The organism is Nocardioides marmoraquaticus (assembly GCF_054777915.1).
This window is the reverse complement of record NZ_BAAHAA010000004.1, coordinates 1-55,314: the sequence shown is the minus strand read 5'-3', so window position 1 is coordinate 55,314 and position 55,314 is coordinate 1. Positions and strand designations below refer to the sequence as shown.

The window sequence follows — 55,314 nt, the reverse complement described above, 5'->3', positions numbered from 1 at the left end:
CCCGCGCAGGCGCGCGACAAGGAGTGGCGCCGCGGCGTGCTGCCGCCGGGGCACCTCGGCTGGCAGCTGTCGCGCCAGCTGCTCGACCAGGCGGCGCCCGTCGCCGACCTCGTCGAGACCTTCCGCGCGGGCGAGCGGGCCTCCGCCCGCGACGTCGACGTCGACCTCGGCGACGGTCGGCGGCTCCGCGGAACCGTGACCGGCCTGTACGGCACCCGTCTGGTGCGCCACAGCTACAGTCGGCTGGGCCCGCGCCACTACCTCGACGCCTGGGTGCCGTTGCTGGCGCTGTGCGCCACCCTCCCCGGCCGGGGCTGGTCGGCGGGCTCGGTCGGACGCGGCCGCTACTCGCAGCAGGCCACGGCCCGCGCCGCCTTCGGGTCGGTCGACGACGCCACCGATCGGCTGCGCGACCTCGTGGGCCTCTACGACGCCGGCATGCGCGGCCCGCTGCCGCTGCCGCTGAAGACCGCCCACGCCTGGGCGAGCAACCGACCCCAGGCGCGAGCCGCCAAGGCGGGCGTCGAGTGGGCCGGCGGCCGCTTCCCCGGCGAGCGCGACGACGAGTCCCACCAGCAGGTGTGGGGTCCCAGGGCGCCCCTCGACGTGCTGCTCGGCCCACCCGAGCCGGGCGAGGCCACCGGCGAGGGCGCCGGCGAGCCGACCCGGCTGGGCGCCCTGGCGCTCCGGCTGTGGACGCCCATCGTGCAGCGGGCGCGCGGATGAGCGCCGACGTCGCGGCGGCGACGGCCTTCGACCCGCTGGCGGAGCTGCCCACCGGCACCACCGTGCTCGAGGCGAGCGCCGGCACCGGCAAGACCTGGGCGGTCGGCGCGCTGGTCACCCGCTACGTCGCCGAGGGACGGGTCGCCCTCGAGCAGATGCTGGTCATCACCTTCGGTCGCGCGGCCAGCCAGGAGCTGCGCGAGCGGGTCCGCGAGCAGCTCGTGCAGGCCGAGGCGGCGCTGCGCCCCGACGCGCCCGACACCGACGAGCCGCTGCTGGTGCTGCTGCGGCAGGGCACCGACGACGAGGTCGCGCTGCGCCGGCGTCGGCTGCGCCGGGCGCTGGCCGACTTCGACGGGGCCACCATCGCCACCACCCACCAGTTCTGCCAGCAGGTGCTGCGCTCCCTCGGTGTCGCGGGCGACACCGACACCGGCGCCGAGCTGGTCGACGACCTCGACGACCTGGTGGTCGAGGTCGTCGACGACCTCTACCTCGCGCGGTTCGGTGGCACCGCCCGGCCGCCCTTCTCCCGCGACACCGCGCTGCAGGTCGCGCGTGCGGCCGTGGGCGACCCCCAGGCCCGGCTGGTCGCCGCGGGCGGCGACGGCGTGCCGCAGCGGCGCCTCGAGCTCGCCCTCGCCGTGCGCGCCGAGGTCGACCGTCGCAAGCGCCGGCTCGGCGTGCTCTCCTACGACGACCTGCTGAGCCGGCTCCGTGACGCACTGCGCCAGCCCGACTCGCCGGCGGCCGCGCGGATGCGCCAGCGCTGGCAGGTGGTCCTGGTCGACGAGTTCCAGGACACCGACCCGGTGCAGTGGGAGGTGCTCGACCTGGCCTTCACCGGCGTGGCCGACATGGTGCTCATCGGCGACCCCAAGCAGGCCATCTACGCCTTCCGCGGCGGTGACGTGGCGGCGTACCTCCGGGCGAGCGGCACGGCCGGCACCCACCGCACCCTCGACACCAACTGGCGCAGCGACGCGCCGCTGGTCGACGCGCTGCAGACCGTGCTGCGGGGTGCCGAGCTCGGCGACGAGCGCATCACTGTTCTGCCCGTGCGGGCCCACCACCAGCGCGCGCGGCTCACCGGCGCGCCCGTCTCCGACCCGCTGCGGCTGCGGCTGGTCGACGACGTCGACACCATCTCGATCGACCAGGCCCGCGATCGTATCGCCGCCGACCTGGCCGGGCAGGTCGCGGCGCTGCTGGCCGGGGGCACGCGTTTCGACGACCGCCCGCTCGAGCCCACCGACGTCGCCGTGCTGCTGCCCGGGGCGGCCGACTTCCCCCGGTTCCAGGCCGCGCTCGGTGCTCGCGGCATCCCCTCGGTGGTGGCCGGCGGCAGCAGCAACGTCATGACCACCGAGTCGGGCACCCAGTGGCTGACGCTGCTCGAGGCGCTCGAGCAGCCCCACCGGGCGGCCCGGGTGCGGGCGGTGGCGCTGACCGCGTTCGTCGGGCTGTCGGCGAGCCGGCTCGACGCCGGGGGCGACGCGCTCACCGACGAGGTCGGCGAGCGGGTGCGGCGCTGGCTCGACCTGCTGCGGGCGCGCGGCGTGGCGGCGGTGCACGAGGCGGTCGTGGCCGACGGCCTGGGCGAGCGCGTGCTCGCGCGCCCGGGCGGCGAGCGGCTGCTGACCGACCTGCACCACGTGGGCCAGGTGCTCCACGAGCTCGCCCACCGCGACCGGCTCGGGGTGGCGGGCCTGCTGGAGTGGCTGCGCAGCGAGCGCGCCCGCACGCGCTCCGAGCGCACCCGCCGGCTCGACACCGACGCGCAGGCGGTGCAGCTGACGACGATGCACTCCAGCAAAGGGCTGCAGTTCCCCGTCGTGATGCTCCCGCTGGCCTTCAACCGCTGGCGGCCCAAGGACCCCGACCTGCTCTTCCACGACGAGCAGCAGCAGCGCTGCCGCGACGTCGGCGGCGGCCAGGGCAGCTCGCTGCGGGCCGCGCTCGACGAGGCGGCCGGCGAGGAGCTGCGCCTGACGTACGTCGCCCTGACGCGCGCGCAGTGCCAGGTCGTGTGCTGGTGGGCCCCGACCCGCGACAGCGTGCACGGCGGCCTGTCGCGGCTGCTCCTGGGTCGTGGGCCCGGCGGGCAGGCCACGCCGCCGTCGTTGGACGAGACCCCCTCGCCGGCCGCGGCCCGGACCCGGCTGCAGGCCTGGGTCGCGGAGGGGGGCCTCGCCGTCGAGCAGGTCGTCCCCGACGGTGGCGCCGTGGTGCCCGCGCCCGCGCCCGGCACGCGCCTGGCCGGCCGGGCCTTCGACCGCGCCCTCGACACCGAGTGGCGCCGCACGTCCTACTCCGGGCTGATCCGCGTCGAGGAGCAGTCGACGCGGCAGGCGCACGACAGCGAGCCGGAGGTCGCCGGCACCGTCGACGAGGGCGGTCCCGACGACGACCCGGTCACGCCCGGCCCGGTCCGCGACCGTGCGACCGAGCTGCCGTCGCCGATGGAGGCCCTGCCGTCGGGCGCGACGCTCGGCTCGTTGGTGCACGGCGTGCTCGAGCACGCCGACCCCGACGCGCCCGACCTGCTCGCCGAGCTCGCGGCCCGTGTCGACGACGAGCGCCGGTGGTGGGCCGTCGCGACCCCGACCGACGAGGTCGCCGCGGCGCTGCTGCCGTCGCTGCACACCCCGATGGGTCCGCTGGCCGACGGGCTGACGCTCGCCCAGGTGCCGCTGCGCGACCGGCTGCGCGAGCTCGACTTCGAGGTGCCCCTCGCCGGCGGTGATCAGCCCGCCCGCGAGGTCAGGCTCGCGGCCCTCGCGCCGCTCCTGCGCGCCCACCTGGCCGCGGGCGACCCGATGCGCGCCTACGCCGACCGGCTCGAGGCGCCCGCGCTCGGCGGTCAGCTGCTGCGCGGCTACCTCAGCGGCTCGATCGACGTCGTGCTGCGCGTCGGCGCGGGCAGCGAGCAGCGCTTCGTGGTCGTCGACTACAAGACCAACCGGCTCGGCGCCGTCGGCGAGCCCCTCACCTCCGCCGACTACGCCGCACCCGAGCTGGCCGCGGCCATGCTCCACTCCCACTACCCGCTGCAGGCGCTGCTCTACTCCGCCGTCGTGCACCGCTACCTGCGCTGGCGCGTGGCGTCGTACGACCCGGAGCGCCACCTCGGGGGCGTGCTCTACCTCTACCTCCGCGGCATGTGCGGGCCCGAGACCCCCACCGTCGACGGGGTGCCCCACGGCGTCTTCAGCTGGCGTCCTCCCGCCTCGCTCGTCGTCGCCCTGTCCGACCTGCTCGCCGGGGAGGCGACGTGACCACCCGGCCCGACCTGACGGAGCCACTCCGACCGACCGGCGCCGCGCCCGTCTGGGCCGACGACGGCGACCGCCAGCACGCCCGCGGGGCGCGCGGGCTGCTGGCCGCCTTCAACCACCCCGACGTGCTCGCAGCCGCCGACGTGCACGTCGCCCGTCGGCTCGCGGGCCTGGTCGAGGAGCCCGACGAGCGGGTGCAGCTCGCGGCGGCGCTGGCCGTGCGCGCCGTACGGCTCGGCTCGGTGTGCCTCGACCTGCGTGACGTCGCCGGGCTGACACCGCCCGACGCCGAGCTCCCGGCCTGGCCCGACGCGGGGCCCTGGCGCGACGCGATCGCCGCCAGCCCCCTGGTGTCGGAGCAGCTGCTGCGGCTGGAGGGCGACCGGCTCTACCTCGACCGCTACTGGCGCGAGGAGGTCCAGGTCTGCGACGACCTCGTCGAGCGGGTGCGCCGCGCCGGCGCGCAGCCCGACCTGCCGGTGCTCGAGCGGGGCCTGCAGCGGGTCTTCGCCGACGACGACGAGCACGACTTCACCGAGCAGCGTGCGGCGGCCCACGCGGCCGCCCACCGCTCGACCACGGTGCTGACCGGCGGTCCCGGCACCGGCAAGACCACCACCGTCGCCGGCGTCCTGGCGCTGCTCGCCGAGCAGCACGAGCTCGCGCACGACGGCCGGCTGCCCCGGATCGCGCTGGCCGCCCCGACCGGCAAGGCCTCGGCCCGGCTGCAGGAGGCGGTCGAGGAGGCCACGGCGCGGCTCGCGCAGGTCGACCGCGACCGGCTGGCCGGGCTCCGCGCGGCCACGCTGCACCGGTTGCTGGGGTGGCGGCCCGACAGCCGGGTGCGCTTCCGTCACCACCGCGGCAACCGGCTGCCCCACGACGTGGTGGTCGTCGACGAGACCTCGATGGTCTCCCTGACGATGATGGCCCGGCTGCTGGAGGCGTTGCGCCCCGACACCCGGCTGCTGCTGGTCGGCGACCCCGACCAGCTGGCCTCGGTCGAGGCCGGAGCGGTGCTGGCCGACCTGGTCGCGGGCTTCGCCGGCCACGACGACTCGCCCGTCGTCGCGCTGAGCCGCTCCCACCGCTACGGCGAGCGCATCGGGACGCTGGCCGACGCCCTGCGCGACGGCGAGGTCGACGCCGCCCTCACCGCCCTGCGTCGCGGCGACGGCGAGGTCGAGCTCGTCGACGCCGGCGACCCCGAGGCGGTGGAGGCGTTCCGCGCCGACGTCGCCCGCACCGCCGTCGAGCTCCGCGACCGGGGCGAGGCCGGCGACCGCGCCGGGGTGCTCGAGCTGCTCGGCCGCCACCGGCTGCTGTGCGCCCACCGCGAGGGCCCCCACGGCGTGAGCGGCTGGAACCGGCTCGTCGAGCGGCTCGTCGGCGAGCAGCGCACCCCCACCTACGACGAGTGGTACGCCGGTCGCCCGGTCCTGGTCACCGCCAACGACTACGACCAGCTGCTGCACAACGGCGACATGGGCGTCACGGTGCGCGACACCGCGGCCGACGGCACGACCCGGCTGCGTGTCGTGGTCGACCTGCCGGGCGGCGCCCGCGAGTTCGCGACCACGCGGCTGTCGGGGGTCGAGACGGTGCACGCGATGACGGTGCACAAGTCGCAGGGGTCGCAGGCCCACACCGTCAGCGTGGTGCTGCCCGAGCCCGAGTCCCGGCTGCTGACGCGCGAGCTCTTCTACACCGCCGTCACCCGGGCCCAGCGTCGCGTGCGCGTCGTCGGCACCGAGGCGGCCGTGCGGGCCGGCATCGAGCGGCGCGTGCAGCGCGCGAGCGGCCTGGCCGAGCGGCTGCGGTCGCGCCTCGCGCCGTGACGTCTGTCGTGACGCCTGCCGCGACGTCGGCGTGACGCCCGCCACGGCTCCTGCCCCTCGCCGGACAGGCCCGGGGGCGACGCGGCACCCTGGGCGGTGCCGATCCGGTGGCGCGGAACAACCGCGTGCCGCACACTGTTGAAGCAGCAACTACTTCCTCGAGCAGCACCGGAGGCGATCCACACCATGGAGTTCGGCATCTTCAGCGTCGGCGACGTCACGCGCGACCCGACGACCGGCCGCACGCCGACCGAGCACGAGCGCATCAAGGCCCAGGTCGAGATCGCCAGGAAGGCCGAGGAGGTCGGGCTCGACGTCGTCGCCGTCGGCCAGCACCACAACCCGCCCTTCGTGGCCAGCGCCCCCACCACGACGATGGCGTTCATCGGTGCCCAGACCGAGCGCATCAAGCTCTCCACCAGCACCACGCTGATCACCACCACCGACCCGGTGCGCATCGCGGAGGACTACGCGACCCTGCAGCACCTGCTCGACGGCCGCATGGACCTCATGCTCGGCCGGGGCAACACCGGCCCGGTCTACCCGTGGTTCGGCCAGGACATCCGCCAGGGCGTGCCGCTCGCCATCGAGAACTACGCCCTGCTGCACCGGCTGTGGCGCGAGACCGAGGTCGACTGGGAGGGTCGCTTCCGCACGCCGCTCCAGGGCTTCACCTCGACCCCGCGGCCGCTCGACGGCACCCCGCCCTTCGTGTGGCACGGCTCGATCCGCACGCCCGAGATCGCCGAGCAGGCCGCCTACTACGGCGACGGCTTCTTCCACAACCACATCTTCTGGCCGGCCTCGCACACCCAGCGCATGGTCGACTTCTACCGCCAGCGCTTCGAGCACTACGGGCACGGCCGGGCCGAGGACGCCATCGTCGGCCTCGGCGGGCAGGTCTACATCGCCGAGACCTCCCAGCAGGCGGTCAGGGAGTTCCGCCCCTACTTCGACGAGGCGCCGGTCTACGGCCACGGTCCGTCGCTGGAGGACTTCACCGCCCAGACGCCGCTCACCGTCGGCACCGTCGACCAGGTCGTGGAGCGCACGCTCGGCTTCCGCGAGTACGCCGGCGACTACCAGCGCCAGCTGTTCCTCATCGACCACGCGGGCCTGCCGCTCACGACCGTGCTGCGCCAGCTCGACCACCTGGGCGAGGTCGTGCGTCGCCTGCGCGCCGAGCTGGGTGAGGTGGCGGCGTGAGTCGCCTGCACGCGGTGCCCGGCAGCACGACGCCGTACCGGCTCGTCGTGGTCAGCGCCGGCATGTCGGAGCAGTCGACCAGTGCGCTGCTGGCCGGCATGCTCCGCGACGCGGCGCTCGCCGCCCACGACGGCGCCCTCGGCGACGCCGAGGTGACCGAGGTGCAGCTGCGCCCGCTCGCGCACGACCTGACCGACGCGCTGCTGACCGGCTTCGCCACGGGCGAGCTCGGCGAGGCGCTGGCAGCCGTCGGGCGCGCCGACGCGGTGGTCGCGGTGACGCCGGTGCACTCGGCGTCGTACTCCGCGCTGTTCAAGGCGTTCTTCGACGTGCTCGAGCCGCGTGCCCTCGAGGGCACGCCGGTGCTCGCGGCCGCCACCGCCGGGTCGGCCCGCCACAGCCTGGTGCTCGACCACGCGCTGCGCCCGCTGCTGGGCTACCTCAGGGCCGTCGTCGTGCCCACCGGCGTCTTCGCGGCCAGCGAGGACTGGGGTGGGGGCGAGCAGGTCGCCGCGGCCGCGCTGCGGCGCCGGGTCACCCGGGCCGCCGACGAGCTGGTCGCGCTGGTGACCTCTCGTCCGCGCGAGGCCCGCGTCGACGCCTTCGACCGCGACGTCGCCGCGATGGGGTCCTTCGAGGACCTGCTGCGAGGCGGCGGCCAGGCCTGAGCCACCCGGCTCCCGCCACCACGTCGGGCTCAGCCGCCGGTGAGGCTGAAGTGGTGGCGGTCCCGGGCGGTGCGCCAGGTGCCGCCCCACGTCCAGCCGATCGAGGCGAACGCCCGCACCACGACGCTGTCGGCGTCGAGCATGCCGGGTCTGCGCCGGTCGCGGTCGAGGTACGCCGACGCCAGCTCGGGCAGCACGACGTCGCCCTTGGTGTAGGGGTTCTGGAACGGGTTGACGTCGACGGCGAGGCCGTAGGCGTGCTGGCTGTACGTCGTGCCGCCGACGACGGGGCGGCACACGAACGCCCCGGTGTTGTTGCCGTCGCCGGTCGGCGGGGCGTCGAGCTCGTCGCGACGCGTCACCCGCATCTCCTCGATCGGGAAGCGGGCCGCGTGGAGCCGCTGAAAGACCCGCACCACGTCGTCGGCGACGCTCGTCGCGACCAGCAGCTCGCCGGTGTGTCGCTCGCCGTCGAACCCGCGGAAGACCACGCGCACCCACGACAGGTCCGCGGCCGCCACCGGGCAGGCGGGGTCCCACGTCGAGCGGGCGATCACCCGCTGCGGCGCGGGGCTGACCACCCGCGAGGCGAACCCGCGCCCGGGCAGCGGAGCCACCGCGTCCGGGAGGGTGAAGCGGCGTACCTGCAGCGCCCGCGGCGTACGGCGCACCTCGCCGAAGCCGTTGGCCGCCACCGGCAGCACCCGGTTGCCCAGCCACGCCGGCGGCACGGTGCCGACCTCGGGGGTCGGCGTGCCTTCCGCTCCCCGAGGAGCCGAGGAACGAGGCGTCCCTTCCGCTCCCTGAGGAGCCGAGGAACGAGGCGTCCCGAAGGGCGAGCTCGTGGTCTCGCCAGGCTCGACCGACGACGAGGGCTCGCCGCCACACCCCGCCAGCACCGCCGCGGCGACCGCGAGGGCGAGCGCGGTGCAGGCCCGGGAGCGCATGCCGTCAGTGTGACGCGGGTCGCCAACGCCGGGGGAAGGGCGGCGTACGACGCGGCGTTCCGGCTCGCGTGCCCCGATCTGACCAGGGACGGCATAGTCTGCCTGGTCGATCGACATAGTCCTTTCGCGTCAGGAGCAGCCGTGAGCACGCAGTCAGACGTCACCCCCGAGCAGCACGCCCGTCGGTGGTACCCCCGGATCCCGTTCTGGGCCCAGATCTTCCTCGGGCTCGGGCTCGGCGTCGTGTTGGGCTTCGTGGCCCGGCGCTACGAGCTCGGCGGCCTCGAGACCTTCCTCGGCATCCTCGGCGACAGCTTCGTCGCGCTCCTCTTCACCGTCGTGGTGCCGCTGGTGTTCCTCGCCATCGTCGTCAGCATCACGCGGCTGAGCCAGGTCGCCAACGCCGCGCGGCTCGCGGTGCAGACGCTGGTGTGGTTCGCGATCACCGCCGCCATCTCGGTGGTCATCGGCATCGGGCTCGGCCTCCTGACCGACCCGGGCACGCGCACCAGCGTCGACGCGGGCACCGCCGCCGACCCGAGCCGGCAGGGCTCGTGGCTCGACTTCCTCGCCGGCATCGTGCCGAGCAACATCCTGGGGCTCTCCGGGTCCGTCGGCGACGACGGCTCGACGGTCTCGATGAGCTTCAACATCCTGCAGATCATCGTGATCGCGCTGCTCGTGGGCGCCGCGATCCTCAAGACCGGCGAGAAGGCCGAGCCGTTCCGCCAGTTCGCCGAGTCGTTCCTCGCGGTCGTCCAGACCGTGCTGTGGTGGATCATCCGGCTCAGCCCCATCGGCACCCTCGGCCTGATCGGCACCGCCGTGGCGACGTACGGCTGGGACCTCGTCGCCCCGCTCGCCGTCTTCACGGCTGACGTCTACATCGGTTGCGCGATCGTGCTGCTCGTGGTCTACCCGGCGCTGCTGTGGGCCCACGGGCTGTCGCCGCTGAAGTTCTACGGCGGCGCCTGGCCGGCCCTGCAGCTGGCCTTCGTCTCGCGGTCCTCGGTCGGCACCATGCCCGTCACGCAGTACGTCACCACCCGCAACCTCGGCGTCTCGCGCGACTACGCGTCGTTCGCCGTGCCGCTGGGCGCCACCACCAAGATGGACGGCTGCGCGGCGATCTACCCGGCGCTGGCGGCGATCTTCGTGGCGCAGTTCTTCGGCGTCGACCTGTCGTTCACCGACTACCTGCTGATCGCCTTCGTCTCGATCGTCGGCTCCTCGGCCACCGCCGGCCTCACCGGCGCCACCGTGATGCTCACGCTCACCCTGACCACGCTGGGCCTGCCGCTGCAGGGCGTCGGTCTGCTGCTCGCCGTCGACCCGATCCTCGACATGATGCGCACGATGACCAACGTCGCCGGCCAGGCCCTGGTCCCGACGATCGTCGCCAAGCGCGAGGGCATCCTCGACCAGGCGGCGTACGACGGCTCCAACTCGCGCGACCCGATCGGCGACCGCACCCTGGCCGCCTGAGCGACCAGGCCCCGTCACCGCTGCGGTGGCGGGGTCGCGTGCGTCCCGGCCGCAGGAAGGCCCACCCGGCGGCGCTCTCAGTCGACGACCAGCGCCCCGGCGTGCGGCGGGAGGGTGAGTACGCCGCCCCCGAGCGAGGCCGCGGTGGGCGTGGTGAAGGCGAGCGAGCCGGTCGCGGGCACCGACGCCTCGGCGGACCCGACGTTGACCGCGAGCAGGGTCGAGCCGCGGCGCAGCGTGAAGACCCTCGACTCCTCGTCGGCCCAGGCCTGCACCGACCCGAACGAGGGGTCGGTGAGCGAGGGGACCGTGCGTCGCAGCCGTCCGAGCTGCCGGTAGGCGTCGAGCACGACGGCGTGCCGGCCGGTGGCGAGCTCGTCCCAGTCGAGCTTGGACCGCGAGAAGGTCGCGGGGTCCTGCGGGTCGGGCACCTCCTGCTCGCCCCAGCCGTGGGAGGCGAACTCGGAGCGTCGGCCGGTGCGGACGGCCTCGGCGAGGTCCTCGTCGGTGAAGCTGGTGAAGAACTGGAACGGCGACGAGGCCGCCCACTCCTCGCCCTGCCACAGCATCGGCGTGAAGGGTCCGGCCAGCGTCAGCAGCGCGGCGCACACGAGCTGGTCGTCGTCGAGCGAGGCGGCGAGCCGGTCGCCGGTGGCGCGGTTGCCGACCTGGTCGTGGTTCTGGTTGCACACCACGAGCCGCCACGTCGGCATGGCCGCGGTGTCGACCGGGCGGCCGTGCGGGCGGCCGCGGAAGGTGGAGAAGGTGCCGTCGTGCAGGAAGCCCCGCTCGCACACCTTGACCAGCGCCGCCAGTGGGGCGAAGTCGCCGTAGTAGCCGCTGGTCTCGCCCGTCAACGCCACGTGCACCGCGTGGTGGAAGTCGTCGCTCCACTGGGCGTGGATCCCGCGCCCGCCGGCCTCGCGCGGCGTGACCATCCGGGTGTCGTTGAGGTCGCTCTCGGCGATCAGCGTGAGCGGCCGGCGCAGGTGCGCCGACAGCGCGTCGACCTCGCTCGCGAGCTGCTCGAGCAGGTGGGTCATCGTGGTGTCGGCCAGCGCGTGCACCGCGTCGAGCCGCAGCGCGTCGACGTGCATGTCGTGCAGCCACATCAGGGCGTTGTCGACGATGTAGCGACGCACGTGCTCGGAGCGCGGACCGTCCAGGTCGAGCGAGGAGCCCCAGGAGTTCTGGCCCGTCGCGTGCAGGTAGGGGCCGAACTCCGGCAGGTAGTTGCCGCTCGGGCCGAGGTGGTTGTAGACGACGTCCTGCACCACGCCGAGGCCGTGCGCGTGGCAGGCGTCGACGAAGCGCTGGTACGCCGCTGGGCCGCCGTAGGCGTCGTGCACGGCGTACCACGCGACGCCGTCGTAGCCCCAGCCGTGGTCGCCGTCGTAGGCGTTGACGGGCAGCAGCTCGACGAGGTCGACGCCCAGGTCGACCAGGTGCGGCAGCCGCTCGACGGCGCTGTCGAGGGTGCCCTCGGGCGTGAAGGTGCCGACGTGCAGCTCGTAGACCACCGAGCCGGCCAGCTGCCTGCCGGTCCAGGCGGCGTCGGCCCAGTCGTGGGCGTCGAGGTCGACCGTGCGCGACAGCGCGTGCACGCCGTGCGGCTGCCAGCGCGACCGCGGGTCGGGCCGCGGGTCGCCTGCGTCGTCGAGGAGGTAGCCGTAGTCGACCTGGCCGTCGGGCACGTCGCCCGCCGGGGTCCACCAGCCGTCGTCGTCGCGGGTCATGTCCACGAGGTCGTGGTGGCCGGTCGAGCCGTTCGTGACGCTCGTCCCTCGCTCCTCGGGGAGCGGCTGCAGCACCAGGCGCACCCGCTCGCGCTCGGGGGCCCACACGTCGAAGCGGCCACGCACGCCCATCACGACTCCTTCACCAGCAGGGCGACGGGAAAGCCGCCCAGCACGTCGGACACGGTCACCCTGCCGGACACGACGGCACGCGTGCGCTGGTCGCGCCACGTGCCCTCGGGCAGCGAGACGGTCGTGTCGTGCCACCCGCCGCGGGCGGCGAGGCCGAGCGGGAGCCGGGTGACCAGCGTGACCGCCCCGCCGCGGTCGAAGCCGAGCAGGTGGTCGGCCGCGGTGCCGTCGGCGACCAGGGCGGCGTACGACGCGAACAGCTCGGGCCGGTCGCGCAGCAGCCGCAGCGCGGTCGTGACGAGCCAGAGCTTCGCGGTGCCGGGGTCGTCGACGCCCGACGGCGCCACGGCGGGCGGCTCGAGGGAGGCGAGCAGCCGGCCCCGGAGGGCGTGGTCGACGGGGCGGCGGTTGTCGGGGTCGACCAGGCTCTGCTCCCACAGCTCGCTGCCCTGGTAGACGTCGGGCATCCCCGGGAGCGTCAGCGACAGCAGCTTGGCGGCCAGGGCGTTGCTCCAGCCGGCGTCGACGACGTGGGCGACCACGCCCTCGACGACGTCGCGCACGTCGTCGCGGTCGATCGCGGCGTCGACGGCGCGGTGCACGGCCGCCTCGTAGGCCTCGTCGGGGTCGGTCCACGTGGTGCGGTCGCCCGCCTCGCGCATCGCCTTCTCGGCGTACGCGTGCAGCCGCTCGCGCAGGTCGTCGCGGGCGTCGCGCGCCGGCCAGCAGCCGACGACGGCCTGCCACAGCAGGTTGGCGAAGCCGGGGTCGGGCACCGGCGCCAGCTGCTGGAGCCGCGCCAGCGCGCCCTGCCACAGCGACGCCGCCTCCGCGAGCGCGGTGATGCGCGCGCGGGTGTCCTCGCCGCGCTTGGTGTCGTGCGTGGTCAGCGTGGTCATCGCCGTCGGACGGTGCTGCTGGCGCCACGCGAGCTCGTCGTGCAGCTCGGCCGGGGTCAGCGAGACGTGCGCGGGATCGCCGCCGACCTCGTCGAGCGAGGTGAGCACCGACCAGCGGTAGAACGAGGAGTCCTCGACGCCCTTGGCCATGACCATGCCGCTGGTCTGCTGGAAGCGCAGCGCCGCCGGCTGCTCGGGGTCGCGCAGGATGCCGGCCAGGTCGCCGATCGCGTCGGCCAGGTCGGGCCGGCGGTGGTGCGCGGTGCCGAGCGCCACGTCGAGGTCGGCGGCGCCCTTCGGCAGGTAGGAGCGGTACGTCGGGAAGCACGCCAGCACCTCGGCGACGGCCTCCTCCATGTGCGGCTGGGCGGCGACGAGGTCGGGCAGCTCGCGCACGATGCGGCGTACCTCGGCGAGCAGCGAGCCCGTGGCGACCGCGAGCTTGCGCTCGTGCACGAGGTCCTCCCACGGCTGCTCGAGGTGGTCGCGCCCGCGCAGCGCCAGGTCGAGCGCGCCCAGCTGCTGCACGCCGGCCGGGTCGACGAGCACGCGCTCGACCAGCGCCAGGGCGTCGTACCCTGTGGTGCCGGCCGTGGCCCACGACTCGGGCAGCCGCTCGCCGCCCTCGAGGATCTTCTCGACGAGCACGTACGCCGACCCCGTGAGGTCGTCGAGCCGGTCGAGGTACGCCGCGGGGTCGCGCAGGCCGTCGGGGTGGTCGACCCGCAGCCCGTCGACGAGGCCCTCGCGGAACCAGCGGCCGACCTCGACGTGCGCCGCGTCGAAGACGTGGGGCACCTCGACCCGCACGCCGGCGAGGGTGGTGACGGTGAAGAAACGGCGGTAGTTGAGCTCGTTGTCGCCGCGGCGCCAGTGCACGAGCCGGTAGTGCTGCTCGTCGGGGGTCGAGGTGCCGGGCGCCAGCGGGTAGCGGTTGTCGTGGTAGCGGACCTCGCCACCGGCCGGGGTGTCGACCACCCGGATCGCGCCCTCGTCGTCGTCGCCGACGACGGGGACGAGCAACCGGCCGCCGCCGGCCTCCCAGTCGACGTCGAAGAAGTCGGCGTAGGCCGACTCCGGGCCGTAGGTGAGCAGGTCCCACCACCACGGGTTGGCCGACGGGGTGGCCACGCCGACGTGGTTGGGCACCACGTCGACCAGCACGCCCATGCCGAGGTCGCGAGCCGCGGCGCTGAGCGCGGCGAGGCCCTCCGCCCCGCCCCGCGACTCGTCGACGCGGGTGGGGTCGACGACGTCGTAGCCGTGGTCGCTGCCGGGCTCGGCCTGCAGGACCGGGCTGAGGTAGACCCAGTCGACGCCGAGGTCGTGCAGCTGGGGCAGCAGCGCGGCCGTGGCGTGCAGGTCGAAGGCCGCGGTGACCTGCACCCGGTACGTCGAGCGCGGCGTCCGGGTCTCAGCCACGGTTCTCCTTGCTGCGGGCCGTGGCGGCCGACTCGGAGAGCACTGCCACGCTGGCGGCGACGGAGTGGTCGGGCTCGACCTCCGGCTCGGTGTGCTCGCGCAGCACCAGCATCGCGTGGGTCTCGAGGTCGAAGGTCGCGCCGGCGTCGAGGGTCTCGCTGGCGTCGGCGTCGCCACCGGTGTTGACGACGACGTCCCAGCGCGCGGCGAACTCCTCCGGCGGCAGCGTCAGGGTCTTCGGCCCGTCGGCGTTGAAGTAGAGCAGGAAGTGGTCGTCGGTGATGGTGCCGCCGCGGGCGTCCTTGCCGGCGATGCCGTGGCCGTTGAGGTACATGCCGAGCACGTGGCCGCCCTGGTCCCAGTCCTCGTTCTCCATGGCGTTGCCGTCGCCGTCGAGCCACACGATGTCGTTGAGCCGGTCGCCGCCCTCGCCGTCGACGGTGCGCACCGTGCTGCCGGTGAAGAAGCGCTTGCGCCGGAAGGTGGGGTGGTTGGCCCGTAGCCGCGACACCGCACGCGTGAACTCCACCAGCGGCACGTCGACCTTGCTCCAGTCGATCCAGGAGAGCTCGGAGTCCTGCGCGTAGGTGTTGTTGTTGCCGCCCTGGGTGCGGCCGAGCTCGTCGCCGTGCAGCAGCATCGGCACGCCCTGGCTGAGCAGCAGCGTGGCGAGGAGGTTGCGCTGGCCGCGGGCGCGCAGCGCGAGCACCTCGGGGTCGTCGGTGGGGCCCTCGACGCCACGGTTCCAGGAGCGGTTGTGGCTCTCGCCGTCGTTGTTGTCCTCGCCGTTCGCCTCGTTGTGCTTCTCGTTGTAGGAGACGAGGTCGCGCAGCGTGAAGCCGTCGTGCGCGGTGACGAAGTTGATGCTCGCCACGGGGCGGCGACCGGAGTGCTCGTAGTAGTCGGAGGACCCCGCCAGCCGGCTGGCGAACTCGCCGAGGCTGGGCTCGCCGCGCCAGAAGTCGCGCACGGTGTCGCGGTAGGCGCCGTTCCACTCGGTCCACTGGGGCGGGAAGTTGCCGACCTGGTAGCCGCCCGGGCCGATGTCCCACGGCTCGGCGATGAGCTTGACCTGACTGACCACCGGGTCCTGCTGCACGAGCTCGAAGAAGGTCGAGAGCTTGTCGACGTCGTAGAACTCGCGCGCCAGGGTCGAGGCGAGGTCGAAGCGGAAGCCGTCGACGTGCATCTCGGTCACCCAGTAGCGCAGCGAGTCCATGATCAGCTGCAGCGAGTGCGGGTGGCGGACGTTGAGGCTGTTGCCGGTGCCCGTGTAGTCCATGTAGTAGCCCTGGTCGTCCTCGACCAGGCGGTAGTACGCCGGGTTGTCGAGGCCCCGGAAGCTCAGCGTCGGGCCGAGGTGGTTGCCCTCGGCGGTGTGGTTGTAGACGACGTCGAGGATGACCTCGATGCCAGCGGCGTGCATCGCCTTGACCATCGCCTTGAACTCCTGCACCTGGTGGCCCGAGCCCTGGCCGGTCTCGTTGGCGGTGCGGGCGGTCGCGGAGTAGTCGGCGTGCGGGGCCAGGAAGGCCAGCGTGTTGTAGCCCCAGTAGTTGCGCAGGCCCTGGTCGAGCAGGGTGGAGTCCTGCACGAACTGGTGCACCGGCATCAGCTCGATGGCGGTCACGCCCAGCTTGGTGAGGTGCTCGGTGATCGCCGGGTGCGCCAGGGCGGCGTACGTGCCGCGCTGCGCCTCGGGGATGTCGGGGTGCGTCATCGTCAGGCCCTTGACGTGGGCCTCGTAGATGACGGTCTCGTTGTACGGCGTGTCGGGCCGGCGGTCGCCCTCCCAGTCGAAGAACGGGTTGATGACCACGCCGTGCGTCATGTGCGGCGCGCTGTCCTCGTCGTTGCGTCCCTCGATGGTCAGCGCGTTCTGCTCGTCGCCGAAGTCGTAGCCGAACAGCGACTGGTGCCAGTCGATCTCGCCCGCGGTCGCCTTGGCGTAGGGGTCGAGCAGCAGCTTGTTGGGGTTGCAGCGCAGGCCCTGGGCCGGGTCGTACGGGCCGTGCACCCGGTAGCCGTAGCGCTGCCCGGGCTGCACCTGCGGCAGGTAGCCGTGCCAGACGTAGGCGTCGACCTCGGTCAGCTCGACGCGGGTCTCCGTGACCTTGCCGCGGGCGCCGACCTCGAAGAGGCACAGCTCGACGCGCTCGGCCACCTCGCTGAAGACGGCGAAGTTGGTGCCGCTGCCGTCGAAGGTGGCACCCAGGGGGTAGGGCTTGCCGGGCCAGGTCTCCACGGAGACTCCTCGCACTCGTGATTGGAACGTTCAAACTACCGGGTGACGGGCTGCTTCGTCCCCGGCACCGGGCGTACCCGGATGGCGGCGCTCGTCACGGGCACCGCGTGTGGCGCAGGACGCCCCGTCAGCCGAGCAGCTCCTGGCGCTCCTCCACGGTGTCCGCCAGGTCGGCCCTGACCTGTTCGCGCGCCTGGGCCAGCTCGTGGCCGACCTGCTGGACGCGCTGGACCAGCTGGCCGACCCCGGCACGGGCGTCCTCGATGCGGCGGCGCACCGCCCAGTCGGTGAAGAAGTTGTCGAACCACATGTCGAAGGTCTGCTCCCAGCCGTCGAGGCGCAGGTGCGCGTCGATCGTGGGCAGGTCGGTGTCCGCGAGCTCGTGGTCGAGCCGGCGCAGCGCGTGGGAGGCCCGCTCGAGCTGGCGCCCGACGGTGCGCAGCCGGTCGTACTTCATCGCGTCGGTGAAGACACCGCCGCCGCCGAAGGTGTCCCAGGTGGCCAGGCTGCCGGCGGAGCCGAGGGTGTGGAGCGCCTCCTGCAGCAGGACGTAGGCGTCGCGGCCGGCGTCGTGGGCCTCGGTCAGCTCCTTCTCGGCGGCGGCGAGCCGGCCCTCCTCCTCGGCGAGGTCGGCCAGCGCCGGGCCCCGCACGGCGTCGTGCAGGCGGAGCCAGTCCTCGCGGGCCTGCTGCGCCTCGGCGTACGCCGCCTCGACGTCGCCGAGGGCGCGCAGCCGCTCCTCCAGCGACGCCGACTCCTGCACGTCGTCCTCGTGGCGGCGCAGCACCTGCTCCAGCCGGAGCCGGGCGTCGGCCGCCTCGGCCTGCTCGCGGCGCAGGTCGTCGTCGTGCGAGCCCTTCAGCGTGGCGAGGGCGCGCGCCCAGCCTCGCCCCTCGAGCCGGTCGACGTCGGCGACCTCGTCGCGCAGGGTCGCCGCGGCCCGGTCGGCCTCGGCGCGGCTCGCGGCCTCGCGCTCGCGCGCGGCGGTCAGCTGACGCTGCAGCCCGGCGGCGAGCTCCGCAGCCTCGGCGGCCTGCACGAGCGCCCCGGACCCGTCAACGTGGTCGTCACGGTCGTCGTGGTCGTCGCGGTCGTCCTCCCCAGGCTGCACCGGCCGACCGTAGCCCGAGCGGCGGCCCGCCCTCCAGGACCGGTCGGGTGCGTCCGGTCAGGTGCGTCCGGCTGATCGCTGGTCGAGGTGCGAGGAGCGCGAGCGACGAGCCTCGAGACCCGGCGAGGCCAGCGCCTGCCTCAGGTGCGGCAGGCTCGGGGCACCTCGGCCAGCCGAGCCCGGGACGACGACCACGGCCGGGTGGGCGCGCCGTGGGAGGCTGCTGGTGATGACCCGGATGTTCGTGGCGCTGCTGCCCCCCGACGACGTGCTGGAGGACCTCGAGGAGCTGGTCGCGCCGCGCCGCGAGGCGCGGGTGGAGGGTCGGCCGCTGCGCTGGACGCCGGCGGAGCAGTGGCACGTCACCCTCGCCTTCATGGCCTCGGTGCCCGACCGGGCGCTCGACGAGCTGCTCGACCGGCTGGGCGCGGCGGCCGAGCGCACGCAGCCCTTCGACGTGTGGCTGACCGGGGGCGGTGCCTTCCCCGACGTCGCGTCGGGCCGGGTGCTCTGGACCGGCGTCGAGCCCGCCGCAGAGCTCGAGGCGCTGTCGGTGCGTGCCCGCAACGCCGCGGTGGCGAGCGGGGTCGAGGTCGACGGGCAGCGCTTCCGGCCCCACCTGACCCTGGCACGCACCAACCGGCCGACCGAGCTCACCCGCTGGGTGCGGGTGCTCGAGCCCTACCGCTCGCCGGTGTGGCCGGCCGGCCGCCTCGCGCTGGTGGCGTCGTACCTGGGGGAGGGCCGGCGCGGCGGCCCGCGCTACGAGGTCGTCGCGGAGGCGAAGTTGGGGCCGACGGATTGACCTGCCTCAGGCGATCTCGTACGTCGTGTCACGCACACCCTGTTTGCCGTGCATCACGACCAAGCCTGTTTGCCGCATGACTTCGAGCGCGTACGTGACCTGACGTCTGCTGAGGCCAGTCTTCTCGACCACGCGGTTGACCGTCGAGGGCCCCTCGGCGAGGGCCTGGAGTAGGGCCTGCTGATGCTTGGTGGCCCGGCCCGGCTCGGCTTCTGCCCGGAGGAGGCCATCATCGTCGCGCGGAAACACGAGCCGTCCGTCGGTGGCCATCAGAGACCCTCGGAGCGCGTCTCCAGCAAGTTGATACGTACGACCGCCGCGTTCGCCGACTGCTTCTGCGAAGCCAGAGTCGACCAAGCCCTGCAGCTCGCGGTGAGCGTCTCGGGAGTCCATCGGATAGACCTCGCGCAGCGATCGGTTGGTCCATGGCTGACCGTGGCGCATGGCGACCAACACGTGTCGCTGCCTGTCAGTGAGGTTCCCTGTATCGAGCGACGAGAGCCAGTCGAGGTCCTCTCTTCCGAGTAGCGCGTGATTGGGGGCTAAGTTCGTGAATCGAACGCTCTGGTCGAGAAAGCGCGGGGGAACCATCCCGGCGGCGCTGAGTGCTGCAAGAACGTTGGGGATACCGGTTGCCAGAGCCTCGACCACCCGTTCGCCACTTGCAGTCCTCACGTTCTGGCAGATCCGCAACAGGTGGCCGTTGCGCGCTGAGGTGACCCCCTCCTTTCCGAGCCGGTCCACGGCAATTCCCCACAGACCGCCCGGGTTCACCAGAACCAACTGGCTGTCACTCAAGTTCAACGTGATCGCCTCGCCTAGGGCGTGGGGACCGAGATCTCGATGGATCAGGGCGTTCGAAAGTAGCTCGCGTACAGCTACTGCGGGGAACTCCGGCTCATCGCGGAGGCCCCCGCTTGCGCCGATGCGTAGCCGGGTGCGCGAGTTGCGACGGACCCATGCGAGAGCCTCGTCGAGCATGAGCGGGACCGGTCCATCAAATCGCTTGATGTCGAGCGCGCGGGTCGTCCCACCATCTGCCTTGCTCGCCGAAACAGACGCCTGGATGACGTAGTTCGGGAACCATTGCTGTGGATAGACGCCTAGTGCCAACAGGCCCGCAACGGTCAACGACCCGTCGAGCTCGTGGGTTACCCCAGTCCGGAACAACACTTCTGCGTCCTCGAAGCGATTGAGGGTGGAGGAGGTTCCTCGGCTCGACTCCAGGTAGCGGCGGAGCAGCCCCGTATCGAGGTCGTTGATCGAGGTTCCGGCAACGGGTGCGCGGTCGTACGAGGGCTCTGAACGGTTCGCGATCGCCCGCTCTTCGAGCTCCGATAGCGCGTAGTCGCCGTCGTAGGCGCGCAGATAGGCCTTCTGGCTGGCGACCACCCGGCACGGCTTCGCTGAACTTGGAGCTTCATGGACGTGTGCCACTACTACTTGCTCGCCCTCGAACTCGACTCGCCGCGTCTCGATAGTCACGGGTGGCTGGACGGCTTGTCGGGCCTTCGAAGCTAGTTTCGCCTGACAGTCCGCCGCGTCGTAAACACCGACCGCAGCGAAGTTTGACTTCTCATCGAGGCCGAAGACGAGAGTGCCACCGCCGGGCGTGTTGGCGAACGCCGACAGCGTTTCAGCAATCTCCGGAAATCCATCTCGCGCCCGTTTCACCTCAAGCTCGGCGGTGTCGCTTCCCTCCGCCCTTAGATCAGCTATGAGCCCTTCGAGGTCCTCGAGTTCCACAGTCCTGATCTACAAGTCACTTGTACAAGTGCAAGGTGTGACTTGTAGAAGTGCGAAGGCGGAGGCTGGGCTCGGTCAGTCGCGGCCGCGGCCGTAGCGCTCGAGGGCGACCTTGCGCTCCTCGGCGTGGTCGACGATCCGCTTCGGGTAGTCGTGGTCGTAGCCGTCGTCGTGCTCCCACGGCTCGTGCGCCCTCTTGCCGTCGAGGTGCCGCAGCTCGGGCACCCACCGCCGCACGTAGTCGCCCGACGAGTCGAACTTCGTGCCCTGGGTGATCGGGTTGAAGACCCGGAAGTACGGCGAGGCGTCGGTGCCGGTGCCCGCGACCCACTGCCAGCCGTGGTTGTTGCTCGACAGGTCGCCGTCGACGAGGTGGTCGAGGAAGTGCCGGGCGCCCACCGGCCACCAGACGTGCAGGTCCTTGGTGAGGAAGCTCGCCGTGATCATCCGGACCCGGTTGTGCATCCAGCCCTCGCTCAGCAGCTGGCGCATGCCGGCGTCGACGATCGGGAAGCCGGTGCGGCCCTGCTTCCACGCCTCGATGGCGTCCTCGGGCTCGTCGTACGTCACGCCCTTGACGGGGTTGAGGTCGTGCCAGGCGCTGCGGGGGTTGTGGTGCAGCACGTCGGCGTAGAAGTCGCGCCAGCAGATCTCGGTGACCCAGGTCTCGGGGCCGCTGCCGCGCTTCGAGGCGAGCTCGGCGAGCACCTGCCGCGGGTGGACCACGCCGTACTTCAGGTACGCCGACAGTCGCGAGGTGCGGTCGGCGCCGGGGTCGTCGCGCACGTCGTCGTAGTCGTCGACGTCGGCGTCGACGAAGGAGCGGAACCGTCGCCACGCGGCGTCCTCGCCCGCCGTCGGCAGGCCTTCGGGCCCCTCCTCGACGGCCTTGTCGAGCATGGCCGCGACCCGCTTGTCGCTGTCGTGGGAGACCCAGTCGACGCCGCGGGGGGCGGGCTCCGGGTCGTCCCAGCCGTGCTTGCGCCAGGCGCGGCTGAACGGCGTGAAGACCTTGTACGGCGACCCCGAGCCGTTGCGGATCGTGCCCGGGTCGACGGCGTACGGCGACCCGGTCGCCACGCCCTCGACGTCGTCGGGCAGGGCATCGACGACGGCCTGGTCGCGCGTGACGGCGTACGGCGTGAAGTCGCGGCTCACGTGCACCCGCTCGGCACCGACCTCCGTGGCCAGCCGTGGCACCAGCGTCTCGGGCGAGCCCATCCGGATCGTGAGGTTGCCGTGCATCGACTCGTCGAGCGAGCGGAGCGTGGCGGCCAGCCAGGCGCGTCGTGCGGGGCCGGCGCCCTTCCAGAGCACCGGGTCGAGCACGAACAGCCCCAGCACCGGGCCCTCGGAGGCCGCCGCCCGCAGCGCCGGGTGGTCGCGGAGGCGCAGGTCGCGCCGGAACCACACGATCGACGTCATGGTGGAGGTGTATCCAGCCGCCCGGGGGCGCACACCCCCGGCTCACCCCTGACACACCCTCGGCTCACCGTCAGGACGACTAGGACCGTCGTGAGCGGGAACCCTGACGTTCGTGCGCACAGGACCGGTCGGCCGCGTCAGGGCGAGCCTGCGCTCCGCCCTGTGGGACATGACCCCGCGCGACCACCGCCAGAGCGAGCGCGCGTTCCGTCGCCGCCAGCTGGTCAGCGCCGTCGTGGTGCTCGTCGGCGCCGTGGTGCTGGGGTTCACGCTGCGCTTCATCGATCCCGAGCAGACGACGCGGTTCTACCTCGCCACCACGCTGCTCGCCGGGGTCTGGACCGTCGGGGCCTTCGCCTCGGGCCCGATCCACCTCGGTCGCATCGGCACCCCGGCCAGCGAGGACCTGCTCGCGCCGCGGCCGGTGCTGCAGCCGCTCCTCATCGGGGCGTCGCTGGTCGTCGTCTTCGTGGCCGGCGCCTTCCTCATCACCGCGATCCCGTGGCTCGACGACAACCTCTCGCCCTTCATCGCCGACGTCCTCGAGCACACCCAGCAGGGCGGCGCCGTGCTGCTGCTCGTGGTCACCGTCATCAACGGCATCGCCGAGGAGCTGTTCTTCCGCGGCGCGATGTACGCCGCGATCCGCAAGCACCAGGTCGCCTGGACCACGCTCGCCTACACCATCGCCACTCTCGCCACCGGCAACGTCATGCTCGGCTTCGCTGCCATCGTGGTCGGCTTCATCGTCGGGCTGCAGCGCCGCGCCACCGGCGGCATCCTCGCGCCGATCATCACCCACCTCACCTGGTCGGTGACGATGCTCTACGCGCTCCCCGCGATCTTCCTCTGAGCACCCTGGCCGCAGGGGCCAGCCGGGGTCTGGCCCGTCCGGATCAGCTCGCGGGCTCGGCCTCGCGGTCGCGGATGGCGGTCGCGACGGCCTCCTCGTAGCCCATCGGCTCACCGGGGACGAGGTCGCGGATGGAGTGGTCGCGCACGAGCACCTCGACGTCCATCGAGTCGACGAGGTTGCGGCCGGTGGTCACGTCGACGTCGGTGACAAGCGCGAGCCAGCGTGACGACAACCCGGGGGTGAGCACGGGCACGGTCATCACGGGCACCTTGTGTCCCTTGATGTGGCGGCCGGCGATGCGCAGCATGTCGGTGTAGGTGAGCTGGTCGGTGCCGCCCACCTCGAAGGCACGCCCGTACGCCTCCTCGCGCCCGGCGACGCCGACGAGGTAGCGGATGACGTCGTGCAGCGCGATCGGCTGCGTCTTGGTCTCGGCCCACCGCGGCACGACCATCGCCGGCAGGTTGGAGGCGAGCTGGCGGGTGATCTCCCAGCTGATGCCGCCGTGGCCGACGACGATCGCGGCCCGCAGCGTGGTGACGGGCACCCCGGTCTCGGCCAGCAGGTGCTCCACCTCGCGGCGTGAGCGCAGGTGGTCGGAGAGCTCCTGCGAGTCGTCGTCGTCGCCCAGGCCGCCCATGTAGATGACCTGGCGCACCTCGGCAGCCTGGGCGGCCTTGGCGAAGGTGCGCGCCATCTCGGCGTCCTTCTGCACGAAGTCGTCGTCGTCGAGCGAGTGCACCAGGTAGTAGGCGACCTCGACGCCGTCGAGCGCCTTCCGCGTGGCCTCCAGGTCTCCGACGTCGCCGCCGACCGGCTCGCCGCGGCCGTCGTACGACTCCGGGTGCCGGGTCATGGCACGCACCTCGTGCCCCTCGTCGACGAGCGCGTCGACGAGGCGGCGTCCGATGAAGCCCGTGGCCCCGGTGACCAGCATCCTCATGGGGGCCGAGTACCCGTACGCCGCGACGGGCAACGGTGGCGAAACGTGCGGCCGTTACGGTGCTCCCATGTCCTACCTGCTGCGCGTCGCCCTGCCCGACGTGCCCGGGTCGTTGGGTCGGCTGGCCTCGGCGATCGGTTCCGCGGGGGGCAACATCGACGCGATCGAGATCGTCGAGCGCACCGCCGACGGTCGTGCGGTCGACGACGTGTTCCTCGCCGCCGAGGCGGGCGTCATGCCCGACAGCATCATCTCGGCCTGCACCGCGCTCGACGGCGTCGACGTGCTGTGGATCAGCCGCTACGGCGCCGGCTCCAACCTCACCCGCGACCTCGAGGTCGTCGAGGCGATGACGTCCGCTCCCGACGCGGCCGCCGACACGCTGGTCGACCTCGCGCCGGCCACGTTCGTCGTGGACTGGGCCGTGCGGGGACGCCGCGACGGTGACGGCGTACACCTCGTCCACGGCTCCACCGCCGCCCCGACCGAGGTCGACGACGACATCGCGTGGCCCGACCTCGACGAGCTGCGCGAGGACGGTCGTCTCGAGCTGCCCGAGCGGCTCTCCGACCTGCTGGTGGCCGGCTGCCCCCTCGGGCGTGACGAGCTCGTCGTGGTGGCGCGCCGCGGCGGCCCGCCGTTCCTCGACTCCGAGATCGCCCGGCTGCGGCACCTCGCGGCGCTCGCGCAGTCGATCGGTCGCTAGTCACCAGTCGCTGGTTGCTGGTTCGCGGGCCGGGGCGTCGGCCCCCGGGCGTCCCTCCACGGACGCCCGGAGACCGACTCGTGACGTGACCCCTCCCCGTCACGTCCGCCGGACCGCCCGCAGGATGGCCCGGTCGACGACCAGGCGACGCTCGGTACGCCGCGTCGCCTTCGCCGCCAGCGCGAGCACGCCGCCGCACAGCAGGAGCAGCAGGCCGAGGTAGGCCAGCAGGATCGCCCCCGACGGTGCGCCTGTCGCGGGCAGCACGGTGTCCGAGACCATCGGCGCCGCCTGCGGCTCAGTGGGACCGCTCGCGGCCGGAGCCGTCGTCGGAGCGTTCCCGTCAGGACCACCGTCACCAGGCGTGCCCGGGGTGCCGGGCGTGCCCGGGGTGCCGGGGGTGCCGGGGGTGCCAGGGGTGCCGCTGGTGTTGCCGTCGCCGATGACGATGACCTGGTTGTCTTCGGCGGTGACGGGTGCGGTGACGGGGACCGTGGTCTGGTTGCCGGACCCCAGGCCGTCCTCGCCCGAGGTGGTGTCACCGGTCGAGCTGCCGGCGCCGCCGCCGGTCGACGTACCGCCGCCGGTGTTCTGGTTGCCGTCGCCGATGACGACGACCTGGTTGTCCCCGGCGGTGACGGGGGCGGTGACGGGGACCGTGGTCTGGTTGCCGGAGCCGGTGCCGTCCTCGCCGGTGGTGGTGTCGCCGCCGGTCGAGCTGCCGGTGCCGCCGGTGCTGCCGCCCGGGGTGGTGCCGCCGGTGTTCTGGTTGCCGTCGCCGATGACGATGACCTGGTTGTCTCCGGCGGTGACGGGTGCGGTGACGGGGACCGTGGTCTGGTTGCCGGAGCCGAGGCCGTCCTCGCCCGTGGTGGTGTCGCCGCCGGTCGAGCTGCCGGTGCCGCCGGTGCTGCCGCCCGGGGTGGTGCCGCCGGTGTTCTGGTTGCCGTCGCCGATGATGACGACCTGGTTGTCACCGGCGGTGACGGGCGCGGTGACCGGGACCGTGGTCTGGTTGCCGGACCCCAGGCCGTCCTCGCCCGAGGTGGTGTCACCGGTCGAGCTGCCGGCGCCGCCGCCGGTCGACGTACCGCCGCCGGTGTTCTGGTTGCCGTCGCCGATGACGATGACCTGGTTGTCTCCGGCGGTGACAGGCGCGGTGGCGGGGACCGTGGTCTGGTTGCCGGACCCGAGGCCGTCCTCGCCGGTGGTGGTGTCGCCGCCGGTCGAGCTGCCGGTGCCGCCGGTGCTGCCGCCCGGGGTGGTGCCGCCGGTGTTCTGGTTGCCGTCGCCGATGACGATGACCTGGTTGTCTCCGGCGGTGACGGGTGCGGTGACGGGGACCGTGGTCTGGTTGCCGGACCCGAGGCCGTCCTCGCCCGTGGTGGTGTCGCCCGTCGAGGCGCCGGTGCCGCCGGTCGACGTACCGCCGCCGGACGGGGAGCCGCAGCCTCCGACGTTGCGGTCGCCGATCAGGACGACCTGGTTGCCGCAGACGGTCACGGGCACGTCGATGTCGAGCAGGGTCTGGTTGCCGGACCCGACGCCGTCCTCGCCGGAGGTGGTGCCACCCGGGTTGGTGGACCCGCCGCCACCGGACCCGCCGGCGGACCCGCGCGGAGCCGCGGCGGTGGTGTTGTCGTCGCCGACGGCCGACACCTGGTTGCCGGTGACGGTCACGGGCGCCTCGACCCTGACAGCCGACTGGTTGCCCGAGCCGGCCCCGTCGGCACCCGAGGTGCTGCTGGGCGCCGGTGCGGGTGCCGGCGCAGGGGCCGGCGCAGGTGCTGGCGCAGGTGCTGGCGCAGGTGCTGGGGCGGCAGCGTTGTCGTCACCGGCGACGGTGACCTGGTTGCCCGACACCGTCACCGGTGCGGAGACGCGGATGCCGGACTGGTTGCCGGAGAGCAGTCCCTGCTCCCCGGAGGTGGAATCCGCTGCCGCGGGCCCGGCGAGAGCCAGGCCGGCGAACGCGATCCCACTCGCGATGGCGGTCGCGCCGAGGGCGCGACGGACGTGGACGTGCATGGTGGTGCTCCTTGACTGAGGTGGGTGGCCGCGGGAAGCGGCCGGTGACGGCGTCTGCTCGCTCGCGCGAGCGCGCCGCACCTCAGTCGGGAGTGCAGCCGGGGTCGAGGGCCGGTGAGGACGACGGACGCGCGCCGTCGTGCGCGACGGGTCGGTGGCAGGCGGGGAGGCCGAGCTGCGGCCATCCCGGGAGGTACGCCGCCCCGGCCGCGGCAGGTGCGGTGGGCGCAGGCGCCGCGGGCGCGTCGCCGGCGTACGACGCCAGGTCGGGGACGCTGGGCGCGGCGTCGGAGCTGGTGTCGCGCACCGCGGCCGCCCGGTCGGTCGCGACGGGTGCTGCCGCGCTCGCGTGGGAGCCTCCGAGGAGGGTGTGGCCACCGCGAGCGCCGGTGGTGTGCGCCCCGTGCTCGCGGTGGCCGGACCGCGCGCTCGCCACGCGCGGCTGTGCCGGGGCGGCTCCCTCGACCGCCGGCACGAGTCCCTCGACCGCCGGTGTGGTCGCCGTGACCGTCTCGCCGACCAGCTCGCGGATCCCGGTGACGGCGGCACCGACCGCTGACGTCACGGGAGCGAGCGATCGCTGCGTCGTCGACCCCAGCCGGTCACCCAGCCGGTCGACGCGGTCCAGTGCTTCGGCGACCACGGGGTCGATCTCCGCGACCGTGGCCCGAGCCACCGGGAGGGACGCCACGGACCGGCGCACCTCGGCGTGCGCGCGGCGCACGGTCCGGGTCGCGTGACGCGTGCTGACGGCGACCGGACCGGTCGTGGCCTTCGGGGCAGGGGTGCTCGTCGGAGCCGCGGGAGCCGCGGGCGCCGGTGCGACGGGCTCCGTGGCGCGGCGCACCACCCGGGTCGCGGTGGCGACCGGGCGGGACGGGGCCTCGACCCGCTCGACCACCTGGCCGACGAGGCCGGGCCTGGCAGCGTCGTCGGACGCCGCCTGCGCCGGCGTCGCGAGCAGGACCGACGCGCACCAGGCGGCCGCGGTCGCGCCACCCAGGAGACCGGCAGCACGCAGCACCCGGCGGACGGCGGAGCCGCCCGGGGTGCTGGTGGTGGTGCGCATCGTCTCTCCTGGTCTCGCGGGCGGGTCGTGCTGGTGGGTGGTGGTGGTGGGCGGGCCCCCGACCCTGGGGGAGGGTCGGGAGCCCGCCGGGAGCGGCCAGCCGTGGTCAGTGGGGCCCGCTCCCGGGGCCGCCAGTGGCAGTGTCGGCGGCCCGGCGTGCGGTCGTCAGCGCGTGACGGGCTGACGGACCGGGCGGGGGGAGGTGACGCGGGAGGGCGTCACCGGACGGGGGCGGGGCGCCGGCAGCCGGTCGAGCAGCGGCAGCGACAGCACGAGGGCGGCGGCCACGGCGACGAGCACGCCGGCGGCGAGCAGCAACGAGCCGGTGTCACTGGTGACCAGCTCGGCGAACAGGATCGCCAGCGACACGGTCAGCAGGATCGCGAGGCAGACGGCGCCAGCGGTGGTGGCGCGAGCCGTCGTACGCGACTCGCGGTGTTCTCGGTGCCTCGTCGTGACCTTCATGTCGCCCCCCGGAATGACGCGGACTAGTGTCAAGTGACTTGACAGTACGTCCGATTCATCCGTAGATGCAACGATCGTTTCATATTGAATTAGGGTGAATGTCCGAAACGCGAGGCAGACGTCGGCATCGGGTGTTGCGCGCGACGACGGGGCTCAGGAGATGGGCACGAGCTTGAAGAGCGGGATCTCGCGGTCGGTCTTCTGCTGGTACTCGGCGTAGGTGCCCCACGTGTCGACCGCCAGCTGCCACAGGTCGGCGCGCTCCTCGCCCTCGACGAGCTCGGCGCGGTAGGTCTTCCTGACCGGCCCGTCCTGCAGCTCGACCTCGGGGTGCGCGACGAAGTTGTGGTACCAGACCGGGTGCTCCGGGGCGCCGCCCTTCGACGCCACCGCGACGTAGACCCCGTCGCGCTCGACGCGCATCAGCGGCGTCTTGCGGACCTTGCCGCTCCTGGCGCCCTTGTTGGTGATGACGACGATCGGGTCGTCGGTGCCGGGGAGGGTGTTGGCGCGGGCGCCGTTGCTCGCCTCGAACTCCTCCACCTGGTCGCGGACCCACTTCGCCGGGCTGGGGACGTACTCGCCTTCGATCGCCATGTCGGCAGTCCACCACAACCCACGGGAGTGCGCGCCCCTACGCTCACGGACCATGAGCGCGATCGACGGCGTCAGCGAGATCTTCGACCCCGAGCGGTGGGACGACGTCCCCGGCTTCGATGACCTCACCGACCTGACCTACCACCGGGCCCGCGACCACGGCACCGTCCGCGTCGCGTTCGACCGGCCCGACGTGCTCAACGCGTTCCGGCCCCACACCGTCGACGAGCTGCTGCGCGTGCTCGACCACGCCCGCACCTCCACCGACGTCGGCTGCGTGCTGCTCACCGGCAACGGGCCGGGGGAGCGCCACGGCAAGTGGGCCTTCTGCACGGGCGGCGACCAGCGCATCCGCGGCCGCTCGGGCTACCAGTACGAGGACGGCACGGGCGCCGATCGGCAGGACGCCCGGACCCCCGCCGACAAGGCGCGTCTGGGCCGGCTCCACATCCTCGAGGTGCAGCGGCTCATCCGCTTCATGCCGAAGGTCGTCGTCGCCCTGGTGCCCGGCTGGGCCGCCGGCGGCGGCCACTCGCTGCACGTCGTCTGCGACCTCACCCTCGCGAGCGCCGAGCACGCCCGCTTCAAGCAGACCGACGCCGACGTCGGCTCCTTCGACGCCGGTTTCGGCTCCGCCTACCTCGCCCGCCAGGTGGGTCAGAAGAAGGCGCGCGAGATCTTCTTCCTCGGCCAGGAGTACGACGCCCACGACGCGGTCGCGATGGGCACGGCCAACCGCGCCGTCCCCCACGCCGAGCTCGAGCAGGTCGGCCTGGAGTGGGGCCGTCTCGTCAACGGCAAGAGCCCGACCGCCCAGCGGATGCTCAAGTACGCGTTCAACGCCATCGACGACGGCCTGGTCGGTCAGCAGCTCTTCGCCGGCGAGACCACCCGCCTCGCCTACATGACCGACGAGGCCGTCGAGGGCCGCGACCAGTTCGTCGAGAAGCGTGACCCCGACTGGTCGCCGTACCCCTGGTACTACTGACCCCGGGCCCGCCCCGCCCTGCTACAACGGCGCCGTGACGTGGGTGGTCGGAGCGCTGCTGGTGGTCGCGGGGGTCGTGGTGCCGGTGCTCGTGGCCGAGCGGCTCGAGGCGGGGGTGCACGAGTGGCTGCTGCGGCGCGGCCGCAACCGGGCCCTCCGCACGGTGGGGGTGCTGCTCGGGCTGTTCGCGGTGCTCGGGGCGGTGCTCGCCCTCGCCGGGCTGGCGGCGTACCGCATCGACGGCACGACGGGAGGGGCGGTGCTGCTGGTGGTGGCCGTGCCGCTGCTGTGCGTCGCGATGGTCTTCTCGCCGTCGTCGTGGAACGCGCCCCGGGTCTCGGAGGAGACGGCCGCCTTCCGCGCCCGGGGGGCCAGCCGGGCGACGGCGACCACCGTCTTCTGGCTGGGGTTCGTCGGCCTCGTGGCCCTCTTCGGGGCGTCGGCCGGGATGGCACTGGACCTCTGGCTCCTCTGAGGACCTCGGGGCGGGATCACGCCACCAGGCGCAGCGCCGTGGGTGCGCGACCGATCCGGACCGACTGGCCCCACGACAGCGACAGGGCGTCGCCCTCGATGCCGTCGCCGAACGCGACCAGGCGGTCGGAGGTGACCGTGAGCGCGAGCTCGGTGCCGTCGAGGACGCCCTCGGTCAGGGTGGTGCCGGTCGCGGGCGACGGCCACGCCTCGCGGACGAACCACACCAGCTGCCGGTCCGACGGCGCCGGGAGGCGCAGCGGGCTGCGTCGCTCGCGGGCGATCGAGCTGCACCACCCCGTGGCGCCGGTGCCGGTGGAGACGATGACGCCGGACGACGCCTGCGCCTCGCCGTGGGCGTCGGGGGTGTGCAGGTCGTAGCGGGCGGTCTGGTGGCCGGGGTGGCCGACGAAGACCTCGTTGAGCGCCAGCAGTCGCTGGCCGTCGTCGAGGCTCGCCTGCACCATCGTGCGCTCGACGACCTGGCCGGTCGCGCGGAGCAGGTCGGGCAGGTCGGTCGCCCGGTGCGTGACCAGCACGCCGGCGTTGCGGCCCGGGTCGGGGTCGATCCCGATGACGGGCTGACCGTGGAGGTACTTCGCGACGTTGGCCACCAGCCCGTCCTGCCCGACGACGACCACGACGTCGTCGGGCGCGAACAGGAAGCGCGAGACGTCCTCGCGCTCGACGGTGCCGCGCCGCCACTCCAGCGGGATGCCGGCGGTGGCGGTCTCGACGGCCCGGCGGGTGGCGCGGTGCCGCTCCTCGAGCTCGGCGAGGTCGCGGCCCCGGGTGCTCAGGAAGAACGCCGCCTGGCCCCGGGTGCCGTGCGTGGCGAGCAGCTCGTCGTACTCGGTGCGGCGGGTGACCACGACCACCCGCGGCGTCAGGCTCACGACTCCGCCTGCGAGGGCTTCCGGGCCCCCAGCTGCGCCAGCGCCGTGCTGACGAGGTCGGGGCTCAGCACCAGGGTCTCGATCTTGGGCAGGTTGGCGGCCAGCTCCTTGACCGCGAGCGCCAGCAGCACGGTCTCGGAGACGTCGCGGTAGGCGTCGACCCGGGCGGCCTCGGCGTCGCCGTGCGCGGCACCGGCGAGGCGGGTGCCCTCGGCGCGGGCCTCGGCGAGGGCGACGGTACGACGCGCCTCCGCCTCGGTCGCGACGGTGCCGGCAGCGGCCTGCTCCTCGGCCTGGCGGCGGGCGTTGGCGCCGCGCTGGGCCACGAGCTGCTCCTCGCGACGGGCGAGCTCGATCTGGGTCTGCAGCTCGTTCTCGCCGATGGCGCGCTCGCGCTCGACGGCGACGGCCCGCCGCTCGAAGGTCGCGCGGTCGGCCTCCTGCTGCACCTGCTCGCGGGTGGGCGTGCGCAGCGCCTTCTCGACCTCCGGCTCGGGTCGCACCGCGACCACCCGGACGCCGACGACGGCGATGCCGGTCTCGACCAGCCGCGTGTCGGACGCGAGCCCCTCGGCGATCGCGAGGCGCACCGGCCCGACGCCCGCGGCGGTCGCTGCGCTCAGGTCGACGGTCGCCATCAGGTCGATCGCGTACTGCTGCGCCGACTCGGTCAGCAACCCGGCCACCTGGTCCAGCGGGGTGCCCCGCCAGCGCCCGGTGTCGGGGTCGATCGAGAAGTCGATGCGGCCCGCGGCGAGACCCGGGTCGGTGACCCGGTAGGTGACGGTCGCCTGCACGGTGACGTCCTGGAAGTCGCTGGTGCGGGCGTGGAAGAGCAGCGGCAGCTCGCGGTCGTCGACCGGCACCTCGTTGAGCACCGCGCTCAGCGGGCGGAACCAGAACGACGCGCCGACGCCCGCCCGCACCGAGCGTCCGTTGCGGATCTGCTCGACGTGGGTGGTGCCGGAGCCACGCAGGTGGCGGAAGAGCGGGTAGCGGGCGATGTCGGCCATGACGTCCTCCTCGGTTGTTGTCGTCAGTTAGACGATAAGCCGACCCAGGCATCATCGTCAAGGTGACGACAAGTGGGTAGGCTCACGGCATGAGCGAGACCCACCCGCCCGTCGCCGTCACCGTCGACCTCGTCGTGCTCACCGTGCGCGACGACGGGCTGGAGGTGCTCACCGTGCGGCGGGGGGAGGCGCCGTACGCCGGGGAGTGGGCGCTACCGGGCGGTTTCCTGCGCCCCGACGAGGACCTCGCCGAGGCGGCGGCGCGCGAGCTCGAGGAGGAGACCGGGCTGACGCGGGGTCAGGTGCACCTCGAGCAGCTGGCGTCGTACGGCGCTCCGGCTCGCGACCCGCGGATGCGCACGGTGACCGTCGCCCACCTGGCGCTGGCCCCCGACCTGCCGACCCCGCAGGCCGGCACCGACGCCGCGGAGGCCGAGTGGCAGGCCGTCGACCGGCTGCTGGGGACGGGTGGCCTGGCCTTCGACCACGACCGGATCCTGGCCGACGGGGTGGAGCGGGCGCGGGCCAAGCTGGAGTACACCCCGCTCGCCGCGGCCTTCTGCGCCCGCGAGTTCACCGTGGCCGAGCTGCGCCGGGTCTACGAGGTCGTCTGGGGCACCCGGCTCGACGCCCGCAACTTCCACCGCAAGGTCACCGGCACCGCCGGCTTCGTCGAGCCCACCGAGGCGACGACGACCCGCGACGGCGGGCGGCCGGCCCGGCTCTTCCGTGCCGGGCGCGCGACGACGCTCCACCCGCCCCTGCTGCGCTGACGGTGCGGCAGGATCGTCCCGTGCGCGTGGTGGTGCTGACCGGGGCCGGGATCTCGGCGGAGAGCGGGCTCGCGACCTTCCGCGACGCCGACGGGCTGTGGGAGGGCCACGACCCGATGGCGGTCGCGACGCTCGAGGCCTTCGACGCCGACCCCGACCTGGTGCAGCGCTTCTACGACGAGCGACGCGCCGGGTTGCTGCGGGCGCAGCCCAACGCCGCGCACCGCGCGCTGGCCCGGCTGGAGGAGACGCTCGGCGACGACCTGCACCTCGTCACGCAGAACGTCGACGACCTCCACGAGCGTGGCGGCTCGCGGCGGGTGCACCACATGCACGGCCGGCTGCGCGCCGCCTGGTGCATGGCGTGCGACGCCCGCCACGACTGGGACGGCACCCTCGCCGACCACCCGCGGTGCCCCTCGTGCGGCGTACCGGCGCTGCGGCCCGACGTCGTCTGGTTCGGCGAGGTGCCCCACGGCATGGAGGAGGTCGAGGCGGCGCTGCTCGACTGCGAGGTGTTCGCCGCGGTCGGCACCTCGGGCGAGGTCTACCCGGCCGCGGCGTTCGTGCACTACGCCCTCGCCGTCGGCGCCCGCACCGTCGAGCTCAACCTCGCCCCGCCGCGCGTCAGCGACTTCCACCAGACCCTGGCGGGTCCGGCGACCGAGACCGTGCCGCGCTGGGTCGACTCGCTGCTTCAGCAGCGGGCGTAGAGCCCTCGCGTCGGGTAGCGGGCGGGCTCGCCGTACGCCGAGGGGTCGGTGAATCGGCAGCCGTACGACGGCCGCGCCACGGCCCGGCGCGCCAGCACCCGGTTGCCTGCCGGCCGCGCGCGCGGGCCGCGCTCGACCCAGCGCACCAGGTCGTCCCAGGCCCGGCCGGCCTCGCGGTCGGTGAACTCGCAGTGGCCGGCCGCGCGGACCGCGCGCTGCACCAGGAGCCGGGCCTGGCCCTGCCTGCGGACGTCGCGGAGGTAGTCCTGCTCCATCGAGAACGGCACGAAGAGGTCGCCGAGCCCGTGGAGGGTGAGCGTGGGCACCTGCGGGCGGCCCTCGATCCGCGGCACCTGCGTCAGCGACCGGGTGGTGCGGGAGAAGTCGTCGGTCGCCGCGACGCGCCGCACGGAGGCGTCGACGTCGACCGGGGCGGCGGGGGAGTACTCGACGCCCACGTTGGAGGCCACCCGACCCGGGTTCTGCGCGAGCGACCCGCCGTTGTCGGGGCTGTAGACGGAGAAGAGGAAGTCCTTCCAGTAGGCGAACGCCCGGGCGGAGCCCGGCCGCCGACCGCCGCTGAGCCCGGTCGTGACCGCCCGCAGCTGCTCGCCGCGCGGGTCGCCGATCGCCGGCTGCTGCGGGGTCGTCGCCAGCAGGCCGAGGGTGCGCTGGATCCGCGGCACCTCGTCCTGCAGGTAGTCGGCCGGCGGCGGGTACGCCGCCACGTCGGCGAGGTCCTGCGCGACGAGGTTGTAGCCGAGGAAGTAGTCGAAGAGGCGCTGGTCGCCCATCACGCCGCACATCGGCAGCGCGCCGTCGTAGAAGCCGGGGTACTGCTCGAGGCTGCGGCCGATGACGTGCCCGCCCATCGACACCCCGGCGACGTAGGTCCGCTCCGGGGTCCGGCCGGGCAGCCTCCCGGCGCGCACGGCCAGGCCGCGGGTGGTCTGCACGCCGGTGCGCACGTCGTAGTCGTTGCGGGCGTAGCTCGAGGCCGCCCACGCGTACCCCTGCTCCAGCAGCCGCCGCCGCAGGCCGTAGTCGGGCGGGTCGACGGTGAGCGCGCGGGTGTCGCCGCGGAAGCCGTGCGCCCACATCACCAGCTCGCCGTTCCAGCGGGCCGGCACCTCCACGTCGTACGCCGCGTGCTGGTGCACCCCCTAGAACACCCGGGTGCTGCGACCGCGCACCGTCAGCGGCGCGAGCGGCGGGTTGTCGACGGTGTAGCCGGGCAGCGGCTGGTCGGACGGCACGCGGTCGCCGCGTGCGGCGGTCGTCGCCGTGGCCGGGGCGACCAGCAGCGTCAGTCCGAGGGTCAGTCCGACGAGGCCGGCGAGGGCGCGGCGGGGACGGGCGGTGAGCGAGCGCACGAGTGGCCTCCCGGCCGGCAGGGGACCCCGAGCGGCTCCCGACCGGCTCACACCACACCCTCGGCCGCCACCGGTCAACCACCCGCTCCTGCCGGGCGCAGGGCAGCCTGGCCTTCGTTGCAGGTCAGACGGCGTGTCGGCACCCTGGACGGGTGAGCACGACACCCGCGCCCGCCCTGCACACCGACGAGCCCCACGACACCGGCACCCACAGCCGGCTCAACGCGCTGCGCGCGGCCGTGCTCGGGGCCAACGACGGCATCGTCTCGGTCTCGGGCCTCGTCGTCGGTGTCGCGGGGGCGACCACCGACCGCTCGGCGATCGCCGTGGCCGGCCTCGCCGGGCTGGTGGCCGGCGCGCTGAGCATGGCCGTGGGCGAGTACGTCTCGGTCAGCACCCAGCGCGACACCGAGCAGGCCCTGGTCGACAAGGAGCGGCGCGAGCTCGTCGAGGAGCCGGAGGAGGAGCTCGCCGAGCTGACGCAGCTCTACGTCGACAAGGGCCTCTCGCCCGGCCTCGCCGGCCGGGTCGCGGCCGAGCTGACGCACAGCGACGCCCTGCGCGCCCACCTCGACGTCGAGCTCGGCATCGACCCCGACGAGCTCGTGAGCCCCTGGCAGGCCGCTTGGGCCTCGATGCTGTCGTTCACCCTCGGCGCGCTGCTGCCGCTGGTCACGGTGCTGGCCCTCGCGGCGCCGTGGCGGGTCCCGGTCACCTTCGTCGCGGTCGCCGTCGCGCTCGGCCTGACCGGCTGGCTCAGCGCCCGCGCCGGTGGGGCCGACGTACGTCGCGCGGTGCTGCGGGTGGTGGGCGGCGGCGTGCTCGCCATGGCGGTCACCTGGGCGGTCGGATCAGTCCTGGGCGTCGGTCTGGGCTAGCTCGTCGGCGAGGTCCTGCAGGCTGCGGTGGCCGTCGGGCGCGAAGGCGCCGGTGCCGTCCATCTGCCTGCCCAGGTCGCGGTAGTCGGCCGGCAGGAGCGCGGGGTCGGTCCAGCCGTCGTCCATCAGCGGGCCGAAAGCCGGATCGGCGGCGATCGCCTCGAGCTCGGCCCACCCGAGCGGTGCGGCGGTCGCGGTCTCGGCGAGTGACGACACCACGACCTCGGTGCCGTCGGTGCGTTGGACGAGCACCATGCTCCCGCGCGCCTCGGTCGGCGCGACCACGCGGAGACGCTCGATCCGCGATCCGTCGCTCCTCGTCCCGAGTTCGCACGAGCTGTCGCCGACGCGGAACCCGCACTCCCGGGAGGCCTCCACCGTGGGCCGCACGTGCACCTCGACCCGCGTCGGGTCCGCACCCGACGAGGGGGTCCACCGGAGGCTCGCGACCGTGCCGGCGCCCGAGGAGCCCGGGTCGGCACCTGTCCCGCCGCCCTGCACGTCTCGCGCCTCGCCCGGTGAGAGGTCCTGCAGCGCCGCCTGCAGCGCCGCCGCGGTGGTGCGACCGTCGGCGCGCACCCGGTCGGACTGGGCGTACGGCGTGCCGGACGCCGACGGGGCCTGGTCACGCAGCGTGTCGCCGGCGACCTGGGTGCCGCCGAGCACCAGTGCCGTCGCCGCGGCCGCGCCGACCAGGCCGAGGGCCTGGCGCCGGCGACGGATGCCGAGGCCGCGACGACGGGCCTCGTGGGCCAGCCTGGTCAGGTCGGGGTCGTGGCCGTCGGTGGCGCGGTGCATCAGGTCGGTCAGGTCGGTGCTCATCGGTCGTCCTCCGGGCGTGAGGTGGTGTCGATCTGGTCGGGCAGCAGCAGGCGCAGCCGGGCGAGGGCGCGTTGCGAGCGCTTGCGCACGGCCGCCTCGGTGACCCGCAGGAGAGCGGCGGTCTGCGTGACGCTGAGGTCCTCGTAGAAGCGGAGCACCAGCACCGCGCGGTCGTCGCTCCCGAGGCGCTGGAGCGCGGCCAGCAGGTCGAGCCGCTCGGTGGGGTCGCCGGTGCCTGGATCTGGCGAGGCGTCGGCGAGGTCGCCGACCTGCTCGCTCGGGCGCTCGCCGGAGCGGCGCAACCGCCGCTCGGAGATCCAGGTGCGGGTGAGGACGGTGCGGCAGTACGCCGCCGGCTCGTCGCTGCGGCGTACGCGTCGCCAGCTCGCGAAGACCTTGGCGTAGGTGGTCTGCAGCAGGTCCTCGGCCGCGTGGTGGTCACCGCCGCACAGCAGCAGGGCGGTGCGGTGCAGCTGGCGCCCGGTGTGCTCGACCAGCTCCTCGAACGACCGCGGCCGTCCGTGCACGACCGCCGGCGGCACGAGCCCGGCCCTGGTCCTCAGCATCTCCACACCCCTCTGACGCCGCGGACCCCCCTGGGCGTGACAGGTGGGCGCGAGTTTTCCACGCGGGCGTCCCGGCACTTTCCCGACACCTCCACGAGACGCCCGTCACAGATCCCGGCTGTGTCGGCGCGGTCCCCTAGGGTCAGCGGCACAGTTGGACCCGAGGTGAGGAGCGCCGCGTGAGGCTGGCCGTCGTCCGAGAGACCCGACCCGGCGAGACCCGGGTCGCCCTGGTCCCCGAGCTGGTCGGCAAGCTGACGGCCCTCGGCTACGAGGTCGGCGTCGAGCCCGACGCGGGTGGTCTCGCGGGCTTCTCCGACGCGGCGTACGTCGAGGCGGGCGCGACGCTCGTCGACGACCCCGTCCCGGGCGCCGACCTGGTGGTCGGCGTCAACCCGCTCGACCTCGACCGCATCCGCGTGCTGCGACCCGGCGCGAGCACGATCTGCTTCCTGCCCGTCTCCACCGCCCACGACACGGTGCTCGCGCTGCGCGACGCGGGCGCCACCAGCTTCGCGATGGAGCTGGTGCCGCGCATCAGCCGGGCGCAGTCGATGGACGCGCTGTCGTCGCAGGCCCTGGTCGCGGGCTACCGCTGCGCCGTGGTGGCGGCCGGGCTGCTGCGCCGCTTCCTCCCGCTCAACATGACCGCCGCCGGCACGGTCCAGCCGGCCCAGGTCGTCGTGCTCGGGGCCGGTGTCGCCGGCCTGCAGGCCATCGCGACGGCCAAGCGCCTCGGGGCCGTCGTGCAGGCCTACGACGTCCGGGCCGCTGCCGCGGAGGAGATCCGCTCGGTCGGCGCCAAGTCCATCGACCTGCAGCTCGAGACCCTCGAGGGCACCGGCGGCTACGCCCGCGAGATGTCCGACGACCGCGCCGCCCGCCAGATGGAGGCGCTCGCGCCGTACGTCGCCTCGGCCGACGCGCTGATCACCACCGCCGCCGTCCCCGGCCGCACCGCGCCCCGCCTGGTCACCCGCGCGATGGTCGAGGCCATGGGGCCGGGCTCCGTGGTGGTCGACCTCGCCGCCGAGACGGGTGGCAACGTCGAGGGCTCGGTGCCCGGCAAGGTCGTCCGCGTGGGCCACGCCCAGGTGTGGGGCGGGTCCAACGTGCCCGCCGACATGCCCGAGCCGGCTTCGCGCCTCTACGCCCAGAACGTCCTCAACCTGCTGACGTTGATGACCCGCGACGGCACCTATGACCCCGACTTCGACGACGAGGTCGTCGCCGGGTCCTGCGTCACCCACGCCGGGGCGATCCACCACCAGCCGACCCGCGAGGCGCTCGAGGGCCCGACGGAGGTCCCGCCCCCCGTCGATCCGCAGCCCGACCCGGGCCCGGGTCTCGAGCCCACGGCCGACGACGACCAGCAGGTCTTCGACCAGGAGAGGGAGCAGCAGTGAACGACGCCGTCGTCTGGTTGACGATCTTCGTGCTCAGCGTGTTCGTCGGCGTCGAGGTGATCGCCAAGGTCTCCTCGACCCTGCACACGCCGCTGATGTCCGGCGCCAACGCCATCCACGGCATCATCCTGCTCGGCGCGATCCTCGTGACCGGCACGTCCGACTCGGCGGTCGCCGTGACGGTCGGCCTCGTGGCGGTCGTGCTCGCAGCGATCAACATGGTCGGTGGCTTCGTGGTGACCGACCGGATGCTGCAGATGTTCACCCGGCGCAAGAAGCCCGCCGCCGCCAAGACGGGAGACGCCCGGTGATCGCGCCGCCGACCTGGGTGCAGCTGGTCTACCTCGCCTGCGCCATCTGCTTCATCCTCGCCCTCAAGGGCCTCTCCGGCCCCAAGACCGCACGCACCGGCAACCTCGTCGCCGCCGCAGCGGCCGTGGTGGCCTGCGCCGTCCCGTTCTTCTACCTCGACCTCGACCACGTCGGGCTGATCCTGGGCGCGATCGTGGTCGGCACCCTGGTCGGCGTCGTGGGCGCCCGTCGCGTGCAGATGACCCAGATGCCGCAGATGGTGGCGCTGTTCAACGGCGTCGGCGGTGGCGCCGCCGCGCTCGTCGCGCTGCTCGAGCTCGAGGAGCTGCTGCAACCCGGGGTCGACCACGGCTGGTTCGTGCTGCTGGCGACCGCGTTCACCGTCTTCGTCGGATCGGTGTCGTTCGCGGGCTCGGTCATCACCTTCGCCAAGCTGCAGGAGCTGATGAGCTCGGCCCCGGTGGTCTTCCCCGGGCTCTCGCTGGTCTTCGGCGTCGCCCTGGTCGCCGGCGTCGGCCTGGCCACCCAGCTCACCCTCGGCCCGGCGCTGTGGATCGGCATCGTGCTGGCCCTCGTCGGGATCGCCTTCGGCGTGCTGCTGGTGCTCCCGGTGGGTGGCGCCGACGTGCCGATCGTCATCTCGCTGCTCAACGCCTTCACCGGCCTCACGGTCGCGGCGGGCGGCTACGTGCTCGACAACGTGGTGCTGCTGGTCGCCGGCACGCTCGTCGGAGCCTCCGGCACCTTCCTGACCATGCTCATGGCAACGGCGATGGGTCGCTCGGTCGCCAACATCCTGTTCGGAGCGCTCAAGGGCGGCTCCACCCTCGGCGCCGGCGTCGCCAGCGACCGCCCGGTCAAGTCCGCCGGCCCCGACGACGTCGGCATCATGCTCGGCTACGCCGACCGCGTCATCATCGTCCCCGGCTACGGCCTGGCCGTCGCCCAGGCCCAGCACACGCTTCGCGAGCTCGTCGACGTGCTCGGCGAGCGCGGCACCGAGGTCGACTACGCCATCCACCCGGTCGCCGGCCGCATGCCCGGCCACATGAACGTCCTGCTCGCCGAGGCCCAGGTGCCCTACGAGCAGCTCAAGGAGATGGACGAGATCAACGGCGACTTCAAGGACGCCGACGTCGTGCTCGTCGTCGGCGCCAACGACGTCGTCAACCCCGCCGCCAAGACCACCCCGGGCGCCCCCATCTACGGCATGCCGATCCTCAACGCCGACGAGGCCAAGCAGGTCGTCTTCATGAAGCGCTCCATGCGCCCCGGCTTCGCCGGCATCGAGAACGAGCTGCTCTTCGAGGACAACACCACCCTGCTCTTCGGCGACGCCAAGGACTCCATGAGCAAGCTCCTCAACGCCGTCAAGGCCCTGTAGCCGACCCTGGGCTGGTCGAGCACGCCTCCGGTCCCTGAGGTGCGAGCGGAGCGAGCCACGAAGGGCCGCCCTTCGTGACGCCCGCTCGTCCCTCGCGGGCTCCTCAGGGGGCGGGGCGCCCCGGCTGTTCGAGCGGGCCGCCGGTCCCTGAGGTGCGAGCGGAGCGAGCCACGTAGGGCCGCCCTTCGTGACGCCCGCTCGTTCCTCGCGGGCTCCTCAGGGGGCGTGATGTCCTGCGTGGTCGAGCAGGCCTCCGGTCCCTGAGGTGCGAGCGGAGGTGCCCCCGCTCCCTGAGGTGCGAGCGGAGCGAGCCACGAAGGGCCGCCCTTCGTGACGCCCGCACGACCCTCGCGGGCTCCTCAGGGGGCGTGATGTCCTGCGTGGTCGAGCAGGCCCCCGGTCCCTGAGGTGCGAGCGGAGCGAGCCACGAAGGGCCGCGACGCCTACTGCGCCAGGCCGTAGAGCCGGTCGCCGGCGTCGCCCAGGCCCGGCACGATGTAGCCCTTGTCGTTGAGCCGCTCGTCCTGGGCGGCGGTGACGAAGGTGATCGGCACGTCGACGCCGTCGAGGTCGGCCTCGAGGTTGGCCACGCCCTCGGGGGCGACGAGCAGGCAGATGCAGGTGATGTGGTCGGCCCCGCGGTCGGTCAGGAAGCGGATCGCGGCCGCCAGGGTGCCGCCGGTGGCGAGCATCGGGTCGAGCACGTAGCACTGCCGGCCCGACAGGTCGGCCGGGAGCCGCTCGGCGTACGTCGAGGCCTCGAGCGTCTCCTCGTTGCGCACCATGCCGAGGAACCCGACCTCGGCGGTCGGCACGAGCCGCATCATCCCGTCGAGCATGCCGAGCCCGGCGCGGAGGATCGGGACGACGAGGGGGCGCGGTCGGCTCAGCGTGACGCCCACCGTCTCGGTCACCGGGGTGCTGATCGTGCTCGGCTCGACGCGGACGTCGCGGGTCGCCTCGTAGGCCAGCAGCGTCACCAGCTCGTCGGTCAGCCGGCGGAACTCCGGCGACGCGGTCCGCTGGTCGCGGAGCGCGGTCAGCTTGTGGGAGACGAGCGGGTGGTCCACGACGTGCAGGCGCATGGGAGCACCGTAACGACCGGCGCGCCCGCTCCTCGGGGCCGGATTCGCGGTGGTGGAGCCCCGTCCCGTTCTGTCACCATCTGGTGGGCGGCCGCGACGGCCTGCCCGCACGCGGGAGGAGCCGACGGTGGCGGTGACCGAGTCCGAGGACGTCGACGAGCTCGACGAGGTCGAGCTGGCCGTCGTCGCCCATCGCGTCCGCGGCCGCTGGCGGCTCGACGACCTGCCCGACCGGGCGCTGCTCGACGTGGCGGCGCTCGAGCGCGAGCTGCAGGCGTACGCCGCCTCGGCCGTCGCGCTGCTGTCGGTGGGCGAGGACTTCGCCGTCATCGCGCGCCCCGGTGACCCCGTCCGGCTGGTCCTCTCCGACCTGACCGCCGCGACCGAGTGGAGCCTCGCCCGCTCCGTCGCCGAGCGACTCGGGCTCGAGGTCGGCGACGACGACGAGCCCGAGGCCGCCGGTGACCTCGGGCTGCTCGTCGACCTCGGGCTGTCCGCCGACGACCTCGCGGCCCTGGTCGACGACGAGTCGCACCCCGACGACCTGCTGGTCGGCGTCGCCGACGAGCTCGGCTTCGCCGACGAGCTGGAGGACGCCCTCGACGGCGACGAGGACGACGACGACTCCGAGGCCGACACCGACGACGCGCTCGACGACCTCGACCCCGACGACGACCTCGACGTGCTCGACGACGACGAGCTCGAGGACCTCGATGACGAGGACGACGACGAGGAGCTCGAGGACGAGCCCGGGGACGACGAGGAGTGAGCCCGGCCGGCACCTGGGAGGAGCCCGTCCGTGCCGCCCTGCGGCTGGCCGCGCAAGCCGCGTCGTGGGGCGACGTCCCGGTCGGTGCCGTCGTGGTCGGACCCGGAGGGGGCGTGATCGGGCAGGGCGCCAACGCCCGTGAGCGCGACGGCGACCCCACCGCCCACGCCGAGGTGGTGGCGCTGCGCGCCGCCGCCCGCACGGTCGGTGAGTGGCGGCTGAGCGGCTGCACCCTCGTCGTCACCCTCGAGCCCTGCACCATGTGCGCCGGCGCCGCCGTGCTGTCGCGCGTCGACCGCGTGGTGTTCGCGGCGTACGACGACCGCGCCGGCGCGGCGGGCTCGCTGTGGGACGTCGTGCGCGACCGCCGGCTCAACCACCGTCCCGAAGTGGTCGGCGGCGTGCTGGCCGACGAGGCCACCGCCCAGCTCGACGCGTTCTTCGCCACCCACCGCCCCGAGTCGTGAGCCCCACGGGGCGCCAGGGCGCCCGCTCAGGCACACGACTCCCGTTTTCCGCGCGAGGCCGGTGGTCCGGTACATTCCTCCGCGGTGGCGTGTCCGAGCGGCCTAAGGAGAACGCCTCGAAAGCGTTTGTGGGTGCAAGCCCACCGAGGGTTCAAATCCCTCCGCCACCGCCAAATGAGTCAGGTTGGAACCCCCGGCGACCGCAAGGTCCCCGGGGGTTCCTGCTGTTTCAGGGCCGCCGTCGTCGCTAGGCCCCGCGATCACGGCCTCCACAAGTGGGGTCAACGGCGCCCTGGCCAGGATGGTGGTCTGACCGTCCTCCTGCTTGCGGTCAACCAGGAAGGTCTCAAAGACCGCGTGATTGAGCAGCTTGCGAGCGTCGTCGTCGACGGTCGCGTAGAGCGCCTCGGCGTGTCGTAGAAGGTCGAGTACCTGCTCGAGGCGAGCGCTGACTGCCTCGCCGCTTGTCTGCGCGCTCGCGAGCAGCCGATGTGCGTCGGCGAGTTGCGACTCAACCTCGATCTGTCGTGCCTTCAAGACCTGGACTGACATGGCGTCAGCCAGAAAGGCGTCCATCAGCTTCTGTTGCTGCCGCTCCAGGTCGGCGACGCGGCGGCGTTGGTCGGCGATGAGACGGCTGCCCGCCTCAGTCGAGCGGTGCAGGTCGTTGCGGGCGCGCTGGCTGAACTCCACGATCTGTTCGTCGCTGAAGCGGACCGCGATCCACTGACGAGCGACCTCAACCTCCACCTCCTCGACGGGCAAGTACGGTAGATCGCAAGCACTGCGACCGGTGTGGCGATCGATGCAGAAGAAGTACTCGTAGCTCCCGCCCTTGCCGCGGGACGTCGCAAACCCGATGCGCCCCTTGCAGCGGCCGCACTTGAGGGCGCCCTTTAAGTAGTGCGTATGACGCCACGAGCGATCACCGGCGATGCGCCGGCCGCTCAGAACGTCCTGTACCTCCTGCCACAGCACGTCGCTGACTAGGGGCTCGTGGCCACCGGGGTAGATCATCCCGTTGAAGACCAGCTGACCCTTGTAGTACGGATTCGTCAGCATGCGGTGCAGCTGTGCCCGAGACAGCGGCTTGCCGACGATCTTCCGCGTGGTGCGAGTACGGAAGCCGCGCTCGTCGAGCGCTTCGCAGAGCGCGTTGATCGACCAGTTTCCCGTGGCGTACTGCTTGTAGGCCCAACGCACGTTGCTGGCACGGTCGGGGTCGAGTTCAATTGTTCTGACCTCGATGCCGTCGACGCGCTTGGTGACGTTGAGGTAGCCCAGCGGTGCCACACCGTTGGTGCCGCCGCGGCGCACCTTCTCGGCCATGCCCTTCTTAGCTTCGTAGGACAGATTGTTTGAGTAGTGCTCGGCGATCGTCGCCATGATCCCGTGCAGGAGGGCGCCCGACGGGCTGTTGTCGATCTGCTCGCTGACCGACACCAGCGTTGTGCCAGCGAGGTGGAAGACGGTGGCGATCTGGGCGTCGTCGATGCGTGAGCGGGCGAGCCGGTCGACCTTGTGGACGATGACGTAGGCGATGTCGCCTGCCTGAACCCGTTCGAGCATGGCCTGCAGGCTGCGCCGGTCGGCGGACCTGGCAGAGGCGCCGGCGTCGATGTACTCGTCGATAACGGTGGCGCCGAGCTCGACAGCCTTGCGCCTGCATGCCTCGCGCTGCGCTGGAATCGAGTAACCCTCGGCCTCGCCGTTCTTGGTCGCCTGACGGGCGGTCGACACCCGCAGATAGATCAACGCCTTTACCTGCCCGGAAGTGGGCAATGGTGTGAGTAATTTGTTCATGGGGTTCCTCCTTGACTTTTCTAGCCTTGACTTGTGTTTCAGATGCGTCAGAATTGATAGCAATGACGCAACGCGACTTCGCGCAACTCCCGGTTGCCGTGCAGACCAATCTGCTGCTGGCGGCTTCGCTAGCCGAAGCGCTGCGCTATTGGGTTCCGGCGACTGCTGCCGCCGCTGACATCAAGGAACTCGAAGCCGTGGTCTGGGCGACGGTCGCCGGATGCACGCGAATGTTCTCGGCGGGCGAGCGCGGCGGAGCGCAGGCCCTTGCTAGCTACGAGCGGCTGATCGCGGCCGTGCCGGACGACTGGGCGCAGACGGACTCGGCTGTGTAGAGCTCGCCCGTCACCGGGTTCATAGTTCATCCGGTCGCTCGCGGCATGACGGATCGTCATGATGCGCCCCGGCGTGAACCGTGCGGCTGTGACGGCAACACGGTGAACAAGCAGACGCCGGACCGGTCGAACAAGTCCTCGATGAAGCGCCAGTCGGCGGCTCGGTAGGTCAACTGGGCGACGCCAGTGACGACTACAGCGTCGATGCGACGCTCCATGATCGACGACAGCAGGTGCTGCATGCCCGGACGCAGCAGATGACGTCCGCTGGCCGCCAGGTCAGTTACGCGGTCGACAACTTCCAGACCGCGCTGGCGGGCAGCTAGAGCGCAGACGCTCAGTTGCAGGTCGATACCGGCCCGCGCGCTAGCGTCAGCCCGCTCCATGCGGGCGTAGAGCGCGGCCTGCGGCGTGGACGTCGCCATGGGCTCAGGCGCTTCCCTTGTCGCTGCGTGGGCTGCGACGGACCTTGGTAGTACTCGGCGCCTGTTCCTCGGTTGCGGTCAGGCCGATGAAGCCGGCGATGGCCGCGCTGCGCAGTGCTGCCTGACGCTCGATGCGCTCCCGGGCCTCCTGGGCCTTGGCGATGATTGCTGGGTCTTCCTGAGCACTGGCGATGCGCTGTTCGATGCCAGCCCGAACTTCGTCGGTCAGGCTATTGCCAGTTAGCTGCGCGATGAACTGCAACTGGGCGTGCAGACCTTCCTCGACGCGAACGGCGATAGTTTTGAGTTCTTGTTTCTCGGTAGTCGACTGGGTCGACGTCGGTTCGACCGTCGCTGCGGTCTGATTTTCTTCGGGTTTTGATTCCATAGGCGATGTGCCTCCTTTCTGTAATGGTTGCTAGTTTGGGCAGGCTAAAGCGCGGCGGGCCGCGCTCCCTGCAAATATTGACGCTCCGATTGGTGCAAAAGTCCAGTCGGATTTGCGCTAGTCCCTGGTGATATTTGGCGCCCCTTGGGGTCGCGGGCTGGTGCTTAGGCACGGAGGGTCTCCCGCAAGTAGCTCTCCGGACTGCGGACCTGGAAGGTGCCGTCCAGGAGGCCCGCTGTGGCGGCCACAGCGGCCCGCAGGCGGGCGCGGCGGGTCGGGTCGGGGCAGAGCCAGACCACGGTCGGGAACAGGCCGTGACGGGCCTGGTAGGCGCCGCTGGCTGCGTACGCGGCGTAGACCCGGCACTTGGTCTGGATACGCGGCAGATGCTCGGTACCGAGGTCGATCTCGAGGAAGGCGTGTTCCTCGAAGGCGCCGTCGTCGTCCTCGCTGATGGTGACCACCCGTAGGTCCGGCCGCAGGTAGACGGCTTCGCCGCCGATGCCGGTGAAGCGGCGCCAGTTACCGGGCTCGGTGTCGAGTGTCTCGATCTGGACATCGCTGCGCCCGACCGTGCTTGCCAATAGCCGAATGGCGACGTCGTTGACCGCCAACGTGTGATGGACGAACTGGCCACCAGGTTCGAGGTAGCGCTTACGGCGCGGGGTGCCATCGAGCGAGCGCAGGTAGTTCTCACCGGTGGCGCCGAGCTGCCAGACGATGGCGGTCGAGCCACGTCGGACGCCGCCGATGCGCCGCTCGAGCGGGTTGAGCAACCCGTGGGCTTCCAACCGCCGCAGCACCCTGGTGCAGGTGCGCGCAGCCGCCAGCTCGGTCTCGTGGCCGGCGAAGTGCAGCCACTGCAGATGGCGGGTGGTGAGCAGACGGAAGCGCTGCAGGCTGCGCAAGATGTCGTGATCGCGCGGTGACAGCTGCTCGCGGAGACGCAGGACGGAACTTGGTCTCATTGCGTCACTCCGACGCCCGTGCCGCGTGCGCACCCGGCGGCGCTGGTACCCCGCAGTGCGGGGTCAGTCCCATCCCAGACGGGGCAGCGAACCAGGGTTGACCTGGGTGAACAGGTAATCGTGGGCGACACGAAGCGTCGGGCGGTGCGACAACGAAGAACGAATGAAGAACACCCATAAGCACGGTGGTCCGGGCAGGTCGGCAGGGCGCTCGCGGTGCTGGGGTGGGTCGCCATCGCGGCGTCGGGATGGCCACGGTGCGCTCCCGGCGGGACGGGCCGGACTCCGGTTGGGCTGGTGATGCCGGGGAGCGCAGGGAGTGGGGCGTCAGGATCTGCGCTGCGGCGGTCGTGCTGCGGGATCTGGCGGTTACGAGTGGTCATACCGAGTCGCCTTTGCGCTTGCGGCCGATCGGCGTCCTGGGGGGTGCGTCGGCGGGGGTGGGTGCGCCGGTCGTAGTGATGGTTGGCTCGCCGTAGCGCTCACGAGAGCGAGCCCGGATGACGTCGGCCAGACCGGTCTCTGGCGGTGGGGCCTGCGTCCGTAGTGACACCCACGGCTGCGAGGCGCCGTCGACGACGAGCGTGGCGTAGGCCTCGAACTGGCCGAGAGTCATGAAGTCGAGCGCCTCCAGGCCCGGTGCCTGTTGGGCTGCTGCGGCGGCGTCGCGCGGGTCGAGCGGGCGGAAGATCAGCTTGTTGCGGGCGTTGGAGTCGACGGCGGCGCGCATGCCGGGCGGTAGTTGGGCTCGGAACTGGTGGGCGACGTGCCAGGCGACACCGAGCGAGCGACTGGCGGCCAGCGCCGCCTCGATGCTCGTTGGGGTGGCCAGATAGTTGTGCACCTCGTCGACGTAGATGCTGGCGGGGCGGCGTTCCGGTTGGCGCTCACCGGCCCGCTCAAGCGTCGCCGACCAGGCCTCGGCCAACAGCAGCCCGCCAAGCAGCCGAGCGGTGATCGGGCCGATGAGGCCTTCGTTCAAGGGGACGAGCACGACCTTGCGGTCGCGGAACAGATCGCGGACGCGCAGCGGTGGCTGGGGTTGGCCGAGGATGCGGCGCAGGCTGGGGCGCAGCAGGTACTGGCGCAACTTGTTGAGCGGCGCGGCCAGCGCGGCAGCTTGGGCGGGCGATGTCTGCGCCTCGTACCAGGCCCAGAACTGGCCCAGGCCGGGATCGTCCGCGACGTGCCCCACCACCGAGTGGCGAAAGGCCCGGTCGGTGAACAGGCGCGGCAGATCGAGCAGCGTGAACGGCGGCTCACCGCGGCGAGCGCGTGTGGCTCCAACGCGGGCCAGCGTGAGAAGCCCGGAGTGCAGGATGTCCTGCGTCCGGGGACCCCAACCGTCGGCGAAGACAGCTGCGAACACAGCCAGCAGCCCGTCCACAACGACGTCCGGGTCACGGCTGCCGACGTCGAGCGGGTTGAAGCCAACGACCCGCTGCTCATCCGGGTCGAGCAGCACGACGTCGTCGATGCGCTCGGCGGGCACCGCTCGGGCTACGACGTCGTCGATGAGTTGCCGCTTGGGATCGATGACTAGCACCGGGCGGCCAGCGGCGATGTCCGCGCCGATGAGGTGCAGCAGCGCCGTCGACTTGCCGGAGCCGGTCGGGCCGAGCGCCACCAGGTGGTGCAGGGCGTCGCGTGGCCGCACCCCGATGGTCACCCGCGGTCCCGCGGCAGTGCTCATCCCAATGACCCGCTCGGGAGCGTACGTCCGGTGCTGGCGGATGAGCGCCGGCGAGGGCGGCATGCGACGTGGGTGCATCGGTGGCAGGCCGGGCAGGTCGGCGTCGCCCAGCGGCCAGGCCAGCAGCCCAACTAGTTCGGCGGCGGCCGGTACGAACTCCCACAGCAGCGGCCGACTGGCGCGGTTGAGTCGTCGGATGGGTTCAGGTGTCAGTCGCAGGTAGGTACCGGGCGCTTTGGCGGTCGACAGCCCGCCGAGCAGGCCGGTCAGCAGCCGTCGCCTGCGCTCACGCGTTGAGGCGCTGACGCCGAGGCGAAGGCAGGCGGCCATACCGGCCTGCCCGATGCGCCGCTCGTGCTGCTTGCGGACATCGGCGTTGGCTTCGCGGTTGCCGCTGAGCAGCAGTGACCACCAGGCCTGGGCCGGGTCCGGCACCGGATCACGCCGGTGCGTGGGCGTCCGCCGCGGACCGAGCACGATCTGTACCACCAGCTGCTCGCCGTCGGACAGCCGCTGGTTCAGGGCCGACAGCAGCGCCGCCGCGACGCTCGTCGGCCGGTCGACGGCCAACGCCAGGCTGCGTGGTCGGGCGCGCACCCGGGCGGCGTGGCTGACCGGTAGCCGCTCGCTTGGCTCCGGCTCGACCAGCAGGCCCGGTAGTAGATCGTGACAGGTGCGGCGCAGCCAGCGCAGATGCTCCGGCGTCGTACCGAGCCAGTAGTGCACGGCGCTCGGGTGACCGACCGCCGTACGACCAGCCGGTCGGCTGCGGGCCTCGAAGACCACTGGTGCGTGCGTCGGGTCGGATGCCAGGCGGACCATCAGCGCCTCCAAGGCGGCTGGCTCGAGCGGCCGGGGCGGGTGTACGCGGCAGAAGACGAGTTGCGTCATGAGCGCGACTCCTCGTCGCTGTCCTGACTTGGCTGATCGTCAGAGGCGAGCTCGCGGCGGGCATCGGCTTCGGCCTGGGCCTCGGCCAGCCCGCGGCGGGCCGCCAGCAGGGCGTGCGACATGCGCTCCGGGTCGGGCTTGTCACGGCGGACGGCTCGCACGGTCACGGGTCCGCGCTCGCGCTTGCGGCGCTGGGCCCGCCGCTGGCGGCGCTTCGAGGGCCGCTCGGTGGGCCACTGCGCCTGAAGTTGTTCCAGCTCGGCATGGTCGTCGGGCTCGTGGCCGTCGGGCGGCGTGGTGGGTCGCTGGGCGTTCACCACAACCGCCTCCGCTGCCACCAGATTGCGAGGCGGACGAGCAGCCAGCCGGCGCCGACGCTGGCCGCGCCGACGGCCAGCCAGACCCAGACGTCCTGGATGAGTGCCACCGCCAGATTGATCGCCAACGCTGACAGCAGCAGTAAGCAGGCGATGTTGAACAACCGGCCGGGCAGATCGAAAGCGCGGCGGTCAGTCATGAGGCACCTCCGCAGCGGGCCGACGACGCCGGGCGTCGCTCGGCACCGGGTAGCCGGGGATGACGACGTCGGACTCCACTTGGTTGCCCCAGGCGTCCCAGCCGGGCTGGCGGCGACGGGCGAACAGCTCGAGGTACGGGCCGGGGCTAACGCGCTCGATGAGGGCGTACTGCTCCTCCGGCTTGTGCGAGTGGTCCTGGACCGGTGCCTGCATCCAGGTCGGCTGAGAGCGGAACTTGACGGGGGCGCGGCCGCGGGTGCAGAACAGCAGGTGCTCGGTGCTATTGCGCAGGTAGGCCCCGAGGCCGATGCGGAACTTCACCCAGGTCAGCGGAGAGCGGACCGTGAAGCCCCAGGCCTCGGCGACGTCGTAGCCGTGTCGCAGGGTGTTGTTGGTGACCCAGAGCCATAGATGGGCGTTGTCGGCCGCCAGGTCACGGACCGGCAGGTTCTTGATGCGCCGCAGGCTCATGACGCGGTAGTGGCGTGCGGCCCCACGGGGACCACCTTGGTCGATGTCCCACGGCGGGTCAGCCAAGATGGCGCGGTAGCGCAGCGAGCTTCCCAGCGGGGCGCTGGCTGCGGTGATGGTGTCGGGCATTGAGAGCTCCTTTCTGCCGCATGGCGAACCGCACGTGGGCATGGCGAGCACTGCCGTGCTGACGACGAGGTCGCACAGAAGTGAGATGCCAGCTCCACTGCCGCGGCTAGAATCGCGCGGTGGGTCGCTCGGGCTTGCAGATACTTAAAACAGAAACTTGCAGGTTTGCAATGTATGTGTCGTGCGAATCGACGAGCGATGCGACACCAACAGGGGTGGGTCACCTCCGGGGATTTAACGTTTATTTAATGAAATTTGCTTCGCGCTGGCGCGTTGTGGAATTTGCAACGCCATCCTTTGGCCGTGACAGTCGCTAGCCGATGCGCTGCCGGGCCTCGGCGAGCATTTGGGCCATGGCCGCAAAAGCCAGCCGCTGCAACTCCTGTTCGGCAGCGCGGCGGCGTTGCTCTTCGCTCAAGTCGTACGAGCGACTCAGCCAGCAGGCCAGGGCCACGACCGCCGCGGCACCGGCCAAGAAGGCCAGACTGCACAGCACAACGACGACAAGGCCGCTCATCGCAGCCGCCGCGACGTTTCGGAGACGACCTGAGCGGACGCCAGCGCGTGCATGTCCCCAATGGCTTGCAGTCGACTGGTTGCCATCGGGACCAGTTGTGTAAGCTGCTGCTCGAGCTGGCTAACGAGGGCGACGCCCTGCATGGCGCGGCGTGAAACCGCCTGCAGGCCGTCGAGGTGGACCGCCTCTACCTCCGCGGCAGCCATGGTGGACGCAATCTCGACGTCAGTGCGGTCGGAGATGCGCGCGACCTGGCGGCCGGCGCGAGACCCGTGCCCGTAGTTGGGACGGTGGGGCTGGATGCTGCTCATGACGGTCACTCGCTCTCAGTAAGCGTCCGGCGGGTGCCGGATCTCGGTGAGACGAGTCGAACACGCAGGTCAGACGCCACAAAGCGTAAGCCTGATAGCGGCTGCAGTAGCGAGGGTGCCCGCGCCGTGGCAATCATCCAACACGCAGTCGCGAGATGCGTGCCCCGCTTCTTACATTGTTGTAATTTTAGCGCCATCTCACAGGGGTACGATCGAGCAATCGACCAACATTGCCTTTACTTCCAGCCGGAAAAGCGGACAATCCGACATACGGATGGAAGACAGACCTAGACTAGACCGGGAACCCGAGAATGATCAGCCTGGCGGGGGCCGCGATGGATGCGGCTTGCCAGTCGGTTGCAATGAGGTCGAGCCTTGGCCTCGATCCTTCGGTCGGCTCATGTTGAAAGAGGTTTACGATGCGGTTCAGAGGGACAGCACTGTGAGAGCCGCGGCGAAGATGCCGGCGCCTCGACGCCAGCAAGCACTCCGACAGCGCAAGAAGTGGCCAGCGTCCTCTGCCGATCTGTCGAAGACGAAGTCGGCCAGGACGTCCGACGGCATCAACCGGCGAATGGATCGAGTGGAAACGCGCGAGACGGACCGATCCGCCGAACCTTAAATTGCATCCTAGACGGTCATGAGTTCATCGAGCACAATGACCCGATGGACGAGCAGCAACCCTTCTTTCGGCGTGAGTCGGTACTACGCGACATTCAAGAGATCGCGGCTCAGCCCCATGTCGCGTTCTTTGCCGGGGCAGGTGTCACCATTGACCGCTCGGGTCTAACGTGGTCTGCGCTAATTGAAGCGCTGCTGCGACCACACGTGAGTAACTCCGAAGCAGTTGAAGAATTTCTCCGCAGCGAGGGGCCGCTCTTCGCTGCATCGGCCGCACATTTTTTGCAAGATCAAGCCTCGGATATCTCGGAATCGAGCGCGAACATCGACACCAGGCAGCGCATGGTGGACCAGCTTCGTGTGTCGCTCTACTCGCCTGCCACCTGGAGAACTGGCGATCTCGCTCCGAGCATTGCCGACGCGGCGTTTGCGTGGAGTCTTGCAGGGAAGACCGGTGAACGGACATCTTGTGTCGTAACCACCAACTACGATGATTACGTGTTTCAGGCCCTGGTGCGCGCCAACAGGGAGCGTTCGGAGGTCGGTTCCGGGAAGAGGAAGTCTCGACTCCCGCCCCAGCCCGAGTTGTGGTTTCCGACTCGCGACGATCCGCTGTCGGTCCGGAAGCCGAAGAGGGCCGCGTGGGTGCAGAATCGCATTGATTGCGTTGGAGCCGTGCCGTGCATCCATCTACACGGCTACATCCCACGTAATCCGACTGGCTCGCCCGTTTCTCAGCGGTTCCCCGTGGTCAGCGAGAATGACTATTTCGTTACAGCTCCGCATTCACAACGTGCACTTGTCGCACTGATGCGGTCCCGAGCCATGGTCATTGTAGGTGCTAGTATCACTGACCCGCCCCTGATACGAGCCCTTGAGGCGACTAAGCAGTACAGCGATAGGTTTCCCCGGTGGGTGCTCGTTCCGCTTGAGCCTCGCTCGACCGCGGAAGTAGACCCGGGGTGGTCGGAGCGTCGGCGTCTCATACAGGCGCGCTTGGAATCGCTGAAGCTGCGACCGGTATTCGTCGATTTTTACTCCCAGATATCACAGTTCTTTCGAGAGTTGATCGTTGGCCTTGCTCGCCCCCGCCCAGAGAGTGGTGGGGCACCGCTGGAATCCACCTTCTACTCTCGCCTCGGCGAGTGGTGGGACGGGTTCGGGCTGTCCGATGCGGATCTGCGCGATGACACTCAATTTGCCTCGCACGAGTATCTTTCGGAGACGCTGCTGCCGCTGGTGCGGGAGACTCTGGGTGCGCCTACGTCCGAAACAATGAAGTTGGAATTATGGGTTCGTTGGGAGCCGCACCGCGAACGCGAATTGCGTTTGTTTGCCTCCAGTGTGGGAGTCTGGAAACATTACGAGGCCATGCGGACAAGCTCAATTCCGATTGACGGCTCAAAGGACGCGGTAGCACAGGCCTTCCGTTCCGGGAGGCCGTTCTTGACGGAGCCGTCACTAGGGAACGCTGGCGAAGGGATGGACGAACGAAACACGAATCGATGGCAAACGAGTCTGCAGGTCCCAGTGAGGTCAACCCAAGCTGAGGATGGAGGGACTTTCACAAGTGCTGTCTTCGTACTGTCGTCCATGACTCATGCGTCCTCCAGCTTTCTAAGCGACTCGAGGGATCGCTCGAAACTAGCGAAAGTTGTCGAGCTGCTTTCAGTCGCGGGAGACATGATGTGTGACCCCGACTCATATGTCGAGGTGGGGTAGGGCGCCCGCGGAGCTGGCTGACGAGGAATAGGGTGACACGCCTCGTGGGTTCGCGCCGCTCGCCACACAGATACTGGAAATTGGTAGGCGCCGGAGACGAACGCGTGTCTCTCATGTGCCTTCTAGGGGGCGGCCGCGGGGCAGGGCGGCCCTAAACTTCCGTAAGGCCGTTCCTCGTCGTCGGATAGTGCTCTCGCTGTACTTGCGGCGCCTTAGCAGGCCGAGGTAATCCCGGAACTGGCGATCACTTAGCTCGAACATGTCGAACCTGCGGTGCTCGCACCAGAGGAAGATGTCGTCGAGGTCGCCCCAGTAGGCGCGAGCCGTGTTGTAGCCGTAGTCGAGCAGGATGTCCTCGCGAATGGCGCAGAAGCGCTCGTAGCGGGCTCGGAGCGCGGCCGTTTCGGCGTCGTCAGCGACTGAGTCGGCCCCGGCCAGTCCATCGACGCCCGCGATCGGCATGAGCCGCTCGGGATAGCGGTCGGCAGGTGGATGATCCGCCAGCGGCGCCGCTTCGGTCGTCGGTTCCGCGTCGACGCGAACTTGTAGCTCCTCCGATGACACGACAAGACCAGAACGCTTGGGCCGGCCCGCTTGTCGCCCGCCGGTCTTGCCGCTCATGATCCAAGCCTACGGAGCCCAGGCGCCGCGGCAGATCGGCGGAATCCGAGCACTACTCAGAAGCCGATTGACGCGAGTGCCGCTTGGATGGTGCTGCAGTCCGGTGCCACCGCGACTTCCGTCGGCGCCGGGACATCGAGCGGGGGATGTCGATGAGCCGCGCCCAACTGAACGTAGCCCATAGCCTGCGGTAGTGGATCAAGCAACGGTCTCGCGGGACGGTCGCAACCTGCGCAAGCAGCGAAACATCGACCATGTGCTCGACGCGCTCGAATCGCTCACGGCTGAGGGACTCGTAGACGTCAGTCCCGAGGAGCTGAGCAACCGGTCTGGCCTGTCGCTACGGTCGCTGTACCGCTACTTCCCGAACCGGGAGGAACTTCTAATCGCCGCGGTGAGGCGCCAAAGACGCACCTGGGACCACCTTTACGCAGTTGCCCCTACCGAGCCGCGAACCCTCGAGCACCGGATCGGTGCCCATGTGAGTCGGGCCCTTGAGCGGCGGGAGAAGGTTTCTGCGCTTGCTCACGTCGCACGGTTCGCCGCGGCGGGCATGCCGAGACTCAGGACAGAGATGCAGAAGCAGCAAGCGGAGTTGCTCAGCGGAGTGCGCGCAGAGTTCTCACCAGAACTCAGCCAGCTCGACGAGATTCGGCAGCGCCAGGTAGCGCTCGCGATTCAGGTCATGAGTCAGCTCGAGTCGATCGATTCGCTTCTAGGCGAGGTCGGACTGTCTGAGGCTGAGGCTCGCGTTGTGCTTCGCTCCAGCATCACGGCCTTGCTGCGCTAGAAGCCCGCAACTCCACGACGGTCCGGTTCATCGAAACTAGGGCTGGTCCTGGTCGGTGGCACACCCGCAGACGGCCTGATCTCCACGAAGCGCGGAGAGCCGTGCCGTCGCGGCTGCCAAGCGGTCCGCTGCGTCGTGATTCCCTCGTAGCCGAAGTGCGCTCTTCGCCCGCGTCATCACTCCGAACTCCTGCAGCGCTGTTCGCCGCGCGCCTCGCGTCTGACAGATGCACACGGCAATCTCCCTGACTAGGAAGGACAGCACCCAAATTACGTGGCTTTTTTCGTTCGTTTCTGCCGGCAGGGGCCGCGCAACCAATTCAGTCGGTGTCGGGAGGTCGCGTTGTCACGATGTCCTCCGGCCCGCTGGTAGCACGTACGTTCGCAGCGATGCGCGCATGCTCGGCCTGAATCCACCACTTCGGGCCGAGCTTGGTCGCGGGGATGGTTCCGGTTCGGCAGCGGTAGGTGATCGCCTGCGGGGTGACCCCAATGATCGCGGCCGCCTCCGCGACGCCAATCCAGTCATGCTCCTCGTCAGGCGGCACCCAGGCCCAACCGCCCTCTGCGGTGGCGACTTTGCCGCCGGTGGCGGCGGCCTGTCGGGCGGCTTGCCGCTGTGTGCGCACGAGCTTGAGCTCGGCTGCCCGTTTGGCGCGGACCAGAGCGACCCGGTCAACCTCGGTGCGACTGACAATGCCACCGCGGTCCCGGTCGCCGCGGGCGTTGTGCCGGCGAGTCAGAACTCCCCGGCTGATGAGCTTTGTCGCGTGCCGGGTTCAGTAGAGGCTCTGAAGTGACGCGCTGACGGTAGTGGGCGCGGGGCTGTGCCGGTAGTGCTCGTCCTCGAACTCGACCGG

Annotated in this window: 53 protein-coding genes, 1 tRNA gene and 1 pseudogene (1 of these 55 only partly in view); 24 read left to right on the top strand and 31 right to left on the bottom strand. The window is 71.9% G+C overall.

The annotated features are described in order from the left end of the window. The 5 genes from recC to ACYU8I_RS04215 form a co-directional block, all read left to right on the top strand. Positions 1-726, top strand: the 3' portion of a protein-coding gene (recC, locus tag ACYU8I_RS04235; protein ID WP_460837801.1) for an exodeoxyribonuclease V subunit gamma. Its footprint begins 2,550 nt before the window's first position; only the last 726 of its 3,276 coding nucleotides appear in the window; the start codon falls outside the window, past its left edge; its stop codon occupies positions 724-726. Continuing rightward, positions 723-4,004: a UvrD-helicase domain-containing protein gene (locus tag ACYU8I_RS04230; RefSeq protein ID WP_460837799.1), complete on the top strand. Its 3,282-nt coding sequence runs from the start codon at positions 723-725 to the stop codon at positions 4,002-4,004. The genes recC and ACYU8I_RS04230 overlap by 4 nt, the downstream gene beginning before the upstream one ends. Beyond that, positions 4,001-5,842, top strand: a complete 1,842-nt coding sequence (recD, locus tag ACYU8I_RS04225) for an exodeoxyribonuclease V subunit alpha (RefSeq protein ID WP_460837797.1) — start codon at positions 4,001-4,003, stop codon at positions 5,840-5,842. Before ACYU8I_RS04230 ends, recD begins: the two co-directional genes overlap by 4 nt. A 186-nt stretch (positions 5,843-6,028) precedes the next feature. Continuing rightward, positions 6,029-7,048 (top strand): CE1758 family FMN-dependent luciferase-like monooxygenase, encoded by a 1,020-nt coding sequence (locus ACYU8I_RS04220; RefSeq protein WP_460837795.1) that lies wholly within the window; start codon positions 6,029-6,031, stop codon positions 7,046-7,048. Continuing rightward, complete coding sequence (locus ACYU8I_RS04215; RefSeq protein WP_460837792.1) at positions 7,045-7,716, top strand: CE1759 family FMN reductase; 672 nt, start codon at positions 7,045-7,047, stop codon at positions 7,714-7,716. Before ACYU8I_RS04220 ends, ACYU8I_RS04215 begins: the two co-directional genes overlap by 4 nt. A 29-nt stretch (positions 7,717-7,745) precedes the next feature. Here the strand turns inward: ACYU8I_RS04215 and ACYU8I_RS04210 are convergent, their stop codons facing one another. Beyond that, the gene (locus ACYU8I_RS04210) at positions 7,746-8,447 is read right to left on the bottom strand and encodes a M15 family metallopeptidase (protein WP_460837790.1); all 702 of its coding nucleotides are present in this window, start codon (positions 8,445-8,447) and stop codon (positions 7,746-7,748) included. Between the two features lie 357 nt (positions 8,448-8,804). On the opposite strand from ACYU8I_RS04210, the gene ACYU8I_RS04205 reads away from it, so the two are divergent. Continuing rightward, on the top strand, positions 8,805-10,148 hold the full coding sequence (locus tag ACYU8I_RS04205; RefSeq protein ID WP_460837789.1) for a dicarboxylate/amino acid:cation symporter: 1,344 nt from the start codon (positions 8,805-8,807) through the stop codon (positions 10,146-10,148). 77 nt (positions 10,149-10,225) lie between these two features. Here ACYU8I_RS04205 and treZ read toward each other — a convergent pair whose 3' ends face one another. The 4 genes from treZ to ACYU8I_RS04185 form a co-directional block, all read right to left on the bottom strand. Continuing rightward, on the bottom strand, positions 10,226-12,016 hold the full coding sequence (gene treZ, locus ACYU8I_RS04200) for a malto-oligosyltrehalose trehalohydrolase (protein ID WP_460837787.1): 1,791 nt from the start codon (positions 12,014-12,016) through the stop codon (positions 10,226-10,228). Next, the gene (gene treY, locus ACYU8I_RS04195; RefSeq protein WP_460837786.1) at positions 12,016-14,337 is read right to left on the bottom strand and encodes a malto-oligosyltrehalose synthase; all 2,322 of its coding nucleotides are present in this window, start codon (positions 14,335-14,337) and stop codon (positions 12,016-12,018) included. Before treY ends, treZ begins: the two co-directional genes overlap by 1 nt. Continuing rightward, on the bottom strand, positions 14,330-16,582 hold the full coding sequence (gene glgX / locus ACYU8I_RS04190; protein ID WP_460837784.1) for a glycogen debranching protein GlgX: 2,253 nt from the start codon (positions 16,580-16,582) through the stop codon (positions 14,330-14,332). Before glgX ends, treY begins: the two co-directional genes overlap by 8 nt. 127 nt (positions 16,583-16,709) lie before the next feature. Next, positions 16,710-17,693 carry a hypothetical protein gene (locus ACYU8I_RS04185; protein WP_460837783.1) on the bottom strand — a complete coding sequence of 328 codons (984 nt, stop codon included), beginning with the start codon at positions 17,691-17,693 and terminating at the stop codon, positions 16,710-16,712. A gap of 229 nt (positions 17,694-17,922) precedes the next feature. On the opposite strand from ACYU8I_RS04185, the gene thpR reads away from it, so the two are divergent. Beyond that, a complete protein-coding gene (gene thpR / locus ACYU8I_RS04180) occupies positions 17,923-18,498 on the top strand; it encodes an RNA 2',3'-cyclic phosphodiesterase (protein WP_460837781.1) in 576 nt (191 codons plus the stop codon). 6 nt (positions 18,499-18,504) lie between these two features. Here the strand turns inward: thpR and ACYU8I_RS04175 are convergent, their stop codons facing one another. Beyond that, a complete protein-coding gene (locus ACYU8I_RS04175; protein ID WP_460837778.1) occupies positions 18,505-20,244 on the bottom strand; it encodes an RNA-binding domain-containing protein in 1,740 nt (579 codons plus the stop codon). Positions 20,245-20,319: 75 nt separating this feature from the next. Continuing rightward, positions 20,320-21,669, bottom strand: coding sequence for a cryptochrome/photolyase family protein (locus tag ACYU8I_RS04170; RefSeq protein ID WP_460837775.1), 1,350 nt, complete (start codon positions 21,667-21,669; stop codon positions 20,320-20,322). Between the two features lie 112 nt (positions 21,670-21,781). On the opposite strand from ACYU8I_RS04170, the gene ACYU8I_RS04165 reads away from it, so the two are divergent. Beyond that, positions 21,782-22,522, top strand: a complete 741-nt coding sequence (locus ACYU8I_RS04165) for a lysostaphin resistance A-like protein (RefSeq protein WP_460837773.1) — start codon at positions 21,782-21,784, stop codon at positions 22,520-22,522. Positions 22,523-22,565: 43 nt separating this feature from the next. On the opposite strand, the gene ACYU8I_RS04160 is transcribed toward ACYU8I_RS04165, so the two are convergent. Beyond that, positions 22,566-23,468, bottom strand: a complete 903-nt coding sequence (locus ACYU8I_RS04160) for an NAD(P)H-binding protein (RefSeq protein WP_460837770.1) — start codon at positions 23,466-23,468, stop codon at positions 22,566-22,568. A gap of 67 nt (positions 23,469-23,535) precedes the next feature. Here ACYU8I_RS04160 and ACYU8I_RS04155 point away from each other — a divergent pair, with 67 nt between their 5' ends. After that, positions 23,536-24,174 (top strand): ACT domain-containing protein, encoded by a 639-nt coding sequence (locus ACYU8I_RS04155; protein WP_460837767.1) that lies wholly within the window; start codon positions 23,536-23,538, stop codon positions 24,172-24,174. A 99-nt stretch (positions 24,175-24,273) separates the two neighbouring features. On the opposite strand, the gene ACYU8I_RS04150 is transcribed toward ACYU8I_RS04155, so the two are convergent. The 4 genes from ACYU8I_RS04150 to ACYU8I_RS04135 form a co-directional block, all read right to left on the bottom strand. Beyond that, positions 24,274-26,202 carry a chaplin family protein gene (locus tag ACYU8I_RS04150; RefSeq protein ID WP_460837765.1) on the bottom strand — a complete coding sequence of 643 codons (1,929 nt, stop codon included), beginning with the start codon at positions 26,200-26,202 and terminating at the stop codon, positions 24,274-24,276. Positions 26,203-26,284: 82 nt separating this feature from the next. After that, positions 26,285-27,271: a hypothetical protein gene (locus tag ACYU8I_RS04145; RefSeq protein ID WP_460837763.1), complete on the bottom strand. Its 987-nt coding sequence runs from the start codon at positions 27,269-27,271 to the stop codon at positions 26,285-26,287. Between the two features lie 165 nt (positions 27,272-27,436). After that, positions 27,437-27,736, bottom strand: coding sequence for a hypothetical protein (locus ACYU8I_RS04140; protein ID WP_460837761.1), 300 nt, complete (start codon positions 27,734-27,736; stop codon positions 27,437-27,439). 153 nt (positions 27,737-27,889) lie between these two features. After that, complete coding sequence (locus tag ACYU8I_RS04135; protein WP_460837759.1) at positions 27,890-28,333, bottom strand: nitroreductase family deazaflavin-dependent oxidoreductase; 444 nt, start codon at positions 28,331-28,333, stop codon at positions 27,890-27,892. A 52-nt stretch (positions 28,334-28,385) separates the two neighbouring features. On the opposite strand from ACYU8I_RS04135, the gene ACYU8I_RS04130 reads away from it, so the two are divergent. Then, a complete protein-coding gene (locus ACYU8I_RS04130) occupies positions 28,386-29,321 on the top strand; it encodes a 1,4-dihydroxy-2-naphthoyl-CoA synthase (RefSeq protein WP_460837757.1) in 936 nt (311 codons plus the stop codon). 34 nt (positions 29,322-29,355) lie between these two features. Continuing rightward, the gene (locus ACYU8I_RS04125) at positions 29,356-29,796 is read left to right on the top strand and encodes a hypothetical protein (RefSeq protein ID WP_460837755.1); all 441 of its coding nucleotides are present in this window, start codon (positions 29,356-29,358) and stop codon (positions 29,794-29,796) included. A gap of 16 nt (positions 29,797-29,812) precedes the next feature. Here ACYU8I_RS04125 and ACYU8I_RS04120 read toward each other — a convergent pair whose 3' ends face one another. Next, entirely contained in the window at positions 29,813-30,691 is an 879-nt protein-coding gene (locus ACYU8I_RS04120; protein ID WP_460837753.1) for a diacylglycerol kinase catalytic domain-containing protein, read from the bottom strand. Further along, positions 30,688-31,704: an SPFH domain-containing protein gene (locus tag ACYU8I_RS04115; protein WP_460837751.1), complete on the bottom strand. Its 1,017-nt coding sequence runs from the start codon at positions 31,702-31,704 to the stop codon at positions 30,688-30,690. The genes ACYU8I_RS04120 and ACYU8I_RS04115 overlap by 4 nt, the downstream gene beginning before the upstream one ends. Positions 31,705-31,793: 89 nt before the next feature. On the opposite strand from ACYU8I_RS04115, the gene ACYU8I_RS04110 reads away from it, so the two are divergent. Then, positions 31,794-32,477, top strand: a complete 684-nt coding sequence (locus ACYU8I_RS04110; RefSeq protein ID WP_460837749.1) for an NUDIX hydrolase — start codon at positions 31,794-31,796, stop codon at positions 32,475-32,477. A 20-nt stretch (positions 32,478-32,497) separates the two neighbouring features. Beyond that, positions 32,498-33,190 (top strand): NAD-dependent deacylase, encoded by a 693-nt coding sequence (locus tag ACYU8I_RS04105; RefSeq protein WP_460837747.1) that lies wholly within the window; start codon positions 32,498-32,500, stop codon positions 33,188-33,190. On the opposite strand, the gene ACYU8I_RS04100 is transcribed toward ACYU8I_RS04105, so the two are convergent. Continuing rightward, positions 33,175-34,350 (bottom strand): hypothetical protein, encoded by a 1,176-nt coding sequence (locus ACYU8I_RS04100; protein WP_460837745.1) that lies wholly within the window; start codon positions 34,348-34,350, stop codon positions 33,175-33,177. The genes ACYU8I_RS04105 and ACYU8I_RS04100 overlap by 16 nt on opposite strands. Before the next feature lie 3 nt (positions 34,351-34,353). Further along, entirely contained in the window at positions 34,354-34,563 is a 210-nt protein-coding gene (locus ACYU8I_RS04095) for a hypothetical protein (protein ID WP_460837743.1), read from the bottom strand. 107 nt (positions 34,564-34,670) lie between these two features. On the opposite strand from ACYU8I_RS04095, the gene ACYU8I_RS04090 reads away from it, so the two are divergent. Beyond that, positions 34,671-35,441: a VIT1/CCC1 transporter family protein gene (locus ACYU8I_RS04090; RefSeq protein WP_460838094.1), complete on the top strand. Its 771-nt coding sequence runs from the start codon at positions 34,671-34,673 to the stop codon at positions 35,439-35,441. Here the strand turns inward: ACYU8I_RS04090 and ACYU8I_RS04085 are convergent. Together ACYU8I_RS04085 and ACYU8I_RS04080 are read right to left on the bottom strand one after the other, a co-directional pair. Beyond that, complete coding sequence (locus ACYU8I_RS04085) at positions 35,415-36,263, bottom strand: hypothetical protein (protein ID WP_460837740.1); 849 nt, start codon at positions 36,261-36,263, stop codon at positions 35,415-35,417. The two genes, ACYU8I_RS04090 and ACYU8I_RS04085, sit on opposite strands and share 27 nt — an antisense overlap. Next, the gene (locus tag ACYU8I_RS04080; protein ID WP_460837737.1) at positions 36,260-36,829 is read right to left on the bottom strand and encodes a SigE family RNA polymerase sigma factor; all 570 of its coding nucleotides are present in this window, start codon (positions 36,827-36,829) and stop codon (positions 36,260-36,262) included. The genes ACYU8I_RS04085 and ACYU8I_RS04080 overlap by 4 nt, the downstream gene beginning before the upstream one ends. Before the next feature lie 179 nt (positions 36,830-37,008). On the opposite strand from ACYU8I_RS04080, the gene ACYU8I_RS04075 reads away from it, so the two are divergent. Genes ACYU8I_RS04075 through ACYU8I_RS04065 form a run of 3 tightly spaced genes read left to right on the top strand, consistent with a single transcriptional unit; the run spans position 37,009 to position 39,931 of the window. Then, positions 37,009-38,235 (top strand): NAD(P) transhydrogenase subunit alpha, encoded by a 1,227-nt coding sequence (locus ACYU8I_RS04075; RefSeq protein WP_460837733.1) that lies wholly within the window; start codon positions 37,009-37,011, stop codon positions 38,233-38,235. After that, positions 38,232-38,546 (top strand): NAD(P) transhydrogenase subunit alpha part 2, encoded by a 315-nt coding sequence (locus ACYU8I_RS04070; protein ID WP_460837731.1) that lies wholly within the window; start codon positions 38,232-38,234, stop codon positions 38,544-38,546. The genes ACYU8I_RS04075 and ACYU8I_RS04070 overlap by 4 nt, the downstream gene beginning before the upstream one ends. Further along, positions 38,543-39,931, top strand: a complete 1,389-nt coding sequence (locus ACYU8I_RS04065) for an NAD(P)(+) transhydrogenase (Re/Si-specific) subunit beta (RefSeq protein WP_460837728.1) — start codon at positions 38,543-38,545, stop codon at positions 39,929-39,931. The genes ACYU8I_RS04070 and ACYU8I_RS04065 overlap by 4 nt, the downstream gene beginning before the upstream one ends. A gap of 443 nt (positions 39,932-40,374) precedes the next feature. Here the strand turns inward: ACYU8I_RS04065 and upp are convergent, their stop codons facing one another. Beyond that, positions 40,375-41,016, bottom strand: coding sequence for a uracil phosphoribosyltransferase (upp, locus tag ACYU8I_RS04060; protein WP_460837726.1), 642 nt, complete (start codon positions 41,014-41,016; stop codon positions 40,375-40,377). Positions 41,017-41,143: 127 nt separating this feature from the next. Between upp and ACYU8I_RS04055 the strand changes: the two genes are divergently transcribed. The 4 genes from ACYU8I_RS04055 to ACYU8I_RS04040 all read left to right on the top strand — a co-directional run bounded on the left by ACYU8I_RS04055 (position 41,144) and on the right by ACYU8I_RS04040 (position 43,026). Then, the gene (locus tag ACYU8I_RS04055) at positions 41,144-41,785 is read left to right on the top strand and encodes a tRNA adenosine deaminase-associated protein (RefSeq protein WP_460837724.1); all 642 of its coding nucleotides are present in this window, start codon (positions 41,144-41,146) and stop codon (positions 41,783-41,785) included. Then, positions 41,782-42,252 (top strand): tRNA adenosine(34) deaminase TadA, encoded by a 471-nt coding sequence (gene tadA / locus ACYU8I_RS04050; RefSeq protein WP_460837722.1) that lies wholly within the window; start codon positions 41,782-41,784, stop codon positions 42,250-42,252. Before ACYU8I_RS04055 ends, tadA begins: the two co-directional genes overlap by 4 nt. Before the next feature lie 83 nt (positions 42,253-42,335). Beyond that, positions 42,336-42,425, top strand: a tRNA-Ser gene (locus ACYU8I_RS04045). A gap of 412 nt (positions 42,426-42,837) precedes the next feature. Further along, positions 42,838-43,026 carry a hypothetical protein gene (locus ACYU8I_RS04040; protein WP_460837720.1) on the top strand — a complete coding sequence of 63 codons (189 nt, stop codon included), beginning with the start codon at positions 42,838-42,840 and terminating at the stop codon, positions 43,024-43,026. A 12-nt stretch (positions 43,027-43,038) separates the two neighbouring features. On the opposite strand, the pseudogene ACYU8I_RS04035 reads toward ACYU8I_RS04040, so the two are convergent. After that, positions 43,039-44,055, bottom strand: a pseudogene (locus ACYU8I_RS04035) (recombinase family protein); the annotation flags it as partial. A gap of 62 nt (positions 44,056-44,117) precedes the next feature. Here ACYU8I_RS04035 and ACYU8I_RS04030 point away from each other — a divergent pair. Further along, positions 44,118-44,390, top strand: a complete 273-nt coding sequence (locus ACYU8I_RS04030) for a hypothetical protein (protein WP_460837717.1) — start codon at positions 44,118-44,120, stop codon at positions 44,388-44,390. A 56-nt stretch (positions 44,391-44,446) separates the two neighbouring features. Here ACYU8I_RS04030 and ACYU8I_RS04025 read toward each other — a convergent pair whose 3' ends face one another. The 9 genes from ACYU8I_RS04025 to ACYU8I_RS03985 form a co-directional block, all read right to left on the bottom strand. Then, entirely contained in the window at positions 44,447-44,815 is a 369-nt protein-coding gene (locus tag ACYU8I_RS04025; protein WP_460837714.1) for a recombinase family protein, read from the bottom strand. Between the two features lie 4 nt (positions 44,816-44,819). Further along, positions 44,820-45,203, bottom strand: coding sequence for a hypothetical protein (locus tag ACYU8I_RS04020; protein WP_460837713.1), 384 nt, complete (start codon positions 45,201-45,203; stop codon positions 44,820-44,822). Between the two features lie 164 nt (positions 45,204-45,367). Continuing rightward, positions 45,368-46,111 (bottom strand): replication-relaxation family protein, encoded by a 744-nt coding sequence (locus ACYU8I_RS04015; protein WP_460837710.1) that lies wholly within the window; start codon positions 46,109-46,111, stop codon positions 45,368-45,370. 439 nt (positions 46,112-46,550) lie between these two features. Further along, positions 46,551-48,755, bottom strand: a complete 2,205-nt coding sequence (locus ACYU8I_RS04010; RefSeq protein WP_460837709.1) for a type IV secretory system conjugative DNA transfer family protein — start codon at positions 48,753-48,755, stop codon at positions 46,551-46,553. Further along, entirely contained in the window at positions 48,752-49,072 is a 321-nt protein-coding gene (locus ACYU8I_RS04005; protein WP_460837708.1) for a hypothetical protein, read from the bottom strand. The genes ACYU8I_RS04010 and ACYU8I_RS04005 overlap by 4 nt, the downstream gene beginning before the upstream one ends. Further along, entirely contained in the window at positions 49,069-49,272 is a 204-nt protein-coding gene (locus ACYU8I_RS04000; protein WP_460837706.1) for a hypothetical protein, read from the bottom strand. The genes ACYU8I_RS04005 and ACYU8I_RS04000 overlap by 4 nt, the downstream gene beginning before the upstream one ends. Then, the gene (locus ACYU8I_RS03995) at positions 49,265-49,873 is read right to left on the bottom strand and encodes an MT-A70 family methyltransferase (RefSeq protein ID WP_460837704.1); all 609 of its coding nucleotides are present in this window, start codon (positions 49,871-49,873) and stop codon (positions 49,265-49,267) included. Before ACYU8I_RS03995 ends, ACYU8I_RS04000 begins: the two co-directional genes overlap by 8 nt. Before the next feature lie 313 nt (positions 49,874-50,186). After that, on the bottom strand, positions 50,187-50,390 hold the full coding sequence (locus ACYU8I_RS03990; protein WP_460837703.1) for a hypothetical protein: 204 nt from the start codon (positions 50,388-50,390) through the stop codon (positions 50,187-50,189). Further along, a complete protein-coding gene (locus ACYU8I_RS03985) occupies positions 50,387-50,701 on the bottom strand; it encodes a hypothetical protein (RefSeq protein WP_460837701.1) in 315 nt (104 codons plus the stop codon). Before ACYU8I_RS03985 ends, ACYU8I_RS03990 begins: the two co-directional genes overlap by 4 nt. 666 nt (positions 50,702-51,367) lie before the next feature. On the opposite strand from ACYU8I_RS03985, the gene ACYU8I_RS03980 reads away from it, so the two are divergent. Continuing rightward, the gene (locus tag ACYU8I_RS03980) at positions 51,368-53,044 is read left to right on the top strand and encodes an SIR2 family protein (protein WP_460837698.1); all 1,677 of its coding nucleotides are present in this window, start codon (positions 51,368-51,370) and stop codon (positions 53,042-53,044) included. A 111-nt stretch (positions 53,045-53,155) separates the two neighbouring features. Here ACYU8I_RS03980 and ACYU8I_RS03975 read toward each other — a convergent pair whose 3' ends face one another. Then, entirely contained in the window at positions 53,156-53,665 is a 510-nt protein-coding gene (locus tag ACYU8I_RS03975; protein ID WP_460837697.1) for a site-specific integrase, read from the bottom strand. Between the two features lie 193 nt (positions 53,666-53,858). Here ACYU8I_RS03975 and ACYU8I_RS03970 point away from each other — a divergent pair, with 193 nt between their 5' ends. Further along, the gene (locus ACYU8I_RS03970; protein ID WP_460837694.1) at positions 53,859-54,455 is read left to right on the top strand and encodes a TetR/AcrR family transcriptional regulator; all 597 of its coding nucleotides are present in this window, start codon (positions 53,859-53,861) and stop codon (positions 54,453-54,455) included. Positions 54,456-54,774: 319 nt separating this feature from the next. Here the strand turns inward: ACYU8I_RS03970 and ACYU8I_RS03965 are convergent, their stop codons facing one another. Continuing rightward, positions 54,775-55,083 carry a helix-turn-helix domain-containing protein gene (locus ACYU8I_RS03965; protein ID WP_460837692.1) on the bottom strand — a complete coding sequence of 103 codons (309 nt, stop codon included), beginning with the start codon at positions 55,081-55,083 and terminating at the stop codon, positions 54,775-54,777. Positions 55,084-55,314: the final 231 nt, after the last annotated feature.

Bases quoted from the DNA above. Each gene is read 5' to 3' on its own strand.
- ACYU8I_RS04010 (WP_460837709.1), bottom strand. From the start codon at position 48,755: ATGACGCAACTCGTCTTCTGCCGCGTACACCCGCCCCGGCCGCTCGAG.
- ACYU8I_RS04230 (WP_460837799.1), top strand. From the start codon at position 723: ATGAGCGCCGACGTCGCGGCGGCGACGGCCTTCGACCCGCTGGCGGAG.
- thpR (WP_460837781.1), top strand. From the start codon at position 17,923: ATGACCCGGATGTTCGTGGCGCTGCTGCCCCCCGACGACGTGCTGGAG.
- ACYU8I_RS04115 (WP_460837751.1), bottom strand. From the start codon at position 31,704: ATGGCCGACATCGCCCGCTACCCGCTCTTCCGCCACCTGCGTGGCTCC.
- ACYU8I_RS04170 (WP_460837775.1), bottom strand. From the start codon at position 21,669: ATGACGTCGATCGTGTGGTTCCGGCGCGACCTGCGCCTCCGCGACCAC.
- ACYU8I_RS03990 (WP_460837703.1), bottom strand. From the start codon at position 50,390: ATGAGCGGCCTTGTCGTCGTTGTGCTGTGCAGTCTGGCCTTCTTGGCC.
- ACYU8I_RS04160 (WP_460837770.1), bottom strand. From the start codon at position 23,468: ATGAGGATGCTGGTCACCGGGGCCACGGGCTTCATCGGACGCCGCCTC.
- ACYU8I_RS03985 (WP_460837701.1), bottom strand. From the start codon at position 50,701: ATGAGCAGCATCCAGCCCCACCGTCCCAACTACGGGCACGGGTCTCGC.
- ACYU8I_RS03995 (WP_460837704.1), bottom strand. From the start codon at position 49,873: ATGCCCGACACCATCACCGCAGCCAGCGCCCCGCTGGGAAGCTCGCTG.
- ACYU8I_RS04155 (WP_460837767.1), top strand. From the start codon at position 23,536: ATGTCCTACCTGCTGCGCGTCGCCCTGCCCGACGTGCCCGGGTCGTTG.
- ACYU8I_RS04080 (WP_460837737.1), bottom strand. From the start codon at position 36,829: ATGCTGAGGACCAGGGCCGGGCTCGTGCCGCCGGCGGTCGTGCACGGA.
- ACYU8I_RS04130 (WP_460837757.1), top strand. From the start codon at position 28,386: ATGAGCGCGATCGACGGCGTCAGCGAGATCTTCGACCCCGAGCGGTGG.
- ACYU8I_RS04145 (WP_460837763.1), bottom strand. From the start codon at position 27,271: ATGCGCACCACCACCAGCACCCCGGGCGGCTCCGCCGTCCGCCGGGTG.
- ACYU8I_RS04030 (WP_460837717.1), top strand. From the start codon at position 44,118: ATGACGCAACGCGACTTCGCGCAACTCCCGGTTGCCGTGCAGACCAAT.
- ACYU8I_RS04220 (WP_460837795.1), top strand. From the start codon at position 6,029: ATGGAGTTCGGCATCTTCAGCGTCGGCGACGTCACGCGCGACCCGACG.
- ACYU8I_RS03980 (WP_460837698.1), top strand. From the start codon at position 51,368: ATGGACGAGCAGCAACCCTTCTTTCGGCGTGAGTCGGTACTACGCGAC.
- ACYU8I_RS04135 (WP_460837759.1), bottom strand. From the start codon at position 28,333: ATGGCGATCGAAGGCGAGTACGTCCCCAGCCCGGCGAAGTGGGTCCGC.
- ACYU8I_RS04085 (WP_460837740.1), bottom strand. From the start codon at position 36,263: ATGAGCACCGACCTGACCGACCTGATGCACCGCGCCACCGACGGCCAC.
- upp (WP_460837726.1), bottom strand. From the start codon at position 41,016: ATGCGCCTGCACGTCGTGGACCACCCGCTCGTCTCCCACAAGCTGACC.
- treZ (WP_460837787.1), bottom strand. From the start codon at position 12,016: ATGGGCGTGCGTGGCCGCTTCGACGTGTGGGCCCCCGAGCGCGAGCGG.
- ACYU8I_RS04020 (WP_460837713.1), bottom strand. From the start codon at position 45,203: ATGGAATCAAAACCCGAAGAAAATCAGACCGCAGCGACGGTCGAACCG.
- ACYU8I_RS04110 (WP_460837749.1), top strand. From the start codon at position 31,794: ATGAGCGAGACCCACCCGCCCGTCGCCGTCACCGTCGACCTCGTCGTG.
- ACYU8I_RS04025 (WP_460837714.1), bottom strand. From the start codon at position 44,815: ATGGCGACGTCCACGCCGCAGGCCGCGCTCTACGCCCGCATGGAGCGG.
- ACYU8I_RS04000 (WP_460837706.1), bottom strand. From the start codon at position 49,272: ATGACTGACCGCCGCGCTTTCGATCTGCCCGGCCGGTTGTTCAACATC.
- ACYU8I_RS04150 (WP_460837765.1), bottom strand. From the start codon at position 26,202: ATGCACGTCCACGTCCGTCGCGCCCTCGGCGCGACCGCCATCGCGAGT.
- ACYU8I_RS03975 (WP_460837697.1), bottom strand. From the start codon at position 53,665: ATGAGCGGCAAGACCGGCGGGCGACAAGCGGGCCGGCCCAAGCGTTCT.
- ACYU8I_RS04140 (WP_460837761.1), bottom strand. From the start codon at position 27,736: ATGAAGGTCACGACGAGGCACCGAGAACACCGCGAGTCGCGTACGACG.